Origin of the sequence: Lysinibacillus sp. AR18-8 (assembly GCF_001705465.1) — a bacterium.
In the GTDB taxonomy this organism is placed as follows: Bacteria; Bacillota; Bacilli; order Bacillales_A; family Planococcaceae; genus Lysinibacillus; species Lysinibacillus capsici.
In genome coordinates this window covers 1-57671 of the sequence record NZ_MDGU01000009.1, presented here as the reverse complement: position 1 = coordinate 57671, position 57671 = coordinate 1, and the positions used below count along the sequence as shown (strand labels likewise).

Annotated in this window: 55 protein-coding genes and 1 other annotated feature (1 of these 56 running past the window's edge); of the genes, 18 read left to right on the top strand and 37 right to left on the bottom strand. The window is 37.9% G+C overall.

Going from position 1 to position 57671, the window contains the following annotated elements:
- The 11 genes from cccB to lplA form a co-directional block, all read right to left on the bottom strand.
- Positions 1-211 carry the 5' portion of a cytochrome c551 gene (cccB, locus tag BFM98_RS08270; RefSeq protein ID WP_048390832.1) on the bottom strand. It extends 113 nt beyond the left edge of the window, so 211 of the gene's 324 nt are visible here — the first part of the coding sequence; the start codon lies at positions 209-211; its stop codon lies off the left edge, out of view.
- A gap of 48 nt (positions 212-259) precedes the next feature.
- Entirely contained in the window at positions 260-1102 is an 843-nt protein-coding gene (locus BFM98_RS08265; protein WP_004227970.1) for a YitT family protein, read from the bottom strand.
- A 164-nt stretch (positions 1103-1266) separates the two neighbouring features.
- Positions 1267-2544 carry an EAL and HDOD domain-containing protein gene (locus BFM98_RS08260; protein ID WP_254660010.1) on the bottom strand — a complete coding sequence of 426 codons (1278 nt, stop codon included), beginning with the start codon at positions 2542-2544 and terminating at the stop codon, positions 1267-1269.
- Positions 2545-2661: 117 nt separating this feature from the next.
- On the bottom strand, positions 2662-3309 hold the full coding sequence (locus BFM98_RS08255; protein ID WP_048390828.1) for a VTT domain-containing protein: 648 nt from the start codon (positions 3307-3309) through the stop codon (positions 2662-2664).
- Positions 3310-3558: 249 nt separating this feature from the next.
- On the bottom strand, positions 3559-5106 hold the full coding sequence (locus tag BFM98_RS08250) for a fatty acid--CoA ligase family protein (protein WP_066037086.1): 1548 nt from the start codon (positions 5104-5106) through the stop codon (positions 3559-3561).
- A gap of 142 nt (positions 5107-5248) precedes the next feature.
- The gene (locus tag BFM98_RS08245) at positions 5249-7183 is read right to left on the bottom strand and encodes an FtsX-like permease family protein (RefSeq protein ID WP_066037085.1); all 1935 of its coding nucleotides are present in this window, start codon (positions 7181-7183) and stop codon (positions 5249-5251) included.
- Positions 7155-7931, bottom strand: coding sequence for an ABC transporter ATP-binding protein (locus BFM98_RS08240; protein WP_004230460.1), 777 nt, complete (start codon positions 7929-7931; stop codon positions 7155-7157). Before BFM98_RS08240 ends, BFM98_RS08245 begins: the two co-directional genes overlap by 29 nt.
- A gap of 12 nt (positions 7932-7943) precedes the next feature.
- Positions 7944-8369, bottom strand: coding sequence for a hypothetical protein (locus tag BFM98_RS08235; protein WP_066037084.1), 426 nt, complete (start codon positions 8367-8369; stop codon positions 7944-7946).
- A gap of 11 nt (positions 8370-8380) precedes the next feature.
- Positions 8381-9364 (bottom strand): sensor histidine kinase, encoded by a 984-nt coding sequence (locus BFM98_RS08230; protein ID WP_048390819.1) that lies wholly within the window; start codon positions 9362-9364, stop codon positions 8381-8383.
- Positions 9364-10068, bottom strand: coding sequence for a response regulator transcription factor (locus BFM98_RS08225; protein WP_004230457.1), 705 nt, complete (start codon positions 10066-10068; stop codon positions 9364-9366). The genes BFM98_RS08230 and BFM98_RS08225 overlap by 1 nt, the downstream gene beginning before the upstream one ends.
- A 100-nt stretch (positions 10069-10168) precedes the next feature.
- Positions 10169-11161 carry a lipoate--protein ligase gene (lplA, locus tag BFM98_RS08220; RefSeq protein ID WP_048390817.1) on the bottom strand — a complete coding sequence of 331 codons (993 nt, stop codon included), beginning with the start codon at positions 11159-11161 and terminating at the stop codon, positions 10169-10171.
- Between the two features lie 144 nt (positions 11162-11305).
- On the opposite strand from lplA, the gene yhfH reads away from it, so the two are divergent.
- Positions 11306-11431 (top strand): protein YhfH, encoded by a 126-nt coding sequence (gene yhfH, locus BFM98_RS08215; protein ID WP_004230455.1) that lies wholly within the window; start codon positions 11306-11308, stop codon positions 11429-11431.
- Between the two features lie 400 nt (positions 11432-11831).
- Here the strand turns inward: yhfH and BFM98_RS08210 are convergent, their stop codons facing one another.
- The 6 genes from BFM98_RS08210 to BFM98_RS08185 all read right to left on the bottom strand — a co-directional run bounded on the left by BFM98_RS08210 (position 11832) and on the right by BFM98_RS08185 (position 18293).
- Positions 11832-14021 carry a YhgE/Pip domain-containing protein gene (locus BFM98_RS08210; protein ID WP_066037083.1) on the bottom strand — a complete coding sequence of 730 codons (2190 nt, stop codon included), beginning with the start codon at positions 14019-14021 and terminating at the stop codon, positions 11832-11834.
- A gap of 133 nt (positions 14022-14154) precedes the next feature.
- Positions 14155-14727, bottom strand: a complete 573-nt coding sequence (locus BFM98_RS08205; protein WP_009373269.1) for a TetR/AcrR family transcriptional regulator — start codon at positions 14725-14727, stop codon at positions 14155-14157.
- A 121-nt stretch (positions 14728-14848) separates the two neighbouring features.
- Positions 14849-15373: a FixH family protein gene (locus BFM98_RS08200; protein WP_004230451.1), complete on the bottom strand. Its 525-nt coding sequence runs from the start codon at positions 15371-15373 to the stop codon at positions 14849-14851.
- A 3-nt stretch (positions 15374-15376) separates the two neighbouring features.
- Entirely contained in the window at positions 15377-16765 is a 1389-nt protein-coding gene (locus tag BFM98_RS08195; RefSeq protein ID WP_066037082.1) for a sensor histidine kinase, read from the bottom strand.
- Positions 16762-17445, bottom strand: coding sequence for a response regulator transcription factor (locus BFM98_RS08190; RefSeq protein WP_004230448.1), 684 nt, complete (start codon positions 17443-17445; stop codon positions 16762-16764). The genes BFM98_RS08195 and BFM98_RS08190 overlap by 4 nt, the downstream gene beginning before the upstream one ends.
- Positions 17445-18293: a YncE family protein gene (locus tag BFM98_RS08185; RefSeq protein WP_254660009.1), complete on the bottom strand. Its 849-nt coding sequence runs from the start codon at positions 18291-18293 to the stop codon at positions 17445-17447. The genes BFM98_RS08190 and BFM98_RS08185 overlap by 1 nt, the downstream gene beginning before the upstream one ends.
- Positions 18294-18597: 304 nt before the next feature.
- Here BFM98_RS08185 and BFM98_RS08180 point away from each other — a divergent pair, with 304 nt between their 5' ends.
- Positions 18598-19683 (top strand): glycosyltransferase family 2 protein, encoded by a 1086-nt coding sequence (locus BFM98_RS08180; protein ID WP_066037080.1) that lies wholly within the window; start codon positions 18598-18600, stop codon positions 19681-19683.
- Between the two features lie 179 nt (positions 19684-19862).
- A complete protein-coding gene (locus BFM98_RS24535) occupies positions 19863-22226 on the top strand; it encodes a beta strand repeat-containing protein (RefSeq protein WP_066037079.1) in 2364 nt (787 codons plus the stop codon).
- Positions 22227-22365: 139 nt separating this feature from the next.
- On the opposite strand, the gene hemY is transcribed toward BFM98_RS24535, so the two are convergent.
- The 3 genes from hemY to hemE form a co-directional block, all read right to left on the bottom strand.
- Positions 22366-23787 carry a protoporphyrinogen oxidase gene (hemY, locus tag BFM98_RS08170; RefSeq protein ID WP_048391734.1) on the bottom strand — a complete coding sequence of 474 codons (1422 nt, stop codon included), beginning with the start codon at positions 23785-23787 and terminating at the stop codon, positions 22366-22368.
- Positions 23788-23801: 14 nt separating this feature from the next.
- A complete protein-coding gene (gene hemH / locus BFM98_RS08165) occupies positions 23802-24722 on the bottom strand; it encodes a ferrochelatase (RefSeq protein WP_048391736.1) in 921 nt (306 codons plus the stop codon).
- Positions 24723-24877: 155 nt separating this feature from the next.
- Positions 24878-25927 (bottom strand): uroporphyrinogen decarboxylase, encoded by a 1050-nt coding sequence (hemE, locus tag BFM98_RS08160; RefSeq protein WP_048391738.1) that lies wholly within the window; start codon positions 25925-25927, stop codon positions 24878-24880.
- A 233-nt stretch (positions 25928-26160) separates the two neighbouring features.
- On the opposite strand from hemE, the gene BFM98_RS08155 reads away from it, so the two are divergent.
- On the top strand, positions 26161-26679 hold the full coding sequence (locus BFM98_RS08155) for an antibiotic biosynthesis monooxygenase family protein (RefSeq protein ID WP_048391740.1): 519 nt from the start codon (positions 26161-26163) through the stop codon (positions 26677-26679).
- Positions 26680-26746: 67 nt separating this feature from the next.
- Here the strand turns inward: BFM98_RS08155 and BFM98_RS08150 are convergent, their stop codons facing one another.
- Entirely contained in the window at positions 26747-27928 is a 1182-nt protein-coding gene (locus BFM98_RS08150; RefSeq protein ID WP_066037078.1) for an ABC transporter permease, read from the bottom strand.
- A complete protein-coding gene (locus BFM98_RS08145) occupies positions 27912-28661 on the bottom strand; it encodes an ABC transporter ATP-binding protein (RefSeq protein WP_066037077.1) in 750 nt (249 codons plus the stop codon). The genes BFM98_RS08150 and BFM98_RS08145 overlap by 17 nt, the downstream gene beginning before the upstream one ends.
- 104 nt (positions 28662-28765) lie before the next feature.
- Between BFM98_RS08145 and BFM98_RS08140 the strand changes: the two genes are divergently transcribed.
- From BFM98_RS08140 to BFM98_RS24255, 6 genes are all read left to right on the top strand, one after another.
- A complete protein-coding gene (locus BFM98_RS08140; protein ID WP_048391747.1) occupies positions 28766-29179 on the top strand; it encodes an HIT family protein in 414 nt (137 codons plus the stop codon).
- Between the two features lie 148 nt (positions 29180-29327).
- Positions 29328-29864 (top strand): tryptophan transporter, encoded by a 537-nt coding sequence (locus BFM98_RS08135; RefSeq protein ID WP_048391749.1) that lies wholly within the window; start codon positions 29328-29330, stop codon positions 29862-29864.
- Between the two features lie 134 nt (positions 29865-29998).
- Positions 29999-30394, top strand: a complete 396-nt coding sequence (locus BFM98_RS08130; RefSeq protein WP_048391751.1) for a YtxH domain-containing protein — start codon at positions 29999-30001, stop codon at positions 30392-30394.
- A 157-nt stretch (positions 30395-30551) separates the two neighbouring features.
- On the top strand, positions 30552-31112 hold the full coding sequence (locus BFM98_RS08125; protein ID WP_004230760.1) for an HTH-type transcriptional regulator Hpr: 561 nt from the start codon (positions 30552-30554) through the stop codon (positions 31110-31112).
- Positions 31113-31317: 205 nt separating this feature from the next.
- A complete protein-coding gene (locus BFM98_RS08120) occupies positions 31318-31863 on the top strand; it encodes a DUF3267 domain-containing protein (RefSeq protein ID WP_016992098.1) in 546 nt (181 codons plus the stop codon).
- Positions 31864-31933: 70 nt separating this feature from the next.
- Positions 31934-32119, top strand: coding sequence for a hypothetical protein (locus BFM98_RS24255; protein WP_008173337.1), 186 nt, complete (start codon positions 31934-31936; stop codon positions 32117-32119).
- A 245-nt stretch (positions 32120-32364) separates the two neighbouring features.
- On the opposite strand, the gene BFM98_RS23350 is transcribed toward BFM98_RS24255, so the two are convergent.
- Complete coding sequence (locus tag BFM98_RS23350; protein WP_004230765.1) at positions 32365-32469, bottom strand: YjcZ family sporulation protein; 105 nt, start codon at positions 32467-32469, stop codon at positions 32365-32367.
- A 143-nt stretch (positions 32470-32612) separates the two neighbouring features.
- Here BFM98_RS23350 and BFM98_RS08115 point away from each other — a divergent pair, with 143 nt between their 5' ends.
- Complete coding sequence (locus BFM98_RS08115) at positions 32613-33593, top strand: peptidylprolyl isomerase (RefSeq protein WP_048391754.1); 981 nt, start codon at positions 32613-32615, stop codon at positions 33591-33593.
- Between the two features lie 63 nt (positions 33594-33656).
- Here the strand turns inward: BFM98_RS08115 and BFM98_RS08110 are convergent, their stop codons facing one another.
- The 4 genes from BFM98_RS08110 to BFM98_RS08095 form a co-directional block, all read right to left on the bottom strand.
- Positions 33657-34961 carry a methyl-accepting chemotaxis protein gene (locus tag BFM98_RS08110; protein WP_048391756.1) on the bottom strand — a complete coding sequence of 435 codons (1305 nt, stop codon included), beginning with the start codon at positions 34959-34961 and terminating at the stop codon, positions 33657-33659.
- Positions 34962-35127: 166 nt separating this feature from the next.
- A complete protein-coding gene (gene yhaM / locus BFM98_RS08105; protein ID WP_048391758.1) occupies positions 35128-36063 on the bottom strand; it encodes a 3'-5' exoribonuclease YhaM in 936 nt (311 codons plus the stop codon).
- Positions 36060-38948 carry an ATP-binding protein gene (locus BFM98_RS08100; protein ID WP_066037076.1) on the bottom strand — a complete coding sequence of 963 codons (2889 nt, stop codon included), beginning with the start codon at positions 38946-38948 and terminating at the stop codon, positions 36060-36062. Before BFM98_RS08100 ends, yhaM begins: the two co-directional genes overlap by 4 nt.
- A 4-nt stretch (positions 38949-38952) precedes the next feature.
- A complete protein-coding gene (locus tag BFM98_RS08095; RefSeq protein WP_066037075.1) occupies positions 38953-40167 on the bottom strand; it encodes a metallophosphoesterase family protein in 1215 nt (404 codons plus the stop codon).
- Between the two features lie 259 nt (positions 40168-40426).
- On the opposite strand from BFM98_RS08095, the gene BFM98_RS08090 reads away from it, so the two are divergent.
- Positions 40427-40612, top strand: a complete 186-nt coding sequence (locus tag BFM98_RS08090) for a YhzD family protein (RefSeq protein WP_036075853.1) — start codon at positions 40427-40429, stop codon at positions 40610-40612.
- A gap of 52 nt (positions 40613-40664) precedes the next feature.
- Here the strand turns inward: BFM98_RS08090 and BFM98_RS08085 are convergent, their stop codons facing one another.
- On the bottom strand, positions 40665-41447 hold the full coding sequence (locus tag BFM98_RS08085; protein WP_048391764.1) for an enoyl-CoA hydratase: 783 nt from the start codon (positions 41445-41447) through the stop codon (positions 40665-40667).
- A gap of 138 nt (positions 41448-41585) precedes the next feature.
- Here BFM98_RS08085 and trhO point away from each other — a divergent pair, with 138 nt between their 5' ends.
- Entirely contained in the window at positions 41586-42557 is a 972-nt protein-coding gene (trhO, locus tag BFM98_RS08080; protein ID WP_066037074.1) for an oxygen-dependent tRNA uridine(34) hydroxylase TrhO, read from the top strand.
- Between the two features lie 6 nt (positions 42558-42563).
- Here the strand turns inward: trhO and BFM98_RS24405 are convergent, their stop codons facing one another.
- Complete coding sequence (locus BFM98_RS24405; protein ID WP_255349860.1) at positions 42564-42686, bottom strand: hypothetical protein; 123 nt, start codon at positions 42684-42686, stop codon at positions 42564-42566.
- 13 nt (positions 42687-42699) lie between these two features.
- The gene (locus BFM98_RS08075; RefSeq protein ID WP_066037073.1) at positions 42700-44349 is read right to left on the bottom strand and encodes an FAD-binding dehydrogenase; all 1650 of its coding nucleotides are present in this window, start codon (positions 44347-44349) and stop codon (positions 42700-42702) included.
- A 404-nt stretch (positions 44350-44753) separates the two neighbouring features.
- Positions 44754-44995, top strand: a binding site (T-box leader).
- Positions 44996-45154: 159 nt separating this feature from the next.
- Here BFM98_RS08075 and serA point away from each other — a divergent pair.
- The 3 genes from serA to BFM98_RS08060 all read left to right on the top strand — a co-directional run bounded on the left by serA (position 45155) and on the right by BFM98_RS08060 (position 48281).
- Positions 45155-46768, top strand: coding sequence for a phosphoglycerate dehydrogenase (gene serA / locus BFM98_RS08070; RefSeq protein WP_016992109.1), 1614 nt, complete (start codon positions 45155-45157; stop codon positions 46766-46768).
- Between the two features lie 105 nt (positions 46769-46873).
- Entirely contained in the window at positions 46874-47368 is a 495-nt protein-coding gene (locus tag BFM98_RS08065; RefSeq protein WP_066037072.1) for an RNA polymerase sigma factor, read from the top strand.
- Positions 47358-48281: a hypothetical protein gene (locus BFM98_RS08060; protein WP_066037071.1), complete on the top strand. Its 924-nt coding sequence runs from the start codon at positions 47358-47360 to the stop codon at positions 48279-48281. The genes BFM98_RS08065 and BFM98_RS08060 overlap by 11 nt, the downstream gene beginning before the upstream one ends.
- Before the next feature lie 44 nt (positions 48282-48325).
- Here BFM98_RS08060 and BFM98_RS08055 read toward each other — a convergent pair whose 3' ends face one another.
- From BFM98_RS08055 to BFM98_RS08035, 5 genes are all read right to left on the bottom strand, one after another.
- A complete protein-coding gene (locus BFM98_RS08055; RefSeq protein ID WP_066037070.1) occupies positions 48326-49114 on the bottom strand; it encodes an HAD family hydrolase in 789 nt (262 codons plus the stop codon).
- Between the two features lie 132 nt (positions 49115-49246).
- Complete coding sequence (locus BFM98_RS08050; protein WP_048391776.1) at positions 49247-49495, bottom strand: DUF3006 domain-containing protein; 249 nt, start codon at positions 49493-49495, stop codon at positions 49247-49249.
- Complete coding sequence (locus BFM98_RS08045) at positions 49482-50669, bottom strand: MBL fold metallo-hydrolase (protein WP_066037069.1); 1188 nt, start codon at positions 50667-50669, stop codon at positions 49482-49484. Before BFM98_RS08045 ends, BFM98_RS08050 begins: the two co-directional genes overlap by 14 nt.
- 69 nt (positions 50670-50738) lie before the next feature.
- Positions 50739-52085 carry a GntP family permease gene (locus BFM98_RS08040; RefSeq protein WP_054548651.1) on the bottom strand — a complete coding sequence of 449 codons (1347 nt, stop codon included), beginning with the start codon at positions 52083-52085 and terminating at the stop codon, positions 50739-50741.
- Positions 52086-53225: a glycerate kinase gene (locus BFM98_RS08035; RefSeq protein WP_066037068.1), complete on the bottom strand. Its 1140-nt coding sequence runs from the start codon at positions 53223-53225 to the stop codon at positions 52086-52088.
- A 165-nt stretch (positions 53226-53390) separates the two neighbouring features.
- On the opposite strand from BFM98_RS08035, the gene BFM98_RS08030 reads away from it, so the two are divergent.
- On the top strand, positions 53391-54488 hold the full coding sequence (locus BFM98_RS08030; RefSeq protein ID WP_066037067.1) for a CdaR family transcriptional regulator: 1098 nt from the start codon (positions 53391-53393) through the stop codon (positions 54486-54488).
- Between the two features lie 22 nt (positions 54489-54510).
- On the opposite strand, the gene BFM98_RS08025 is transcribed toward BFM98_RS08030, so the two are convergent.
- Positions 54511-56016: a coproporphyrinogen III oxidase gene (locus tag BFM98_RS08025; protein ID WP_066037066.1), complete on the bottom strand. Its 1506-nt coding sequence runs from the start codon at positions 56014-56016 to the stop codon at positions 54511-54513.
- Positions 56017-56181: 165 nt separating this feature from the next.
- Here BFM98_RS08025 and BFM98_RS08020 point away from each other — a divergent pair, with 165 nt between their 5' ends.
- Positions 56182-56580 carry a hypothetical protein gene (locus tag BFM98_RS08020; protein WP_054548655.1) on the top strand — a complete coding sequence of 133 codons (399 nt, stop codon included), beginning with the start codon at positions 56182-56184 and terminating at the stop codon, positions 56578-56580.
- A 50-nt stretch (positions 56581-56630) separates the two neighbouring features.
- Here the strand turns inward: BFM98_RS08020 and BFM98_RS08015 are convergent, their stop codons facing one another.
- Positions 56631-57542, bottom strand: a complete 912-nt coding sequence (locus BFM98_RS08015; protein WP_083225318.1) for a stalk domain-containing protein — start codon at positions 57540-57542, stop codon at positions 56631-56633.
- Positions 57543-57671: the final 129 nt, after the last annotated feature.

The following is a 57671-nucleotide window of genomic DNA, read 5'->3' as shown; positions in this document are numbered from 1 at the left end:
ACAAACGTGAACCTACATCATTTAATGCTGGACCATTTGCACCTTGTAGCTCGCCACCATGACAAGTAACACAAGATTTCATCGCTATTGCTTCGCCATCTGGCTCTGTAGCAGTTTCATTACCATTATTAGATGCAGTTTTATCTCCGCCGCCACATGCTGCTAAGAAGATTGCTGATCCGAACACTAATGTTAACATTGCTTTTTTCATTAGTACCCCTCCTCATAATAAATATCTTACGCCGCCATTATACCAAAATTATGCACGTTTGAAACCTTCTCCTAATACCTCATATGCATCAGAAACGATAACAAACGCTGATGGGTCAACGCTTTTAATGAGTTGTTTCAGCTTTGTGAATTCTGTTTGATAAACAACAACCATCAGAACTGGTCGTGCTTCTCCTGTATACCCTCCAATTGCTGGTAACTTCGTTACACCACGATTAATTTCAGCATAAATGGCTTCCCTTACCTCATCTTGTTTCAATGTAATGATATAGACCATTTTAGACTGACTAAAACCTAGCTGAATAATATCAATCGTTTTTGTGGTAACATAAAGTCCAATCAGAGCATACAAACCTTTTTCTAAGTCAAAAACAATTGCTGCACTAATTGCGATAACGCCATCTATTAACAGCACACTTGTTCCAAGCGACAATCCTGTAAACTTCGTAATGATTTGCGCCAGTAAATCAGTGCCACCAGTTGAAGCATTCCCCTTAAAGACCAGTCCTATTCCTAGGCCAACAACAATTCCACCAAAAAGAGCACCCAATAAAGGATTATCAGTCCACGGCTCCCAGCTATTTGTTAATAAGACGATAAAAGGTAATGTAATTGTCCCAATAAAGGATTTTATTCCAAATTTTTTGCCCAATAATAAAACACCAGCAATAAAAAGCGGAATGTTAAATGCATACTGAACAATTCCCGGATTCCAACCAAATAAACCATGCAAAATCGTACTTATTCCACTTACCCCACCTGAAGCGACTTGATTTGGTAATAAAAAGACATTAAAACCAATAGCAATTATTGCCGCTCCTACAATGACATACACATACTCCACAATGCTATCTCTCACATCATGTTTCATTTCCCCACGCCCACTTCAACTATCAGAATTTTTTAAAGACGAGATGATTATAGCAAATACTTTTAGCATTGAGAACTTCATCATGATGAAGGGATACTAGATTGAGGAAGGTATAAAATAAGCTATCTTACAGTATTCAATAAGATAGCTTTTGTTGATTTAGTTTAAAATGATTTTTCTGCCCATTCGATGGCTTCATAATATAAAAGATCAATGTCAACTAACTGAATATTCAACTGTACAGCTAGCTCTTCTAATCGTGGCCAATCAAGTTTACTTAACGCAATACTAAACTCCAAATATGGGGTCATTTCCGTTTCAAAGCCTAAAATGGTATTCGTAATAGCCTCTGAGAATGGTAGCTGCTGTAAAATAACATTCATCGGTCTTTGAAGTAATGTATCAATTAGAGAAAACATGCCGACTAAAAAATATTCTGAGAAATTCTTTTTATAAGCAAGCTTAGCTAGTTTTTCACAAACCTTAGCTCGGAATAAAGACGTACACATCACTTCTTTAAAAAGATCAGAATCAGCATCAATATCAATTTCACGCATGGCCAATAAATAAATCCATTTTCGTAAATTGGATACGCCCAATAACACAATCGCTTGCTTGATGGAGCGCACTTTAGATTTAGAACGTTTAGATGAGTTATTAATCATTTGCAATAATTTGTATGTCAATGAAATATCACGTTCAATATTTTCCGCTAACAAATGAATATTTGGTTCTTCCTCTTTTAGTAAAGAGATAATGTGAATATATTGAATCGCATTTGCTGGAATGTCTGTTGCTCGTATTATTTGCGGTTGTTCAAAAAAATAACCTTGAAATAACACATAGCCTGAGGATTTAGCGACTTCAAATTGATGACGCGTCTCTACCTTTTCAGCGAGCAATTGAATATGTGGAAATTTCTCCTTAACTTTATTTTCGATTTCCATTCTTTTTACGATGGAAGAAGCTAAAAAATCCACCTTAATATAATCAATTTGTTCAAATAATTCATCATAAACTTCCACCTGATCATCCATCATAAAATCATCCAAGGCAATTTGAAACCCCTGTTTTTTTAACTCAATTACACGCTCCACTAATTGAGAGGTAAGTGGAACATCCTCTAATATCTCAATCACTACCTGTGAGGGATTTAAAAATTCATGTATAGAGCTCATCAATAAGTTTTCAGTAAAATTAACAAAACCAGGCTTACCTTTCGTTACCTCTTCAAAACCAATTGAAAGAAATGAGTTCACAAGTACATCAATCGTTGCTGCATCTGAATCGACCATTGGAAAGGCATTTACATTTTTGCTACGGTATAACAATTCATATGCAACGACTTGCTCATGAAGATTAAATATAGGCTGTCTGCCAATGAATACTTCCATTCCATTGTCCCCCATTTCTCCATTTTCTAGTAATTTATAGTATAACATTTTTTACGACCTGATGCTTATACTTCAAGCTAACTTAACATGCCAACTTGGCTTTTTCAGCCAATAATAAAGAAAGAACAGTCCCCGTGATGATGAATCACTTAAGGACTGTCCATATTATTTACCGACTTTGGATTTAATTGCACCGATCACTGCAGGCACAACTGATATAAAGATAATCAAAATCAGTACAACAGAGAAGTTATCTTTAATAATTGGAATATTCCCAAAGAAGTAACCTAATAACGTACAACTGAATACCCATAAAATTGCACCAAAAATATTATAAAATAAGAAATAACTATATTTCATTTTACTTGCACCCGCCACAAACGGGATAAATGTACGAATAAATGGCATGAAACGTGCGATTACGATCGTTTTCCCACCATGTGTATTAAAGAATTTTTCAGCTGCTTCCATACGCTCTTTCTTAACAACTCTACCGAGGAGGCTCTTTGGCGGAATAGATGTCCCTACCTTATGTCCAATATGATAGTTCATCGTATCTCCCAAAATAGCTGCTGCTAAAAATACAGGGATTAAAATCCACATATCGAATGCGCCCATTGCCGCAGCTAATGTTCCACTTGCAAATAACAAGGAATCACCAGGTAAGAATGGGAAAATAACAACCCCTGTTTCTACAAAAACAATCGCAAATAAAATAAGATAGCTCCAATTGCCAAAATCACGAATAATTTCTTCTAAATGCACATCGATATGCACAATAAAACTTATTAACTCCTTAATGAGTTCTAACATGTTTTTGTATGCTCTCTTTCAATAGTATTTTTACCTAAAAGTTTTGACGTGGCTTCACCTCAAAGGGTTCCAGTTTTGTACGTCTTTTTACATTACTTCCTCACTATATGACAAGCTCTTGAAAAGTATGTAGAAGATTTCACAAGTTTGATTTTATCACTTACAGACATCTACTCTCAACTGATTTTACTATTATACGAATAATGTACAAAAAAAGAGCTACCATTTTTCAATAGTAGCTTTTCTCGTTTAAACTTTCTCTTTTAATGAGCGTCTTAATATTTTTCCTGTTGTGTTTTTTGGTAGTTCATCCAGTATTTCAATTACTTTCGGAACCTTATACTTCACCATATGTTTAGCACAATAGGATAGTAGATCATCTGTTGTAGTAGCAGCTACTTCTTTCAGCACAACATAGGCATGTACTGCTTCCCCTAAGTTAGGGTCTGGGAAGCCTACCACTGCTGCTTCTACAATATTATTATGGGCAAACAGCACTTCCTCTACTTCACGAGGATAAACATTAAAGCCCCCTACAATAATCATATCCTTTTTACGATCGACAATGTAAAAATACCCTTCTTCATCTACCTTTGCTAAATCTCCTGTATAGAGCCAGCCGTCACGAATCGCCATCGCCGTTTCTTCAGGCATTTTATAGTATCCCTTCATCACATTTGGACCACGTACAATTAGCTCTCCAACTTCGCCCACAGGAACTTCCTGACCATTTACATCAACAACTCTATTCTCAACATTGCTAATGGATGTTCCAATAGAGCCAGCTTTACGATCACGATCTAGTGGGTTAAAACATGTCACGGGTGAAGCTTCGGATAAGCCATAGCCCTCTGACACACGCACATTAAATTTCTGTTCGAAATTATGTAATAGCGCAACAGGCAAGGAGGCACCACCTGAAATAGCTAAACGAATTGTCGAGAAATCTTCAGGATTGCCCTCAGGTAATTGGTACAAGAAATTATACATAGTAGGAACACCAGCAAATACCGTTGCTTTTTGCTCTCGTGCTAAAGCGAAAATTTCGCTAGGGCTAAAGCGTGGTGCAAGTAAAACTGTTGCCCCACTTAATAAAGGCGCATTCACCACTACCGTTAAGGCAAATACATGGAATACAGGTAGTGTCGCAATAACACGGTCCTCTGCATTAATGCCTAAATAATGCGCAACATCACGTGCATTTGAGTACACATTGCCATGTGTCAGCATGGCTCCCTTTGGACTACCTGTAGTTCCTGAAGTATATAAAATAATAGCATTGTCATCCTCTGCAACTTCAACAGGTTGTAAAGATTGAGTGGTTTTGGCGATTACATGTGTAAATAAATGTGTTTTTTCTTGTGCTTGTGGTGATAAAGCTGCCACTTTTTCCGCTATATCTGGTGTGGTTTCACAAACTATAAATGTTTTTACCTGTGGAAATGCTTGTACACCTTTTTCAACCAAGGGTAGCAACATATCCAGAGCAATGACTGCTTTTACATCTCCATTATGCAAAATGTAAGAAATTTCATCCGGTGTATAGATTGGATTAACAGGTATTGCTGTTGCCCCTAAGCGCATTGTTGCATAGAGTGCAATTAAGTAGTGTGGCGTGTTGCCGAGTAAAAACGCCACATGCTCCCCTTTTTCAACGCCTAAATCTTGTAATCCTTTTGCAAATCGGCCAACTGTATGCTCAAATTCCCCGTAAGTCGTATCTTTCCCCATAAAATGATACGCAACTTTTTCAGGTTGTTCTGCTGCCTGTTGACGAACACGTGAAACTAAATTCAATTACACCATCCCCTTATCGTATAAAATGAATCGTTATTCAGTAATATTATATAAGAAATATATCTAAAAAACAATGAGTCTTTTTATCCCATGTCATAAATTACGTTAAATAATTCATTTTTTTCTCTTTTAAACCATTAGTTCATGAGCGAATATGGGAGATATAGCGCCATCGAATTAAATAAAAATAAACCACTTGTATTAATACAAAAAAGCCAAAAGCAAAGAATACTTCTTTTACAATCGATATATTCGCAATGTCCCTTAAAATGCCTTGAACCATTAGAAAAGCAAAGGCACTATGCATCATCGCAACACCCCAAGGTAAAAAGAATTGGGGAAACAAATGGCGATTAACTAGCTTTTTTAACTCTGTATCTGTTAAACCCATACGTTTTAATACATCAAATTTACGCTTTTCACGTTCGAGGGATGTATGCAATTTAAAATAGATAAAGCTACCAGCCGCAAGTAAAAATACAGTGGCTACTAAAACACCCACTAATGTAAATAATGAGTAGGTAGCTAGTATATAAGAATAATTTAATCCTGCATTTTCAAAGTAAAAAGGGCTAAACTTATCCTTTTTAATAAAATATAAATTGGATTCTAGATGATCGATATCCTTACCAATATCCTTCGTTTCCATCCATTGAGGAATAACAAATGTAAATAGATGATAGCTTGGTTGAATAATGTCTTGATCGGAAATCGGATGAATAAGCTTCGCGAAGTCTTCATCACTAATGACAATCGAATTGACACTGACAATCGAGCCTGGAAACACTATTTTTGGATAGACACTATCAATAGTGAGCGGTATATTGTTTTCTTCTAAAACAGTATGCACAACTCGATCTTTTAATTTTTTTAGGGAATCCTCAGAATAAGGAATGAATACTGCCTCACCTGCTTCCAGATTCAATAATGGATAACTGTAGGAAGAAAGCAGGACGTTCATATCGGACTCTCGAAAAACCTCCACTTCATTTCGAGTGAAAGAGGAGGTTTGCTTCACAACAATAAAACGGGATAGCTGATAAGATAAACCTTTCTCCTCTAATTGCAACCTTAAAGAATTGATATGCTCCCGTTCATATGGATTATCGACATCCCCTTTATAAACCAGCCCGAGTGGATTTAATCGATCATATTGCGTTGTGTAGGAGGACATTGTTGCTAAAACACCAACAGATAAAAATGCAAGTGTCGATACCATCGTCACAACGAAAAACATTTTCACGTTATCCATCATTATATGCGTTTGTTCTGCTAGCGATAGTAGACGGTAGCGTTGCCAATGATATTTGCGTTTCCCACGTGCTAAATCTAAAAAACAAGGTACAGAATCACTGAAAAAATAATAGGTGCCAAATGTTGCGGAAAATGGTATTAACAGCGTTAGCCCAATTAGTGATGTATGTCCGACAACAAACGCGAGAATATACGTCGTTACAATTAAAGCAATACCATAGAAAGCTCGTATTTTGGAATACGTTGTTAAGCTATTTAAATAATCACTGCCTTTTATAAGATCTCGTAATTTTCTCTCTCGTGTAAAATACACACTAATAAAGGAAATGACGAAAAATGCACTTGTGAAAACACCAATCGTTAATAAAAATGGCTCCCATGAAATATAGAGTGGTAAATCTTCTAAATGTAAAATTTCCCGAACAATCATAAAAAAGAATTTTGAAAAGGAGAAACCAAAGACAATCCCTACAATAATGGAGCCTGTCCCAATAATCATTGTCTCTAAAAAGACAAGTTTATTCATCTGACGTTTTTCCATTCCCAAGTGCAATAAAATAGCAAATTCATGTGATCGGGCCTCTAAAAAAGCACTCATGGAATAATATAAAAAGAATAATGTAAACAGGACGAGAACAATTTCAGCCCCCACCATCCCAATGAGAGACATCTCCCCTAATATCCCACGTTCAATATCAGGGTGAAACATCAGCATGGAATAGATAAAAAATACAGCCACAGAAAAAAAGCTTGCCATGAAAAAGGCGCCATATATCCGGCTGTTCCGCACGACATTACGGTAAGCGAATTGTCGAAAGGTCACCTACTTGCCCTCCTCCTAGTAAGCTCAAAACATTTAAAATACGTTGGAAAAACATCTGACGGCGGTCATCTCGATAAATTTCATTAAAAAATTCACCATCTTTAATGAATAACACTCGATCACAATAACTTGCTGCAATTGGATCATGCGTGACCATCACGATTGTCGTTTGTTTATCCTGATTCACCTTTGTCAATAGTTCAAGCACATCACGTGAAGAATTTGAATCTAAATTACCTGTAGGTTCGTCCGCTAAAATGAGACTAGGATTATGAATAAGCGCACGACCAATTGCTGTTCTTTGTGCCTGTCCCCCAGATATTTCATTTGGACGTTTATGAAGGAAGGAAGTTAAATCTAGCTTTTCTACAATACTTGCCAGACGCTCCTCCATTACCTCTAGCGGCTGTTGATCTAACGTTAAGGGCAACACGATATTTTCCTCGACCGTCAGCATATGCAAAAGATTGAAATCCTGAAACACAAAGCCAAGCTGTCTTCTTCTAAAATAGGCAAGCTCTGTTGCATTCAACTTATGTGGATTCATTCCATCTAAAATGATTTCTCCACTAGTTGGTTCATCAATGGTCGAAATAATATTCAACAATGTCGTTTTACCGCTTCCTGAGGGCCCCATAACAGCTAAAAACTCGCCTTCTTCCACGTCAAAGCTCAATTGATTTAATGCACGATGCGTTACTTTACCTTCGTACACTTTTGTCACATCTTTAATTTGTAAAATAGGCATACTTCATTCACCTTATTTCTTCATTAATTCTAAGGATTGAGGTAAAAGCCACTGTAAAACGACCTCAAAACCAATGTGAAAATGAGGCTCTGTTAAAGCCAGTATTGACTCTTCCTCTACTAAACTAAAGCAATGCTCTCCAATAATTACATCCCAAGCATCCATTTCTCCCTCTACGATTTCCCCACATACAGTATAATACCCACTATACATAATCTGTTGACCGTCTACAGGAAAAGCATTCAATAATGTTGGTTGCTGTAAGTTTAACCCAAGGCTCTTTGAAAAATGCAGTAGTTCTTCATCTAACTTTTCATTTGCCAGGATAAAATTTTGATAGGCTAATGGATCTCCCGCTTGCAGATGTGTCATATAAAGCGCATTTGTTTTCTCCTTATCAATTGTTAGTTTCCAATCTAATATACGTACCTCTACCATCCTAGTGCCCCCTAATTTGTAAATGTTACTGTCACAATCGTCCCTTTTCCTACCTCTGATGTAATAGCCAGCTCATGCCCTAGCTTTTCACAGATTTCTTTGGCTAAATAAAGGCCCATTCCAGTTGATTCACCTGTTTTCCGCCCATTTTCGCCAGTAAAAAAGGCTTTCGTAACACGAGAAAGATCGGAAGCTGGAATCCCAATACCCTCATCACAAATCGCAAGTTGTACATAGTCATCCTTTTCAATGGCAGAAATAACAATTTTTTTATTGGCTTCAAACGTGTATTTCACTGCATTGGTGATAAATTGTCCAAGAATGAAACGAAGCCATTTTGAATCACTGGCAACAATTAGATCGTCGTCAATATGAATTTCCGGGAAAACTCTTTTCGTAATAAATAAACGTTTATTTTCATTAACAGTTGCAGTTACAATACCTTTTAGCGCAACTCGCTCTACTTGCATATCATCCTCAAAATTTTCTAGGCGTGCATTAACAAGTACCATGTCCAACCCTCTACGCAAGCGATCGATTTCCTCCTGAACATTCTTTTTATCAAGAGGTCGGTCATCTTGTAATAATAATTCAATCACTGAAATAGGTGTTTTCATTTGATGGACCCACTGGTTCATAAATTGATCATGCCTTTTTTGACTTGCATATAAAGCATGCAGCTCATGTTGATAAAGTCGATACAATTCATGCATATACTTCTCGGTTTGTATAGCTTCTGGCGTTTTTGCATTTTTTTGTAGCACATCCTCCATTGCTGATGGAAGCTGAGTTATCTTCAATAAGTAGCGTTGCCGCATTAAATAGCGGACAAGTAAAAAGGATGCTAATAGCACAAGGCTAATACAAAAGGAATAAATAGCCGTATCAATATTTCGAAAACCGTCGAGTGCATAGATAACCATGATGAAGCCAACTAATAAGAGCTGGAACACAATAAATGATGCATAATCACGTAAAAAAAGCTTCCAGCCCACTATAGCTCACCTGCACTTAATATGAATCGATAGCCTGCACCACGTACCGTTTCGATTGTTGACGATATATGATAATCCGCTAACTTTTTTCGAACTCGGGTCATATTCACATTCAAAGTGTTTTCATCGACAAATGCTTGATCGTCCCAAAGCTCCTCTAACAATTGCTCACGCGAAACTACTTTCGGTGCATTGCCCATCAATAGCTCTAAGATGATACATTCTTTTTTCTGAAGTGGAATTTCTAAATCATTTTTATGTAGCTCCATTCTTTCTAAATGAAGTACAAGCTGTCCTTGCTTGATTGTCCGTTCTTCTTGCCTTGCTGCATATTCACCATATGTACGGCGTAGATGACTACGGATTTTAGCCAACACAATTTCGTAGTTAAAAGGCTTTGTAATAAAATCGTCGCCCCCATTTTCAAGTGCAAAGATTTGGTCCATTTCTCCTGAGCGTGCAGAAATGAAAATTATTGGACATGTTGTATGCTGACGTAGCTGGCGACACCAATAATAGCCATCATAAGCGGGTAAATTTATATCAAGCAGCACCATATGTGGATTAAATGCTGTAAATTCTTCTATAAGATGATCAAATTCTTGAATTGTTGCAACTTCGTATTGATATTTTCTAAGCGTTTCCGCTAGTAATGATGCAATCTTGACATCATCTTCAACTATGAATATTCGATGCTTTTCCATATCAACACTCCTTTCTTTCTATATTGTATCAAAAAAAGGTTCGACGACATAATTGTCAGCGAACCTTTAGGCTAAAACATTACATGAAACCGTATTTTCCTTAATAAATTAATTGTAAAAAGTCCTCAGTTGAAATTCCACCAAAATATGTAGGGATATCAATGTCTGCTAATGCCTTAGCAATTGCAGCTCTGTCATAGTTTGTCCCAACTAAGCGCTGTTCTATATCAGCCATATCACCGACACCAAAGAAATCTCCAAAAATATGCACTTCTTCCATCACACCATGATTTACTTCTAGGCGAATATCAATGCCTCCTGTTGGGAATCGGTGTGTTTTTTGAATATTAAAGCGAGGTGATTTCCCAAAATTCCACTCCCAAGTTTGATAGCGTTCCTCTGATAGCTTGTGGATATTTGCCCAATCATCTTCGGTTAGCTCATAATAACGAATATTTTCTTCCCCGCCAAAAATGGATTTTAAAATTTCAAGACGGAATTCCTCAACTGTCATTTGCTCTTTTAAAAACTCTGAAATGTTTGCTACTCGTGAGCGAATTGATTTAATACCTTTTGATTCGATTTTATCCTTTTTGACCTTTAAGGCTGAGACAACCGCATCGATTTCTGTATCAAACATCAATGTACCATGGCTGAACATACGTCCTTTTGTAGAGAACTGAGCATTTCCTGAAACTTTACGTCCCTCTGCTAGTATATCATTACGTCCTGAGAGCTCTGCATTCACACCCATTTTTGCTAGAGCGTCAACAACTGGTTGCGTGAATTTTTTATAGTTCATAAAGCTATCGCCATCATCATTTGTAATAAAGCTGAAGTTAAGATTGCCTAAATCATGATAAACAGCACCACCACCTGAAAGACGGCGCACAACAATAATGCCATTGTCCTCTACATAGTCTGTATTGATTTCTTCAATCGTATTTTGGTTTTTACCGATGATGATAGACGGTTGATTAATATAGAAAAGGAGCACTGGCTCTTTCTCAACGTCCATTGTTTTTAACAAATACTCCTCAATAGCAAGATTAATACGTGGATCATGGATCCCTTTATTATCAACGAAAATCATAGTTCACGTTTCCTCCTTCACAAAATATCCATATTTATTTTACCGTAAATTAGGCATTTTGTGTTGACGAAAAGCATCTGTTATAATACACTAGAAAATATCAAAACAGTAATAGTACAGATGAACTTAAAGGAGGAGTCCACAATGTTAGAAAACGTAGTTGAATTTTTCAAGAATTTACCTGCTAAGCAATGTACTGAGTGCGGTGAAAAAATGGAAGAACAAAGCGAATGCTACAGCAACACTTGTGAAAAATGTAACCACCTATAAGCATTTGCCTATTCTGATATAGTCATATACGTGCCCCACACGTAGCAATCATGACACCCTTCATCATATTTTGATGAACCCTTAATTAAATCTCTTACACTTACAAAAAACAACAGCTGATACGCTCATATCAGCTGTTGTTTTTATGTTTTTGAAAAAGACAATCACTAGCAGAGAAAGACCTTTTGGCAAGGGAAGGGGATTTCCGTTCTGCCAGCGTCCCGAGGGAGCAGCTCGCCCACTTAAAAAGCAAATGGCCCACAATGGAAATCCATACTTTTTTTCATAAATTTTCTATAGATAACTTCGTTTTTATTTATGTCATTTGAGGCTGAAGAATTATTACATAACTCCTATGAACAACAAAGCACTCACCGTACATTAGGTGAGTGCTTCATGTTTAGTTTTCTTCAGCTACTTTAGAGTAACGTTTATTGTGCAGTAGCATAAAGTAACCAAATGTGATCGCTAAGAATGCTACTAAGAAGCCAGCTAGAACTCCATAGTTTTGCATTAAGAATGACGTATCACCAGTAGAAATACTTGATTTAAATGCTTGAACTGTATATGTCATCGGTAATAGCTTGTTAAATACTTGTAATGGTGAAGGTATTAATTCTAATGGGAATGTACCTGCACTTGTTGTTAATTGTAAAATTAGTACAACAATTGCCATGAAACGACCAGGGTCACCAAAGATCGAAACAAGCATTTGGATTAAGGCTAAAAATACATAGCTTGTTAATAAGGCTGTTAAGATAAAGTAGCCCATGTTATTCACTTCGAGGCCTAGACCCCATTTGACAATAACTACTGTTAGTAATGTTTGCACTAAACCTACGACTGCTAGTACAGTCACTTTACTTGTAAACCAAGATGCCCCGTTTTTAGGACGAATAGCAGGTTCAACAAGTGGGAACACAATTGAAATTAATAATGCACCTACGAATAAACCTAGAGAAATAAAGTACGGTGCAAAACCTGTACCATAGTTAGGAACATGGTTTACAGACTCTTTTTCAACTTCAACTGGACTACCTACCATATCATACGTGTCTTGATTTGCTTTAACTTCATTTGCTTTTTCACTAGCCTCACCTAATTTACCAGATAAAGTAGCTGTACCATCTGCAAGCTCCGTCGAACCATCTGCAAGTGTTGCAGATCCTTGTGCTAGCTCACCAGATTTTGAAGCAAGTGTTGAAGTACCTTGATTTAATGTTGTTGTACCATTCGCTAATTCATTTAAACCAGATGCTAATGTTTTTGAACCTGTTACAGCTGTATTCACACCTGCATGTAGTTCACCTAATTTTGCAGCTAATGTAGCATTACCTGCTTGTAGACCTTTTGCACCTTCCAATAAAGCATTACTTTTAGCTGTTAATGCATTCGCACCAGCTAGCACTTCTGCTTGACCTGCTGCAATTTGAGTTGCCCCAGAGCTTACTTGATTGGCACCAGCTTGTAATTTTTCTGTACCAGCTGATAAGGATGTTAAACCGTTATGCACACTAGCACTACCTGCCTGTAGTTCCGCTAATGTTTGTTTCAACGCTGCTGCTTGCTCTTCAGGCATTGAAGCCATCATCGTTTGTAATTGATTTGATAGAGCTGTAATGCCTGCCTCTACTTTTGCAGATCCCGCTGTTAATTGAGTTGCTGCACCATTCAATGCACCGGCATTCTCAGCAATAGATGCTGCACCTGCACTAATTTGCTGTTGTTTGTCGTTTAAAGTGTTTAAACCAGCACCAACTTTTGCAACACCTTGTGTATATTGTGATAACCCCTGTTCAAGGCTCGTTGCTCCATTTGCAGCTTGCTGTGCACCCTGTTGTAATTGAACAGTACCATCTTGTAGTTTGACTAAACCACTAGATAAGTCATTCGCGCCTTTTGCGGCATCTCCTGCACCTTTTGTTAATTTATCAGTACCATTTGATAGTTCAACTGTGCTCGATGCTAGTTGCTCCAGATATCCTTTTAAATCTTTTGCACCATTCGCTACTTTTTGTGCACCCTCATCTAGCTTATTTGAGCCATCTGCAGCTTCTGTAAAGCCATCTCCAAGTGTTGCAATGGAATCAAATAATTTTTCAGCATAAGTCGCTGATACTTGAGAATTTACTTCAGCGCGTACACGATCCATTGCAGTCTCACCAATTTGAGCACCAAGGAAGTTCAATCCCTCGTTTGGAATGTAGTTCATTACTAATTTTGATGGTTTGTCATCTAATAGTGTTGTTGCATGTTCAGAGAAATTTGTTGGAATTTCTAAAATCATATAATAGTCACGACTATTTAAGCCTTTTTCAGCTTCATCTTTTGAAACTTTTATAAAGTTAAATTGCTCGCTATCTATCAATTTATCGACCAAGGTATCCCCTAAGTCTAATTTAACGCCATCCATCTCAGCACCAGTATCCTCATTAACAACAGCTACTGGAAGATTAGGAAGCCCCGCATAAGGATCCCAAAACGCCCATAAAAACATACCCGCATACATTACTGGAATAAATAATACAGCAATGATTGACACAAGCATTTTTCTAGTTTTAAAGATCTTCAGCCACTCAGCTTTAATCATATAATATCCTCACTCCTAAACTATTTGACCGAAAACGTCATTTGGTCATTTTCATTCAAAAAAAATAATCAACCTCGACAATATTGCAAAAAGAGCACTTGATTCAATACTTATACAGCTGTATTTTATCGAATCAAGTTAAAATCAAACCTCGAAAGATAGTTTCCTTAAAAAGATTAAGAATCTTTTCTTCAGGGATTACATCACCATGTAACTCATGCCAATCGACAACAAAAGCAAGATATGCCTTCAGCAATAAGTAACTAACTAGCTCCGCATCACACTCTCTAATTTCACCTTTATTAATACGTCGTTGTATTAACTCTGCGACATACGATAAGATTTCAGTCTCGATACGTAGTAGCACCTGTTTAACTGCTGGTGTTCGTAATTCTTTTTCTTCCTCGATTAGCTTTGCAAATAAAAGATGTTTTTCTCGGAACTGTAGCATTTTCATTAAAGCATTATGCGCATTATCCATAAAGCTTGCTGATGCATCCAACACTGCATCTGCTTCCGCTTTCATCTCTCGTACAAGTGACATTGCGATCTCTTGAAATAAAATTTCTTTATTTGCAAAGAATGTATAAATCGTACCTTTACCGACATTGGCGATTTTAGCCACTTGCTCCATTGTTGTTGCCTTGTAGCCAAACAATGTAAAAGATTTTGCAGCTGCTTCAAGAATTTCCTGCCTACGATCCATTAGTAACATCCTTTCTAGTTAGGTTATGTACATCTCTCGTACACTTTAATAAAAATGACCAGAAAACCATTTCGGTCATCTGGTCATTATCATATTCCTATTTCAAAAAAATTGCAAGCCTTTAATGATGATTTTTTTCATCTTTTTTCTCTTCCTCATGATCCATATCATCTGAAGTGTCATTATTATGATCCATCATGTTATTATCCATACTGTTATTGGCTTTTTCATCCTCTGGGACAACCTTTGTCATATCAGGGCTTCCAGCAATAATTTGTTGCTTTGGCATATTATGAACACCGTTAGCTGTTGTATGTGCATACATATAATACACACCATCATGATCAAAAGTAGTCGTTGCTTTATATACACCGTCTTGCTCTAATTTCCCATCAATCATTTGTCCTTCATCGCGTTTTCCTGATTCCCAAACTTCAAATTCTACTACAGCATCATCGACATTTTTTCCACCTTGTTCAACATGTGCTGCCAGCTCAATCGTTTCATTGAGTGCTACTTCTTTTGGTGTTAAAATTTCAACTTCTGGGATCTGTGGTACTTCTGGTTCTGGCAATGCCTCTTTTTTTTCTCCACATCCTACTAATAATGTAGGGACTGCAATTAGCGCAAATAACCACTTTTTCATCTTTTAATCCTCCATTAATGGCAACCGTATCTTCACGGATGTGCCTTTTTCAACAACACTTTCAATTTCTAACGTTCCTTGTAACTGTTTTAATAACTGTTCAACAATCGATAAACCTAGTCCACTACCACCGTCCGCACGACTTCGAGCTTTGTTAACACGATAAAATCGTTCAGTGACATGGGTTAAATCCTCGACAGGAATACCAATTCCATAATCCCTAATGATAATTTGTGCACTACCAGCCTTTTCAGCAGCAACAATTTCCACCTTAGAATTTTCATGCGAGTAATTAATCGCATTTTCAATAATGTTAATAAAAATTTGTTTTAGTTTTACTTCATCCGCTTCAATAATTAGGGCATCATCTACATCTAAATATAAATTTATGTTCTTTTTATTTGCTTGATGCGTTAAGATTTTTTGAACCTCTCGTAATGTTTCACCTAACGGAATTGGATATAAATCAATGTCAGTTTGTTCATTTTCTGTTCTTGCCAGCTGAAGTAATTCGTTTGTTAAGCGTTCCATGCGATTGGCCTCACGGACGATTAGCTGAATGGTTTCTTCTTTTTGGCCTTCTGTGATGATGCCATTTTGCATGGCTTCGCTATAGCCCTTTACATAGCTAATCGGTGTTCGTAATTCATGCGAGACTGTTGCCAAGAATGTTTTTTGTGCTTCATCCTCTTGCTGAATGGCCTCTGCCATTTTATTAAAGGTACTAGATAATTTACCGATTTCATCTCGTGAATTGACAGGTACACGAGTCTCATAATTCCCATAGGACATCTGCTCCACTGCAAGCTGTAAATCGTTTAATGGTCGCATAATATGTCGAATCCCTTTATAAATTAAATAGCTAACAACTACTAAAAATATGAAAGCACTAATAAACAATAAAATAACGCCACTATTTGCCAATTCACTAATTTTGGCCAGTGGGAAATAAATATAAATAATACCTTCTAATCGATTTTGATCAACAAGTGGTACAACCACCGAAATAAGTTGTCGATCAAAGCGAGGCTCGTACCCAATTTTTTGCACATACTTTCCTGCCAATAATTTTTGTCTTTCCTCAGGACCAATCAATGTCTCATAATCGATATCAAATGGAACACAGGCACTTAATTCACGAGGATTCCTTACCGCAAATATATTCAAATTGGAATAATCATTAAATTCTTCAATATCTGCAATAAATTCATCCGTTACCTTGCCATTGTCATACATTGTTTGTAGCTTCAATCCAACCTCGACCATTGTATCTTCTGTATCTTGTACATATAAACGTTGATATAAAAAATTTGTGAGAACATACATAAAGACGACGGTAATAATTAAAAAGGCGAAAATTAACAACCAAATGCGCGTGGCAATTTTTTTCATTCGCCAGGATCAAAGCGGTAGCCCACACCCCAAACGGTTTGAATATGCGAAGCCGCATCCTTTCCAAGCTTTATTCGTAAAGTTTTAATATGTGTATCTACCGTGCGTGTTCCACCTACATAATCAATATCCCAAATGCGTTCTAATAATTGCTCTCTCGAATAGGCATTTCCTGGATTTTTCATAAATAAGTGTAAGAGTTCAAATTCCTTTAAAGTAAGTGGAATACTCTTTCCATCAACGGATACTTTTCGTGCTATTTCATCTATTTTAATAGAGCCAAAAATTACGTATTTTTGCTGTAGTTCTGTAATATTTGCACCACTTCGTCTTAATACAGCATAAATTCTGGCTACGAGTTCATCATGTGTAAATGGCTTAACAATATAATCATCTCCGCCAAGTGTAAGACCTTTCACTTTATCCTCATTCGCATCACGTGCAGTTAAAAAAATAATCGGCACATTGGACATAGCCCGAATACTTTGACAAACAACAAAACCATCCTCATGTGGCATCATTACATCAAGTAATACTAAATCTATATTTTCACGCACTATTACATCGTAAGCCTCAGTTCCACTAGCGGCAGTAAATGTCTCTATATCAGAGTTATTGAGCATCATTTCAATTAAATTACGCATATCCTGCTCATCATCAACTATTAATACAGTTGTCATCATTGTTCCTCCCTTACTAACAGCTGAAAAGCACCTTTCCCCACATCAACTGTTTTTTCCTTCTGGCCATCTTTTATAAAATACAATGTGTGATCATCATAGCCAGCGACAACAATATAATCTTTAAATTGATCCACTACAAATGGATTTGCCCCAACCTCTTGCTGCCATTTGATATGGCCATCAAAGTCAGCCACATATAACTCGTTGTGACCATGACTTACAACAAGAACAGCATCTTTGGTCTTTTTTAATCCTACTGGCATCAAAGGCATATCAATCTCTCCATGCAGTTGACCTGTAGTCAAATCATATTTTTTAACAGAACTATTTGGCTTACTTCCTTCCCCATGACCGCCTACCCATAGCTCATGTGTTTCTTCTAGAACAGCTATTCCATGTGCAGATTTTTGAATCGGCCACTCTTGCTCAATTTTTAAATCCTTCATATTTAACACAGATAACTTTGTATCTTTAAAATTAATAACATATAGTTTATCCCTATACGATGTCATTGACATTGGATAATTGCCAAGTTGTTGTGAAGCTAGCTGATTGCCTTCTTGATCAAAGCTTGTCACTGTATTGGTTTTACTATTCGTGATAAAAAATTGCTTGATGTTGTCATCGTAGTATACATTGGTCGTACCAATCTCTACTTTTTTTGAATAGAGCTTTTCTCCGGTGGATATTGTATAGACGTCGATGTTATTTAGTTGGTGTCCATATAATAAAACTTGGTCATCTCCTAATAATACGGCCCCTGAATAAGCCTTATCAAATAACCATGTCGCAAGCATATTCCCATCCTCATCAATAAAATCTAATGATGGCTCTTGTATGTTCAATGAAGCTATAAAACTTCGTTCCCTTTCAATGGGTTCATATGACTTTTCAGCGCAACCCGCTAACCATATAATTTGTAGTAACGAAAAAATGAAGAATGCCCATTTTTTCAACTTTATCACCTCTGCCCCTTTACTATACTTCACAATTGTGAAATTCGGGTGAAACTTGGAAGGTAAATTTATGACAAACCATGAAAATACATTTCACATATCAGGCGCGCAATTCTTCTAACAGTTCAATCATCCAACCAATATTTCCGTCCTTACATATATTACAAAGATAATGGTAAGGAGGAATTTGAGTATGATATCCATTAGCTTATGTATGATTGTAAAAAATGAAGAAGATGTTATTGGTCGATGTCTTGACTCTGTCAAAGATATAGTAGATGAAATTAATATTGTTGATACGGGATCAACAGATAGTACAAAGCAAGTGGTTGCACAATATACAGACCGAATTTTTGATTTTAAATGGATACATCACTTTGCAGCAGCACGAAACTTTTCCTTTCAACAAGCAACAAAAGAATACATCCTCTGGCTTGATGCTGACGATATTTTTTTAGAGGAAGACCGCCAAAAATTAAAGGCACTCAAAGCATCTCTTACTTCCGACATTGATGCTGTTTCTATGAATTATCATTTAAGTTTCGATCATGAGGGAAATGCAGATGCCTTAATAAGAAGATATCGCCTTGTCAGGAGGGAAAAGCAATTTCAATGGATTGGTGCAGTTCATGAATATTTAGAAGTTTGTGGTATGTTGTTTGATAGTGATGTTGCTGTCAGCCATTTACCGTTAACCCATGATCACTCCCGCAATATTACGATTTATAGACAACTGATTGAAACGGGAGAAACACTATCACCACGTGATACATTTTATTTTGCTAATGAATTAGTAGATCATGGCCTGTTTGAGGAAGCTATTTATTATTATGAATTATTTTTAACGTCCAAATTAGGGTGGATTGAAGATAACATACGTGCCTGCTTAAAATTAGCTGATTGCTATTCCCATTTAAACGATAAAGAAAACAATTTCAGCGCTATACTACGAAGCTTTGAATACGATATCCCCCGACCAGAAGCCTGCTGTCGCCTAGGTTATCACTTTATGGAACAATCTAGAAATTACGAAGCTATATTTTGGTATGAGCAAGCTCTAGTGATTAAACAGAAGCCAAATGCGCCCTTTCAAAACAAAAGCTTTTCTACATGGCTACCCCACTTACAGCTCTGTGTTCTTTACGATCGCTTACAACAATATGAACTAGCCAATGCCCATAATGAATTAGCGGGCTCGTTTATTCCGAATGACCCAAAAATTCTACACAATAAAGAATATTTCAAGCGTATTTTAACAATCAATCACAAAGACTCTTAAAAAATATCAATCACCATCTAAAAAGTTTCGTCTCCTGTTTGCAGGATAAACATCCAATTATCTTAAATACAGTTGCAACGAATCTATAAATAACTCTCTATTTACAAGTAATTAATAGTTATGTGTCTACCTCCCTTATCATTCATCAGAATACGATATTTGAGAGAGGAGGTGAGATTATGCATTTTGGAAATTTTATAGATAGAGTTTGCAGTAAGTGTCATTCATTTCCTTGTTGTTGTAAAACTGGTCCTATTCCAAGTTGTCCAATTTGGCCAGTGAAACCTACAGGACCGACTGGGGGGATAACTGGACCTACAGGTAGTACAGGTGTGACTGGCTCTACGGGGGTAACTGGCGTTACTGGGGCTACTGGCGCTACCGGCGTTACTGGCGCTACTGGCGTTACCGGGGCTACTGGTGTTACTGGCGCTACCGGCGCTACCGGCGCTACCGGCGTTACTGGCGTTACTGGTTCTACGGGTGTAACCGGCGCTACTGGTTCTACCGGCGCTACCGGCGTTACTGGAGTAACTGGGGCTACTGGTGTTGCTGGTTCTACGGGCGCTACTGGCGCAATCGGACCTACGGGCGCTACTGGCGTTACTGGCGCTACCGGGGCTACTGGGGTAACTGGGGCTACCGGCGTTACTGGGGTAACCGGCGCTACTGGCGCTACTGGTGTAACCGGGGCTACCGGGGCTACGGGCTTGACTGGCGCAATCGGACCTACTGGCACCACTGGGATAACTGGGGCTACCGGCGTTACTGGCGTTACTGGCGCTACCGGCGTTGCTGGGGCTACGGGTGAGACTGGCGCTACTGGGGTAACTGGGGCTACCGGTGTTGCTGGGGCTACGGGCGCTACGGGCGTTACTGGCGCAATCGGACCTACTGGCGCTACTGGTGTAACCGGGGCTACCGGCGTTACTGGCGTTACTGGGGCTACCGGCGTTACTGGGGTAACCGGGGCTACTGGCTTGACTGGTGCAATCGGACCTACTGGCGCTACTGGAGTAACCGGGGCTACCGGCGTTACTGGGGCTACTGGCGTTACTGGGGTAACTGGGGCTACCGGCGTTACTGGCGTTACTGGCGCTACCGGCGTTGCTGGCGTTACCGGCGTTACTGGCGCTACTGGCGTTACTGGTTCTACGGGAGTGACCGGCGCTACTGGTATTACTGGTTCTACGGGTGTAACCGGGGCTACTGGCGCTACTGGTTCTACTGGGGTAACCGGCGTTACTGGTTCTACGGGTGAGACTGGGGTAACTGGGGCTACCGGCATTACTGGAGTAACCGGCGCTACTGGCATTACTGGAGTAACCGGCGCTACTGGCACTACTGGAGTAACTGGCGCTACCGGCGTTACTGGCGCTACCGGCGTTGCTGGGGCTACCGGCGTTGCTGGGGCTACGGGTGAGACCGGCGCTACTGGCACTACTGGAGTAACTGGGGCTACCGGTGTTGCTGGTTCTACGGGCGCGACTGGCGCAATCGGACCTACTGGCGTTACTGGTGTAACTGGGGCTACCGGCGCAATCGGACCTACTGGCGTTACTGGTGTAACTGGGGCTACCGGCGCAATCGGACCTACTGGCGTTACTGGAGCTACCGGCGTTGCTGGGGTAACTGGGGCTACTGGCGTTACTGGTGCAATCGGACCTACTGGCGCTACTGGGATAACCGGGGCTACTGGCTTGACTGGTGCAATCGGACCTACTGGGGCTACCGGTGTTACTGGCGCAATCGGACCTACTGGCGCTACTGGGGTAACTGGGGCTACCGGTGTTGCTGGTTCTACGGGCGCGACTGGCGCAATCGGACCTACTGGCGCTACTGGGGTAACCGGCGCTACTGGCTTGACTGGTTCTACGGGTGAGACTGGGCCTACTGGCGCTACTGGGGTTACTGGTTCTACGGGTGTAACTGGGGCTACCGGCGTGACTGGTGTAACTGGCGCTACCGGCGTGACTGGTGTAACTGGCGCTACCGGCGTTACTGGTGTAACTGGCGCTACCGGCGTGACTGGTGTAACTGGCGCTACGGGTGCTACTGGGCCTGCGTTTACTGAAGGATTCTCTGCCTTTAAAAACACGTTGGCTGTTAGTGGATCTACTTCAATCACTAACTGGAGTGTTGCTTCACCATACTTTACAACACCTGCTTTCAATCCAACAACTGGGATATTCACTGTACCAACTACAGGTAGGTATTCCTTTGAAGCAACCATTAACTACTCCACTGCTGCGGCTATTACCGTTACTTTAGGAGCAGGAATAAACCCTTCATTTGCAATTAGACAAAATGCTACTACAAATTTAATTAGTGGCTTGTTCCCTGTACTAAACGTCAATGTGGCGCTTGTATTAACTTTACGCGCAGTTCTTGGAAATGGCACAATCACTTTAGCAGGAGAAGTGAATTTAAATGCTGGAGATACGATTGATTTGTTCTATGAAGCAAATGGATTGACTATCTCTCTTACACTAGGCGGCGCTAACTCTGGTGGTATTGTTTGGTCATGTCATCGAATTTCTTAGAGTTAGGACATTAATCAACAATACAGCTCTTAGTAGAAATAGCAAACCACTATTTTGTGGTTTGCTATTTCTTTTTCATGTAACAATATAAAAAATAGTACAAACATTGATAATAAATGTTTGTACTATCTGATTTGCATTACTTGAACATTTCCATTAATACTTCATTCGCAACCTGTTTACCTTGCTGTACACATTCTGGAATTGATATTCCTTCAAACGAGCTTCCTGCAAGCTTTACAGTTGGAAAATGTTCTTGTAATTCTTGTTTGATACGAAGGACTTTCGCCTCGTGGCCAACTGTATATTGTGGCATCGCATTTTTCCAACGTGTTACAACCGTTGTGACAGGTGCGCCATCGATACCAATCGTTTTCTGTAAATCCTGTAGCACGGTTTTTTCGATCTCCGTATCCGATAAAGCCACAATCGCTTCGTCGCCCACTCGACCAATATAACTGCGTAATAATACAAAATCCTTTGGTGAAGTACCTGGCCATTTTCGATTCATCCAAGTGCAGGAAGTAATTGAAAAATCACTATTTCGAGAGACATAAAAAGAAAGTGCATCTAAATCACCGAGTTGTTCCTTTTTAAAGGCCATTGTAACGGTTGCAATAGTAGCAGCCTTCATTGTGCCCAATTCATGTAATAGACTTAACTTACTAAACATTTTTTCAGCCATATTAAAGGGGGTGGCAATAATAACAGCATCTGCTTTGATATGTGAAAAATTATTGAGCATCACCTGAACTGAACCATCCTTGCCATGCTCTATTTCCTCTACTTTGACACCCTTCATCACTGTCCCCGGAAGTAGTGATTCTTCTATACTTTCAATGAGTGTTTCAAGGCCATTGCTAAAGGTTTGAAAGATACCTTTATTTTCAGCTATGTGATGATTGCTTAAGAAATTCGTGCCTGACTTCTTCATACCAATCAGCAAACTACGATATTGTTGTTCTAAACTATAAAGCTGTGGGAAGGTTGAGCTCATACTTAACTGCTCAATATCCCCTGCAAATGTACCTGCTAGTAGGGGCTCTACTAGATTTTCCACTATCTCAGCACCAAATCTTCTTCTAAAAAAAGCGCCTAACGGTTGATCGTCATCCTGTGTAGAACGGGGAATGAAAAAGTCCCCCGCCGCACGAACTTTACCACTTAGTGAGAACAAGCCTGAAGTTATGAATGAAGAGATATGCGGTGTCTCTCCAGATAAGAGATGACTAGGTATTGGATATAACTGACTACCAACAGCTATATAGTTTGGACCCGCATTACTTGTTAATAGTTTCTGTTCGATCCCAAGATCCTTTGCTAAATCATTGACATAGTTTTCACGATCAAAAAAAGATTCTGGCCCACGCTCAATAATAAAGCCATCTTTTCTTAGAGTTTGAATTTTTCCGCCAAGACGTAATGACGACTCGACAAGTACGATATCTAATGGCAATTCTTTTGCGCTTGCTTCTTTTTGCATATAGAACGCAGCTGTAAGGCCTGTAATGCCACCGCCTACGACAACTACCTTTCGTCTTTTCTGAGTCACCAACATCATCACTTTCTTTTCGCTTAGCTTAATTTTTTATGAATCGCCTCTACCATCGCATCAATAAATAAAGGATGTGTATTTGGCATCGCTGGACGATAGTATTTTGCACCAAGTTCATCACAAACAACTTTACATTCAAAATCGTTGTCATACAACACTTCTAAATGCTCTGTTACGAAACCTACTGGTGTATAAACAAATGAACGGAAACCTTTTTCTTCGAATAGCTCACGTGTTAAGTCTTGAACATCTGGACCAATCCAAGGCTCTGGTGTTTGGCCTGCTGATTGCCAGCCAACCTCTACATTTTTTAAACCAGTCGCAGCTTGAATAAGACGAGCTGTTTCAATTAGTTGATCTTCATATGGATCACCTAAGTTTTTAATTTTTTCAGGCAATGAATGTGCTGATACAATTAGACAAGCTGTCTCACGTTCTTCTTCTGACATTGCATTGAATGTCTCATTCACTTGTTGTTTCCAGTATTCTATGAATTTGGGCTCGTCATACCAAGATTCCACAGAAGTTATCTTTAAGCGACCTCCTGCGGCCTCTTCAGCACGACCATTATAAGACTTAATTGAGAAAGTAGAGAAATGAGGAGCTAAAACAATAGAAACCGCTTCTTTTATGCCCTCCTCCACCATTTGCTCTACTGCATCTTCTATAAATGGATGAATATGTTTTAAACCAATAAACAATTTATATTCTACAGCATCCTGTACTTCGTTCAAACGTGTACATAATGCTTCAGCTTGTGCTTGTGTTGCCGCAGCTAATGGGGATAAACCACCGATTGCTTCATACCGGCTACGCAAATCTTCTAAATGCTCTGCAGAAGGTTTACGTCCATGACGAATATGCGTATAGTAAGGTTCAATATCTTCTTCTTTATAAGGTGTTCCATATGCCATTACTAGTAAGCCTTTAACTTCTTTCATTACCTTTTCACCTCTAAAATTGTTTTATGTTTTTCATATATTATGTGATAAAAAGAAGCTGCCCAATCTTGATTGTTGGACAGCTCCTTTTCTACATTGAAATTAAAATTCCCTATGTAGAAAAGGACATATTATTCACGCTTGATTGACTTCCATTAAGAACGAGCTTGAATTTGTTGAGCACTATATTCATGAATAAGTGTTGTAAGACGTTTTAAGACATCTGGGTCAACCTCTGGGAAAACACCATGACCAAGATTAAAGATATGACCTGGCATTTCTAGACCTTGATCAATAATATCTTTCGTTCGTTTTTCAATAACTGACCAATCTGCAAGTAATAGGGATGGATCTAAGTTTCCTTGTACAGGCTTGGTAATACCATTGGCACGTGCATCTTTAATCGGTAAACGCCAATCTAAGCCCACAACATCTATCGGTAAATCATTCCATTCCTTTGCTAAATGGCTAGCACCCACTCCAAATTGAATTAATGGTACATTTTCTTTTTGCAACTCTGCAAAAATACGAGTCATAATCGGTTTAATAAATACACGGTAATCCTCTACATTTAAGGCTCCAACCCATGAGTCGAACACTTGGATAGCTTTTGCACCAGCTTTAATTTGAGCCGTTACATCTGCAATAATCATGTCAGCGAGTTTATCCATTAAAGCAAACCAAGCTTGAGGTTCAGATACCATAAATGATTTTGTTTTATTATAGTTTCTTGAAGGACCACCTTCAATCATGTAGCTTGCAAGTGTGAATGGGGCTCCAGCAAAACCGATTAGAGGTACATTTAATTGCTCTTCTGCAAGTAACTTGATTGTTTCTAATACAAATGGTGTATGCTCTTTAGCATTGAATTCACCTAATTTTTCTACATCCGCTACTGAACGAATAGGATTTGAAATAACAGGACCAACACCTGCCTTGATTTTCACATCTATCCCAATTCCAGGGAGAGGTGTGACAATATCTTTATATAAAATAGCAGCATCTACATTGTAATTTTCTACAGGTAGACGAGTGACATACGCACATAGCTCAGGTTGATGTGTAATTTCCTCTAAGGAATACTTTTCTTTAATGGCACGGTATTCTGGCTGAGAACGTCCTGCCTGACGCATATACCAAACTGGTGTATGTGCGGTCCTTTCTCCACGTGCAGCACGTAGAAGTGTATCATTAAAAGTTGTCATGAATAGTTCCTTCCCCTCGTTAAATTCTTACTATAAAAAATCGCATGTTTATTCCTTTATTATTGATATCCGTTTCCAATAGTAAACGCTTCCTCTGTTATTGTATAGTTTTCCTAGTGAAATGTCATAAAATTGTTCTTTCTCGGCATATTCTTTTTGAGCGGAGCGTTAGACTTACGCCAGAAAGGGTATAATCACGCTATATTAGTAAGATTCATAAGGAGGATAAATTCATGTATATTTATTTAACTTCTGGTACTGGCGATTTTTTGGAACAGGTAAAAAATAAGTATCCTAATGAACATATGATTTTAATTCATGGGGAAGGTAACTCTGTACTGATACATGAAACAGAAGGAAAAACAGTATTTGCGACACCTCGTAAATTTGAAGTGCTAGATTCAGTAAATGATTTAGAGGAACACGGTTTCTTTGTTTTCAACAATATTCCTGTAACAGATGAAGGAAGACCAGTTTTCGAGCATCGCTTTTTAGAACGTTCACGCGCTATTGAAAACGAGCCTGGCTTTGTTGCCTTCCGTTTATTAAGGCCTATCAAGAGTGATACTTACATTGTCATGACTCAATGGCATGGACCTCATTCATTTGACGCATGGAAGAGCTCTAAAGCCTATGAAACTGCCCATGCTAGAAGAGATGATTCAACTGGGATACGCCAGCAAAACATCTTCTCAGCAGCTTCTTATGTAACAACCTATAGTGCTATACCGAAAGAAGAAGATTCACAATAAGTTTAAATAATTAAAAGCTCATTTATCCAACAATATCATTGGTAAATGAGCTTTTTAGTATTCTATTCTACTTTGAAACCTTCGACGTTAATTCACTAATCACCAAAACAATGATAAAGGCAATATAAAACATTGGTTGTGTCATAGCACATAAGCCCACAACAATAGCTTGTGTAATCATGGCTAAACGCACAATTTGCTTCACAGCTAGTTGACGAGCATGATCTGGTAACGGATAGAGCATGTCCATTCGAAATTCGCCACTGGATAACAGAGCTTGTTTTAACTGAATAGTTGTCGCAAAGCTGAGTGCACCTGCTACAATCCATGTAACGACAGGAATATCTACAAATGCTGCAATGATTGCTGAAATAGCAGTAAGGCGTACCCATAAATAGAAATGGTCATCTGTTCGAATAAAGGTACGAAATACCAAGTACTTTTGAGCATTTTCCTTACCGTATGGTACAAATTTATAGAGCCAGTCCATCCAGCTTCGACGGCGAATGCTACCGTGTAAATGAGGTACGTCTGTAAAATAATTTGCAAAACGATAGAAGCTCATCATACGATTCTGTTCAAGCTTGACAAAATGCTCATACGGCACTGGTTCACCAACTGATTTTTTACTAAAGACCATCATATAAACAACACTAATAACTGTCGCGATTACTGCTAATAACAACTGTGCATGGAGCCCCATATAAATAGTAGCTGCAAAAATGACAGCTCGGATAAACCTATCCACCCAAACCATCTGCCCTCGTTCACTATAACGATAGCTGAATTCTCCTCGAACACTTAGATATTTCAACACAATAGTAAGTAAAAATATTGTCCATATTTCGACCGTTGTTAATTCAGTCACGGCTTTTAATAAAGGGATACTAACAATATAGACAATCGCTACAATCCACACCTGAGACCAAAACGTCCAAGCCAACGCCTTGCTGAAGTACAAAGACATCTTTGATTCTAAAGGTAATAAGTATACTTGATCTGGCTCTCTCAACAATGTAGTCGGACGGCTAAAGGCCAATAAAATCCCGATGATAACAGCTATCAGGACTTCTGCTGGAAAGTCTGTTTGAACAACTTTCAGCCATTCGCTATATTGATAGCCCCCTGCTCCTATTAGAAATACAAGTACGATAGCAATATGCCCTGTAAAAATAAATTGCATATATTTTTGTACTTCTCCTATATAATGCATGAAGCGAGAGGACCATACATCACGCAAGTTCTTCATGGTCCCGCTCCTTTGTCATAGCAATATAGAGGTCATCTAATGTCGCATACGGCATAGCAAATGATTGACGTAAATCAGCCATTGTTCCTTGTGCTCGAACTCTTCCTTCATGCAATAAGATAATGCGATCACAATGCTTTTCAGCTGTTGATAGAATATGTGTAGACATTAATATAGAAGCGCCTTCTTTTTTCTTTTCATCCATTTGATCTAATAACGATTGAATACCTAATGGATCCAATCCCACAAAAGGTTCATCAATAATATATAGACTTGGATTCACTAAAAAGGCACACATAATCATAACTTTTTGACGCATTCCCTTTGAAAAATGTGAAGGGAACCAATTTAATCTTTTCTCCATTCGAAATTCTTTTAACAGTACCTCAGAACGAGCATCGAGTGTTGCTTTGTCAATACCGTAAGCCATTGCAGTTAATTCTAAATGCTCTCTTAATGTTAGCTCATCGTATAATACAGGGGTTTCAGGAATATAGGAAAAGGCTGTACGATACTTGTCCGTATCTTCCTTTAATGTTACACCATTTAGACGAATGTCCCCTTCCTTTGGCAACATTGTTCCTATAATATGTTTAATCGTTGTACTTTTCCCAGCTCCATTTAAGCCGATTAAGCCAACTAGTTCACCTTCTCCAATCGTAAAAGATAGATCTTTAATAACAGGTTTTCTTGTATAACCACCTGTCACATGCTGTACCTCTAATACTGACATATTCTCACTCCTCTTCTTGTATTATATTTTATCAAAAATTAGCAAATGATACAGGTTTGAGTATGATAGAATGTACTTACATATACGTTAAGGGGGAAATTCTTATGAGCGATTGCCTATTTTGCAAAATTATTGATGGTTCCATTCCAAGTACAAAAATTTATGAAGACGATCATGTCTATGCATTCACAGACATTTCACCTGTTGCAAAAGGCCATACACTATTAATTCCAAAGCATCACTGCAAAGATTTATTTGAAATGCCAGAGGAAGTGGCTCGTAATCTATATGCTGTGGCACCAAAAATTGCAAATGCAATTAAAGCAGCATTTCAGCCGATTGGTTTGAATACCATTAATAACAACGGTGCTGCAGCTGGACAAACTGTTTTCCACTACCACTTACATTTTATTCCGCGTTACGATGAAAAAGAAGGGCTAGGCTTAATTTGGCAAACACAAAAGTACTCACCAGAGCAGTTGTCAGAAGTAGCAGAAAGTATTAAAGCCAATCTATAAGCCATTTGTAATATATTAACATCTGAATGTTCAGAATGCTGTATTGCAAATTTTTAAAATTTAGCGTACAATCACAAATAAGTTTCGCTAGCGGTCAAGAGGACACGTTAGGAGACAAATAGATTAGCATAGTCGAGGAGAGATTCAAATGAATACAAAGAATTTAGTATTAATGGCACTGTTAGTAGGTGTCGGTGCTGCACTTTATGTGGTTACACCAGGAATGGTGAATGGAATGAAGCCTGATTTTATGTTAACCATGATGTTTATTGGTATTCTATTATTCCCAACAGTGAAAGAAACGTTCCTACTTTCTCTTTCAACAGGGGTGCTTTCAGGTTTATTTACAACATTCCCAGCAGGTCTAGTTCCAAATATTATTGATAAAGCTGTTACTGGTTTTGTATTTTTAGCTGCTTTAATCATTCTCAAAAAACTGGCAGGTCATTTCGCCGTATCTGCTGTCTTAGTTGGCTTGGGAACAATTCTTTCAGGAACTGTCTTCTTAGCAGTAGCGCTTTTTGTGTTTAATGCAAATGTTGGCGCGACGTTTGCGATGCTATTTATTGGCGTTGTCCTTCCAGCTGTCGTATTTAACGTTGTTGCGTTTGCCATTATTTATCCAATTGTTTCAAAATTAGTGAAGCGCTCTAAATTCAATACAGCTATTTCTCAAATTTCATAAATAAACACTTTAAATAATCAAAAGAAACTAAACTGTGACGGTCAAATCACTCGTTTAGTTTCTTTTTTCTTTTTGTATTGGTGCATTTCATGGTTTAATAGTAAATAAACATGACTAGAAATGAGGTATCTAATATGAAAGCAAAACCATTTTTACTTGGACTAACGACAGGAATTATCGGTGGGACAATCGCTGTACTTTTCTCCACGCCACAATCTGGGCAACAGCTACGTGCTTCTGTTAAACAAAATGTTGACCAAACAAAGGGTATGCTCCTTGATGTAAAACAACAAGTAGGAACTGTTAAACAATCTGTTAATACATTAACAAATGAAGTAAAAAATAATATCCCACAAATAATAAATGATTTAAAGCAAACAATTACGACTTTTACTGAAGAAATCGAACCAACGAAAAATAATTTACAACAAGAATTAGATGCTTTACAGAATTCGATAAGCGAAATCGAGAAAAACATTGCACAAATTACAGAAAATAAGAAAAAACCTCAAGAAAAAGTTAGCGACTAAAGTCCTTGTCGATAGTTAGATAATCTGTATTTTTATCAAAAACTATTGCTATAATATTATTTTTTAGCCACTTTTCAATTTTTTAATTTTTCTAACTTTAAACTTTTTTCCTTTACTGCTATAATATTTTTAAAAATGTGAAAGAAAGCAGTAGGTGATGGCTTTGTCAGAGGAATTATATACACAAAAAGAAGCGATGCTTTATAGTCAAAGAATCGCACAGTTATCAAAAGCGCTGTGGAAAGCGGTTGAAAAGGATTGGCAACAATGGATTAAACCTTATGATTTAAATATTAATGAACACCATATTTTATGGATTTCATACCATTTAAAAGGCGCTTCCATTTCTGATGTTGCGAAATTTGGCGTGATGCATGTTTCTACAGCATTTAATTTCTCCAAAAAATTAGAAGAGCGTGGCTTTCTTAAGTTTTCCAAGCGTGATGACGATAAACGTAATACGTATGTTGAACTTACAGAAGCTGGCACAGAGCTCATTATAGAGATGAATAAAAACTACCATAATACGTATCATTCCGTACTGGAAGGATCATTAGCATTAAAAGATTTATATGGCCGTTTCCCTGATTTTTTAGATGTAATGGCTGTTATTCGTAATATCTATGGTGAAGATTTCATCGATATTTTCGAACGCTCTTTCCAACATTTCCGTGATTCCTTTGACACACTAGAAGAACGCACACCTGTAAAAGGATAAGACGAAGCTTCAAACTGCACATAATTTTTCCTGCAATTATTTATAAGTTGAACAAAAATGAGTTATACTACTGTTCATTCAGGAATGAGTCATGTGAAAGGAGGTATTTCAGAAATATTTCTGAAGTACCTCCTTTTTCTTGCATTCTAACATAATTCAATTTACATTAAATAGGACACTTCCTATTCGGAGTTGATAAAAAACCATGCATTGCTGGAAAATTTTAAATTTAGAACATCATTACGGTACTACGCGTATTATTATAATGGGTGTCATTACTTTTTTATTGGTCTTTTCTGTTTCGTATGTAACGTTTAATTTATTTAATGAAGAGCATTATACAGATCGACTATTCTGGCTCTTTGTGATAGCTGTGCTAACACTTTATCCCATTCACAAATTTTTGCACTTTGTGGCCCTATTTGATTTACGCCAACATTTAAAATTACGTGTACGTAGTCAGTTTTATATAATTCCTGTTTTACACATGCGAATTCGAGAGCCATTATCTAAAAATCGATACATCTTAGCATTACTTACGCCTTTTATCGTTCTAAATACTAGTATTATAGTTGGAACATGGCTTTTACCAGCCTATACCCATTATGGGACATTGCTGTTAGCCTATCACTGTAGTCTATGCCTGATTGATATCCTTTACGTAAAGTATCTCTTGAATTCACCTAAAAATTCACAAATAGAGGAAACACCTAAAGGCTATGAAATTTTAGTTCCACCGACCGTTCACTAAATTGCTTGTACTTGTTTTTTATTGACGTTCTTTGTTATGCTATTACTATTGAAAGAGGGGAGGAATAGACTTGCTATTAATGATTGTAGTTCTATTCTCGGTATTCTATTTATTTCAAATTAACCGCATGACATATGCTCTATGCATGCGACGTGAAATTCCCGAAGAAAACCAACCAAAAATATTCCGAACTATAAATATACTTATTACTATCCTACTTGTCTCATTCTACATTGAAATTTTATATGCAGTTTAACAGAAAATTCCATTACGCCGAGGCGTAATGGAATCTAAATTTTTTCGGGCTTTTTTGAAAAGCCCCTTTCAAAACATGTGCACCATCCGCGCCCGTCCGCACGCTTGAAGATAAGTCGAGCCCCCCATGCAACAACTTTTTCTAACCAAATAAATTGTTTAGAACCTAAGGCATGCGGCGCGAATGTCTAACATTGTTAAGAAAAGCTAAGAGTTAAAGCTCTTAGCTTTTCGCTGTTTTATTAATTAGTATAGGAACGCTGCACCAACGATAATTAATAAAATAAATAACACAACTAATAAAGCAAAGCCTGAGCCGTAGCCACCGCCACCGTATCCTCCGTTGCCCATAACTTCACCCCCTTTCTTTTCTATATCCTATGCGCTTCAAAATTTGAAATATAGGCAATACTCAAGGGGGAACCATTTTGTTTTTAAAACGTTTATGTTATAGTAAAAAATGGACGAAACCATGTTAGGAGAGAATATCCACTATGAAAAAGACAGTTTTATCTTTAACTTTAGCTGCATCTGTATTAGCGCTTGGTGCTTGTAGCGGCGGAGACAGCAAAGCAATCGTTACTTCTAAAGTGGGCGATATTTCAGTAGCTGATTTTAATGAAAAGGCAAAAGCTTTAACAGGCTCATATGTAATGCAGCAAATGGTGACTGAAAAAGTTTTAGCTGACAAATATGAAGTAACAGATAAAGAAATCAAAGAAGCGTATGACACAACTGCATCACAATTTGGTGATGGCTTTACACAAGCGCTTGCTGAAAGTGGTTTAACAGAACAGGGCTTTAAAGATTCTTTACGTGTTCAACTTCTTCAAGAAAAAGCTTTAAAAGATCAAGCAATTAAAGAAGAAGATGTGAAAAAATACTACGAGCAAATGAAAACAGAATTAAATGGTCGTCATATTTTAGTAGCAGATGAAAAAACAGCAAAAGAAGTAATTGAAAAAATTAAGGGTGGCGCTAAGTTTGAGGACGTTGCAAAAGAGTACTCAACAGATACTGGCTCTGCTCAAAAAGGTGGAGAGCTTGGATGGTTCTCTGTAGGTTCAATGGTAGATGAATTTAACGATGCCGCTTATGCTCTTGAATTAAATACATTAAGTGAACCAGTAAAATCTAGCTTTGGTTACCATGTAATTGAAATTACGGACAAGCGTGATGTAAAAGGTGTTGGTTCATTTAAAGACGAAGAAGAAAACATTCGTTCAACTATGTTAAGTAAACTGAACCAAACTGGTGAAGCTCAAACGATTCTTAAAGATATCGTTGCAAAAATGGCTAAAGATGCCGATGTGAAAACATCTGATAAAGATTTAAAAGAACCGCTTAAATTCTTTACAACAACAAGTGAAGAACAAGCAAAAGCAGCTGAAGAAGCAGCTAAAAAAGCTGAAGAAAATGCGCCAAAAGAGGATTCCGAAGATAAAGCAGAAGATACTGACAAGGAATCTAAATAATTAGAGTCTAGTATATAACAAAAGAGAAGCACCCTGATACATCAGATGCTTCTCTTTTTTACTCTATTTTACTTTAAATTGGCTAATTTCAGTTTGTAGGTCATTTGACATTGTCTGAAGAACATTTGCAGCACTTGCTATTTCCTCATTAGAAGCACTTTGTTGCTCGATAGATAAAGCAATATGCTGTATGCCCGAAGATGTGCCATTTGCTATGCCAACGACTTCTTTTACAGCCTCATCTGTTTGACTAGCTTTCTCATTGACACGCAAGACAATATCCTTTACCTCCGTTGTACGATGACTTATCTGTTGCAAATATACGACTATATTTTTAAAGGTATCGCCTGTCTGTTCAACAGACTCACGGCCTTCCTCCACAAACTGTGTACCGCTATTAATAGCATAAACAGCACTGGAGGTTTGGTTTAAGATATCATCCACCAATGTTCGAATATTATCTGCAGCCTTTCCAGATTCCTCTGCTAACTTTCTTACTTCATCTGCCACTACTGCAAAGCCTTTTCCAGCCTCTCCTGCACGAGCTGCTTCAATAGATGCATTCAATGCAAGCAAGTTTGTTTGATCTGTAATACTTGTAATCAACGCTACAATCGTACTGATTTCCTTCGATTTTTCGCCTAAAGCATTTACAACTGCAGTTGACTGATGAACAGATTCATTAATGGTATTCATTTTTGCAATCGTTTGCTCAATTAACTGTAATCCTAAATCAGCCTTTTGGTTCGTTTCATTTGCTATTGAGGCAACTTCCTGTATAGCAGAAGATGCATGATCCATATCTTTAGTAATTAAATGTGCTGATTCAGATAATAAATCCATTTGCCTTAATTGTCCTTCTGCACTGGAGGCAATTTCCCCAATGGCACCCGAAATAGTTTCAACTGTTTGACTGCTTTGTTCGGTAATCGTTGTAAATTCCTTTGTAAAGGTTGATACATCTGTCGATGCTTTATTCGTCTTTTCAATGACCGTCCCAATTTGTTCTAGCATATGATTAAATTCAGTCGATAATTGACCAATTTCATCTTTTAATCGATCATCAATACGAACAGTTAAATCGCCATCAGCAGCCTGGGTCATAGCATTTAACACACGCTTTACACGCCTTAAGACAATATACCTTGTACATAACGAAATAATTACTGTGCCAATAAATAACGAAATAAATGTATTAATGGCAACCCCAGCACTTCCATTCAAATGCACTACCTTCTCGAATTGACGACTAACAAATTCTGAAATATGGGAGCTAATAAATAAACTTATGCCGATAGCTAGTATCATTTTGAAAATTAAACTTTTCCAAAACTTAATTTTCCGTGAAAAAAGTCCCTCTGTATCCATTACTTTTCCCCATTCCTATAATTTCTCTCTCTATTCTAAATTAAATATTCACATTGGTACAATAGTTAGGCACTACAATTAAATATATGAATACTTAGACTCAGAGAAATTAATAACGAATAGCTAGACAGCAACGTTAGTTTATGGGACGATTGATATTGCTTTTTTAAATAGTAGGCTTATAGAATGAACGATTATCAAGTGGGAAGAGTCTCTCTGTAAATTCGCCCGGTGTCGTTTTACCTAATGCCCTTGTTAACATATTCATCTTTGCATCAATGTTATCGATATAATGCAAAATTTCTGCTTCCTGAATCATAGGTTTTTTCGGGCTACCCCACTCTTCTTTCCCATGGTGTGACAATACCATATGCTGCAACAGCATGACTTCTTCACCTTCAATTTCAAGCTCACTAGCAATCTTAGCAATTTCATTTACCATAATCGTAATATGACCTAATAAATTGCCCTCCACTGTATACATTGTGGCAACTGGGCCTGATAACTCTACAACCTTGCCTACATCATGTAAAATAATTCCAGCATATAATAAGTCACGATTTAATGTTGGATATAGGTCAGCAATGGCTTTACCTAGTTTGAGCATGGAGACCATATGATCTAATAAACCTGATGCATAGTCATGATGATTTTTAGTCGCTGCTGGAAAAACTAAAATAGCCTCTTGATGTTTTTTAATTGCTGCTCTTGTAATCCGTGAGATATTAGGGTTTTTAATGTCAAAGAAAAATTGCGTTAATTCTTCATATAGTTGTTCTTTTGGTGTTGCAGAGGATGGCACTAAATCGTGAATAGCAATTCCTTCCTCTGGCTTAGCAACACGGATAGATTTAATACGCAATTGATTCTTTCCTCTATAGTCATGAATCTCTCCGCCAACACGTACAATGGCTTCCGCATGGTACATCTTTTCATGATCCTCATTCGTATCCCATAGCTTTGCCTCTATATCCCCACTCTTATCTTGTAATATTAGCGACATAAATGGCTTCCCAACGGTTGTAACCCCTTTTGTCGCTTGTTTTATTAATAAAAATTGATCAACTACTTCTCCAACTTGGAGCGTCGTAATCCCTTTCATGTTGACGCCACTCCCCTTTCATTTGCTAATGCTCCTATATCGACAATCTGGTTTTTTTGCCAATAGTTGAGCATTGTGTCATGACAAGTAAAATATAAAATTTGACGTTCATATCCTACTTCTTTCATTAATTGTACCATTTTGTCTGTGCGGTTTCGATCAAAATGGACAAAAGGATCGTCCATAATCATTGGAAATGGTGCAGCGCTCACTAGGGTTTTTGCTAGAGCCATTCGCAATGCAATATAAGCTTGCTCTTTGGTAGCCTGGGACAACTCCACCATTTGATAACGTATCCCTGCAGCATCCTGCGCTACAAAATAACCATCCTCATGAATCGAAAGTTTGTCATAGTTTCCTCCTGTTAGTAAACGGAATATAGCATTTACCTCTTCAAGGACATGAGGTAATTTTTCTTCACGAAGACGGAATAGGGTTTCATGAATAGCTGTCGCCACAGCTTTTTTAGTTGCCCACTGCTCAATTAACTGCTGCAATTCCGTTTTCTCCTGCTCAAACTGTTGAAGTAATTGACCATATTTTTCATCATTTAATAGCTGTTCTTTTTCCATTAGCAAAGCAGCACGTTGTTCCAGACATTGATCAATTTCTAGTTGCAATGATTGCTGCTCTTGTTCTAAAGCACATATGCGTTCGCTAACAGAGTCCTCAATCAGATTTTCCTTCTGTTGAAGATCGAGTGAAGATAATTGAGCCTGGACGGTTTGCAATTCTGTCTCAATTTTTCTTCTCTGTTCAAATTGCTCATGCATTTCATAATAAGCCTGTTCATTTTGGATCTTTGCTTCTTTGAATAGCTCGTACATTTCAGCAGTATAACGATCCATTCTTGATTGTCCACCTTCTATTTTTATTTGAACGCTGGCTAGCTGATCTTTTGCATGCAGTGCTTGCTGCTGTTGCTGTTGTGCTTCAAGGTAGGCTGTTCGTAAATGCATATAAATTTCATGTTCATTATAGGCTCCCTCTAAAACCCGTTGAAGCTGCTCATAAATGTTGTTCTTTTCTACCTGCGTTTCTTGCAACAGACTTGAGGTACTGTTTCTTTTAGCTGCTAATTCTTGTACACCACGAATACGCATAAATAATTCGGGCATTAGCGATCTGGCTATCGTTCCTTGTAAGCGATAACGCTTTAAAAAATGTTGGAGCGTTTGAGTGGCCTCTTCACTCTCTACCTCCGTTAGTTGAATTTTATATTCAAGAGAAGTATATTGCTGCTCCTTCTCTTTCTGCTGTTCATTGATGTGCAACCAGCGATCTTCATATCTTTGCTTCTTTGCAAGAACTGCTTGTACTGTCAATTCCTCTTGCTCTAACTCCCGTAGGAGGATGCTATGCTCTTTATTAGTAGGTTCATTTGCTTGCTTAACATATCGAATAAACAAAAAAGTTAGCAATGATAAAACTGCTCCAATTAGAATTACAACTATGTTTTTTTCAAATACACCATAAGCAAACGATATGAAGCAAATCAGTAGTACAAGCCAGATAAAGTCATGAGGCTGCTTCTGCTTACTGCGTTGCGATTTGGCAGAACGTAGTTGCTCAAGCCTCCGCTTCTGTTGAGGCCATTGTGCTAAAATATGTTCTTCCTCACTTGTTAATGACTCACGCATTAGCTGTTGCTTCTGTTTGGCTATTGCATCTAATTCTAGGTGTACTTGCTCTAGTGAACGTAGATGAAATTTTAGCTCTTCCTCCGCCTCCTCTAATTTACTTAATTGAAGCTGAAATTGTTGCTCCTGTTGGAGTGAAACTGTTTCGTTCAAAAGATTTTCTTGTGCTTCTTTCTCTGTTACACCTAGTAAACGAAACTGTGCTTCAATTTCTTGTTCGAGCAAAAATAGATCATCCTGTAAATTTTGCTCTTTCACCATTAGCTGATGCCACGTTGCCTCTTTTTGCATAAGGTAAGCCATTTCATTGACCTTTTGCTCATCCACTGTTGCAAGTATTTTCTCCTGCAATATTTGATGCTGCTCCTTTAATTGCATCAGTTGCTGACTTTCATGTAACAAACGATCCTTTACCTGCTCATACCGTCTGATACCCTCTGATGGAAACTGAACATGTTGAAAATTGGTCATTGTCTGTTGCAATGTCTGTTGCTGCTTGAGGAGAGGGAGTGCTTGCTTTTGAATAGTTAATTGCTGCCATTGTTGCTGTTGCCGTTTTTGCGTACCAAATAGCTGTTGTAAATTTTGCTCAAGTAATTGTAATTGCTGTAATTTATCCTCAAAGGTTTGAATCTTCACCTGTTCCTGTTTAATTGTCCGCTCAAGCTGCTTTAGTTGTTCAATCTTTTGATTAATCAATGGCACTTTACCTGTCTTTTTAAACAGCTCACTAGCCTCTTTATCCATTTTCTTTTCAAGTGCGGATAAATACTGAATACCTGTTGTACCTGAGGCAAGTAGCAAATGGGTTAGCTCCTCTTCAGACATTTTTTCAATACCTTGTAGTTCATGCAGCGAAAAAGAAAAAATGGCTTCAAAGGATGCCCTAGAATATCCATATAAAAGCTTTACTAACAACTCATCTTGCCCCGTCGTTCCATCCTCTAGGTAGACAGTAACATCACCAGCAGCCTTTCCTTTCACACGTTCAACTGTACATTGACCATAAATAGGGTGTAAAAGTGTCAGCTGACCTCCATATTTCGTTGAAATTTTCGGCTCATATTTGCGCTGTATCTGCTGCCTTGTTGGGAAACCAAAAAGCATTTGTAGTATAAACTGCTGTATCGTCGTTTTTCCTGCTTCATTTAATCCATAAAAAATAGTGACACCATCATTTAACGAAATGGAGATATTTTCATGCTTACCAAAGCCATAAATTTGGATTTTCTGTATTGTCAGCATGTAATCACGCCCTTTGAATTTCTTCTGCTAATAATGTCTGTGCACGATGGGTTAAGTTCTCAATATCCTTTTCACTAAGTGGCTCTATCAGCCTCGCACCACCAGCATATTGGTACAAATCTTTTAGAATATCCTTCCATTCATTACTGTCCCATTGTTCCATTAAGCTCACAACGGATTGAGTTGTTGCTGTATGCTCATAAAATCTCGCTGCCTTTTGCAACACCATCTTTTGTACCCAACACATTGGGTCAATACCTTCCTCAGCCTCTCGAATAGTCTCTAACCATGCATCTACTGTTGCATGTTCAAATAAAGCTTCCGTTTGTTCGTCAATATTTTGCAAATGAAGCTCTACTACCGATGCGCCATACTTCTTCCTATTAGCTGTAATAGCTTCTGCACATCTCTTCAATAATTCATTGGCGTGTACCACATTCGTACAATCCACCTCAATGGTGCTATAAACAACAGCAGAGGTAGAGATAAAATCAAGCTCAGTCGATGTTTTGGATAGCGTCACATCATAAAAGCCTTTCATTCCTTGTTCTTTACGATGTCGACTTTGAATATTGCCTGGATAAACAATTGGAGGGTTTTGATGTAAAAGCTGTCGTTTATGAATATGGCCAAGCGCCCAATAATGATAGTTCTTTTCAAGTAACTGTTGTTTTGTAAAAGGGGCATACACATCATGTGTTGTATTGCCTGCCTCACTGCCATGAAGCATACCAATATGAATGGCATGCTGATCATGTGCAGTTGGATAGCTTTCAATAACAGATTCCTTTAAATGACGTTCAGGATAGCTAAAACCATATATATTCACTTGTTGACCCCGTATTTTTAATTGAACTACACTCGTTTCAGCTGGTAATTCATAGACATTACTTGGTAAAGAAAAGCGTGTCCATGTACCATTTAAATGATCATGATTTCCGTAGCTCACAATGACAGGGATATTGTGTTGAAAAAGCTTCTCCATTGCATCTTGAAATCTTCGTTGTGCTTGCAAGCTACGATTTTCACCATCATAAATATCCCCAACAATTAGTAAAAAATCAGGTTTTTCCTGAATCGCTTTAAGGATAATTTTATCAAACGCTTCAAAAGTGCTTGACCGTATTTTCTTTAAAATGGGTTCGGGTAGACCAAATAAGCCCTTAAATGGACTATCTAAATGTAAATCTGCCATATGGAAAAAACGAATTGCTGACATCCAATCACCTCAAATAGTAGATAATTCTCTCTTTAGTACAAAACCAAAGTAATAATATGTTGTTTATTCAAAACCGAATATTTGTTCTATTTTATCATAACTCATGTTTGATGAAAAATGCTATTACGGAAAAAAACAACATTGCCTTACTTTTTCCACAATTTTCGTAATTTATCAAAAAATCCACTAGTTTTACCGTGAAGTTTATAAATCTTCTATGTATAATAGAAATATATTCAAGTAAAAGGGTGGGGTCTGTATGGAGAATTATCGTTTTACAGCTTTTGAAAAAACAGGGGAAACATTGTTTGATGAAACTTGGACTTTTGAAAATGATGAGGCTGCTAAACTAAATGGACAACAACAAATTGAGGAAAAAGGTGTTGCCGATAAAACTCATCGTCTTGTAAACGCTTCAGGTAAATTAATTTTATTCCATGTTTAGTGGCTAATAAAAGGCACGTAGTCAATGGTTTGCTACGCGCCTTTTATTATTTTTATTTGCCTACAAAGACAGGCGTTCTTTTCTCTACAAATGCATGAATGCCCTCGACATGATCTGTTGTTTTACGCATTGCAGACTGGCCCTCAGCCTCTAATGCTAAGATATTTTCTAACTGTGGCATATTTTGTGCATGTAGAATTTTTTTCGTTGTAATCATGGAAGAAATCGGGGATGCAAGCATTTTCCCCACCACCTGATCTGCCATTGCAAATACAGTGCCCTCTGGTGCAATATAATCAATTAACCCTGCATCTAATGCTTCTTTTGCTGTTAATACCTTTCCCTCCCATATCATTTGTTTCGCTTTAACAGTACCTACACGCTCCTTCATGAAGAAATGACCGCCCCCATCTGGAATCAGTCCAATTCCAATGAAATTCATAGCAAGTTTACTATTTTCACAGGCTACAATAATATCTGCCCCTAGTGTTAGACTAAATCCTAAACCTGCTGATGCACCATGAACCGCTGCAATCACAATCATTGGTAGCTGATAATATGCCTTCACGATACGTGTCAGATAAACCATTGCCTCATCAATATTCAGTGGTTTGCTTTCATCTAGCATTGCTTTTATATCACCACCCGCAGAAAAGACCTTTCCTTCTCCACGAATAACAAGCACCTGAATATCTTTTTCCTGCTGTAGAGCCTCAAAGCATTCTGCAAGTTCACGCATCATGACATCATCCATTGCATTCATCGCCTGTGGACGATTCAATGTTAAGGTTGCTCGACGCTCTAATTTTTCTAATGTAATCGTTGAAAATTCCATCTCTATAACCCCCAAATATGAATAGTCATTCACTATGTATAATTCGTGTTTTTTTAGAAAACTCCTTCTCTCTAAGCAAAATTGCTCCTGTTATGCTATATTAAAGGACGAATATCGAGATAAAGGTGGTAATGTATTTTGACACAAAAAGACTATCGTGTATTACTTTATTATAAATATATTACGATTGAAGATCCTGAAGCGTTCGCAGAAGAACATTTAGCATTGTGTAAAGAGATAGGGCTTCTTGGTCGTATTTTAGTAGGTTACGAAGGTATTAACGGAACTGTATCAGGTACCATTGAGCAAACAGATGCTTACATGAATCATATGAAGGCAGATGCTCGTTTTAGCGATATGATGTGGAAAATTGATGAGACTGAAGGGCATACCTTTAGAAAAATGCATGTACGTCCTCGTCGAGAAATTGTTCACCTCGGTTTAGAACAGGATATCAATCCGTTAGAAATCACAGGTGATTATTTAACACCTAAAGAATTTATGGAACAGATGCAAGATGACAACACCGTGGTTATCGATGCCCGTAATGACTATGAATATGATCTCGGTCATTTCCGAGGGGCTGTTCGACCAGATATTGAAAACTTCCGTGACCTACCTGCTTGGATGGAGGCGCATAAAGAAGATTTTGCAGATAAAAAAATCTTAACTTATTGTACAGGTGGTATTCGCTGCGAAAAATTCTCTGGTTGGCTAAAACGCGAGGGCTATGGTAAGAGCGTAGGTCAATTACACGGCGGTATTGCTACATATGCGAAGGATCCTGAGGTAAAAGGTCAATTATGGGATGGTCAAATGTTTGTTTTTGACCGCCGTCGAAGTGTACCGATTAATCAGGTGGAACATGTTATTGTTGGGAAGGATTATTTCACCGGGGAGCCTTCTGAACGATACACAAACTGTGCAAACCCAGCGTGTCATAAGTTAATGCTTTGTGAAGAAAAACATGAGGCATTTTACATGCGAAGCTGTTCAGATGATTGTCGCCGTGCAGAACGCAACTTTTTCGTGGAGGAAAACGGTTGGACAAAGGAACAGGTTGAAGAACAAATTGCTAAGATTGCAGAGGTCCAACAATCAAATTGTTAATCCATTTCATAATTTAATCAAGGTGCGCATTGCTGTTGGATTTCTGCTCAAAACTTCAGCATAGTGGTCTACTCCAACATTATCAATCCATTTAAAAAGAGCATCGTTCATCAAAACGATGCTCTTCATTCATTTATGCACTTTATCCTTGCCCTAAATAACGCCCTACCTGGCGTCCACTAAATAAACAACCACCAACAAATGTCCCTTCTAAAGCGCGGTAGCCATGGACGCCACCGCCACCGAAACCACTTACTTCACCAGCAGCAAATAACCCAGGAATTGGCTGACCGTCCATGCCCAAAACAGCGCCATTTAAATTTGTTTGTAAGCCACCTAAAGTTTTCCTTGTTAGAATGTTTAAGCGAACAGCAATTAAAGGCCAATTTTTGGTATCTAAAATTTTATGTGGCTTGGCAACACGCACCCATTTATCCCCAATATAATTTCTTGCTCCATGAATAGCGTTTACTTGCAAATCCTTTGTAAAGTTATTGTCCATTTCCCGATCTCTTGCCAAGATTTGCTCTTTAATCTTCATGAAATCAAGTAGCTCATTCCCAGCAAGTTTATTCATTCCATCTACAAGTTCCTTTAGATCATGTGCAATCACAAAATCCTCTCCGTGATTTTTAAAAGCTTGGATAGGAGCAGGTGGGCCTGGTAAAATGCGTTTTAGAACATCGCCAATGCTTTTGTTTGTTAAATCTGGGTTTTGCTCCGAGCCAGATAAAGCAAATTCTTTCTCAATAATTTTCTCCGTTAAAATAAACCAGGAATAGTCATAACCTGTTTTTTGAATCGCCTCCAACGTACTGAGCGTATCAAACCCTGGAAAGTTAGGTGCATGAAAACGATTCCCCTCTGCATCAAACCACAGGGAGGAGGGACCAGGCAATATCCGAATCCCATGGTTGGGCCATATCGGATCCCAATTTTTTAACCCCTCTGTGTAATGCCACATACGATCACGGTTTACAATGCGTCCCCCAGCGTGTTCCGTAATCTCTAGCATTCTGCCATCAACGTAAGCTGGCACACCACATACCATATTTTTAGGAGGTGTCCCTAATCGAGCAGGCCAATTTTTTCTTACTAAATCAAAATTTGCCCCAATACCACCACTTGCCACAATCACAGCTTTAGCTTCGTAGGAAAATTCACCGATTCCTAATCTCGAACTTTTTTCACCTCGATTAATAAAGGTTTCAGCTAGCACCGTTCCGCTAATTCCTATAATCTTCCCTTCTTGCTGCACAAATTCATCCACACGATGTCTGGGCTTGAAGTCAATGAATCCTTCTTTCATAGCCTGTTTTACTTTATCTACAAATGGCTTTACAATGCCAGGGCCTGTTCCCCAGACAATATGAAATCTAGGTACTGAATTGCCATGCCCTCCTGCCAATGAGCCTCCACGCTCTGCCCATCCAACAACAGGGAAAAACTTTATACCTTTTGACTTTAACCAGTCGTATTTTTCACCTGCAGCAAAATCGACATATGCTCTTGCCCATTTATACGCCCAGGAATCCTCATCTTCTAAACGATCAAAGCCTGCAGTTCCTTGCCAATCCTGCCATGCAAGCTCCTTACTATCTTTAATTCCAAGCCTTCTTTGCTCTGGAGAATTTACTAAAAATATTCCTCCAAAAGACCAATATGCCTGTCCTCCGATTGAATTTTCAGGCTCTTGATCTACTAAAAGAACTTTTTTCTTTGCATCGATTAATTCACAAGCTGCGACTAATCCTGCAAGACCAGCACCGACTATTGCAACATCGTACTTCATTCTTACACCCCCAAATCAATCATCCTTAACTAACATTCTTCTCTCACAGTCTGTTTACCTTCTACTTTTTATATTTTTGTCTAAAATGTGACAAACAAAAACGTTCGCTTTCTTAGAACAAATCCATGGATAATTAGCATAAACCCTCTATTTTATTCCATTTAATTCCCATATAATTTTTCATGCTAAAACTACACAGAAACCTGATACTATCGGACTTTTCAAATATCGTTAGCGCTTTCATTGTATTCCCCAAAAAGACGAACATTACAAAGGTATTATATAAATAATATTCGTTTTTAGTTATTTTTCAGACTTTTGAAGTCAGTATTTTTAAAGTTTTTAAGAAATATCGTTGACAAAGGTGAACAATAGGGATTATGATGTTAACAAATTTAATCACAAAAAATATAACGACGGAGACACACTAGTCGCAAGAAAATCCAAAGAGAGCTGATGGTTGGTGCAAATCAGTGATTTCTACGATAATAGTTCCACTCCTGAATAGATAGGCTGAACAACTTAAAAGTATGCTTATCCGTCTCATGCACGTTACGCATATAGCTAAGACTGCCAGAATAAATTTTCCAGCAGTGATTAAGGGTGGTACCGCGAACCAAAGTTTATACAGCCTTTCGCCCCTTACAACACACTAACTGTGTTTGTAAGGCGTGGAAGGCTTTTTATATTGTCTTCGATTTAGAAAGGAGATTGTTTGTATGCTGTAAGATGTTCGAATTTTACAAATTTCAGACTATCGTAGATAAAGCCATAGCCAATAATGATAAAAAAGGAGCTAATTATAATGACTACTGCAACAAAAACAAGAACTATTAACGTATTTATCGCTGATCCACTAAGTGAGGATGGTATTTTCCCATTACGCCAGGAACAAGATTTAGATTTAAACATTATTGTAGACACAGGTTTAGCACCAGAAGAATTAATCGCTAAAATTGCTGATGTAGATGTATTACTTGTTCGTTCTCAAACAACGGTAACACGTGAAGTAATTGAAGCAGCAAAAAGCTTAAAATTAATTGGTCGTGCTGGTGTTGGTGTCGATAATATTGACCTTGCTGCTGCTACAGAACACGGCATTATCGTAGTAAACGCACCAGATGGTAATACTAACTCAGCTGCCGAACATACAATTGCGATGATGACTTCACTTGCCCGTCATATTCCACAAGCTTTTAATACATTAAAAAATGGCAAATGGGATCGCAAATCTTTTGTTGGCGTGGAGCTAAAAAATAAAACTTTAGGCGTTGTAGGTTTTGGTCGAATTGGTGTTGAAGTAGCTTATCGTGCTAAGGGTCAACGTATGAATGTTATGGCATACGATCCTTTCCTAACAGATGAACGTGCCAAAGAATTAGGTGTAACAAAAGCAACGGTTGAAGAAATCTGTGTAGCTGCAGATTTCATTACAGTTCATACACCACTTCTACCTGAAACTCGCAACCTTATTAATAAAGATAAATTTGCGATGATGAAAGATGGCGTACGTATTATTAACTGTGCACGTGGCGGTATCATCAATGAAGACGATTTATATGATGCAATCGTAGCAGGTAAAGTGGCTGGAGCAGCTCTTGATGTATTTGTTTCTGAACCAGCAACAGATCATAAGCTACTGACTTTACCACAAGTTATCGCAACGCCTCACTTAGGAGCATCTACAATCGAGGCACAAGAATCTGTAGCGGTTGATGTATCAAATGACATCATTAAATTTTACAAAACAGGTACTGTAACAAATCCAGTAAACATGCCATCTATACCTAAAGAGCTTCTTGCACAAGTTGAGCCTTTCTTTGAATTAGCTGAAAAACTTGGTTCATTCCTATCACAAGTGACAACAGAGCCAGTCAAAGAAATCAATCTATCTTATGCTGGAGAAGTAGCAAACTATGATGTTCGTCCATTAACTTCAAATGCGTTAAAAGGTTTACTGTCTAAAAATCACGGTAATCATGTCAATGATGTGAATGCTCGTTACTTATCTGAACGTATTGGTATGAAAATTAATGAGCACAAAACAACAACAGCAAAAGGCTTTACAAGCTTAATTACTATTGAAATTATTACTGCTAACGAAACACATACTGTAGCGGGTACACTATTAAACGGTTTAGGTGCACGTATTGTAAAAGTAGAGGACTATGTTGTTGACGTCATTCCACAAGGTCACCTTCTTTACATTAAAAATACTGACAAACCAGGTGCAATTGGCCGTGTAGCAACAAAGCTTGCAGAAAAAGAAATCAATATCGCAACAATGCAGGTTGGTCGTGCACAGGTTGGTGGTACAGCGGTTATGATGTTAACGGTTGATAATGTTGTAACAGAAGAAGATTTAGTTTTTGTGGCACAGCTTGAAAACATTGATGAGGTAAAAGCCATTAACCTATAATTAATAATAGCAAGAAGCAGGGAGTCTCTACTCTCTGCTTTTTATTTTGGGAAAATGATACTTTTCTATGAGTTCTTCGTCCTTAAAGAAAAGGAGGTGCACAGCTTGAACATAGAAGAAATATTTTACTTACATAATCACACCATTTTTAAATATTTATATTACTTACTAAATGACGAAAAACTAGCAGAGGACTATACACAGGAAACCTTTGTCCGTTATTTGAACCATCACCAAACAATAAAAGAAGGGGCTGATCTCGCTTGGTTGCGGTGCACTGCACGTAACCTTGCCTATGATCATTATCGTCGGAAAAGGATTATTCAGTTTGTCCCTTTTTTACAACAGCATGAAGAACAAGCGTCACCTTCTCCTCATCAATGGCTGATGCAACGAGAAGATGCCAAGATACTGTATCTTGCAATTCGAAAACTAAAAATTACCTATCGTGATGTGATTATTCTGCGCAAAATAGAGGGGCTTTCCATCGAAGAAACCTGCGCTATTCTTGGCTGGAATGAGGGGAAAGTAAAAAACACATTAAAACGAGCACTCATCGCATTAAAAAAACAGTTAGGAGGTGAGATGGATGAAGAATGATAAGAAGACATGGCAACACTTAGATGATTTAATGTTATCTGATCAGCAGGAGAAAAAAATATTACGCAATATGATAGAGCCTTCAGTAATTAATAAACAATTATCAAAAAGTAAATGGAAAATCCCTTCTGTAACATTGCTATTTATAGTAGTTCTTTCTTTATTAATTTTAACTTATGTTCAACGTCCGACTGATTCTTCTACGACAATGGATTCCTCCAAAGCCATCCAACGAGTCTACTTAAAGGAGAATTTGAACAAGGAAACCTTTATAGCAAAGGATTCTTGCCTTTATGTTCCTCAGCAATGCTATGCTCATTCAAAGGCTATCACACAGCTACAACAGAATTGGGACAACGCTTCTCCTATAACAATATCCGCTAGTCAATGGAAAAGTGGTACTATCTATGATATTTTGATTCTCTATAATGACCGTACACAAGAGAAATGGAAGGTACTCAATAACAAGATTTTCTTCAATGTTGAAACCCAGCAAGCCTTTCTGATTGAAGAATCAATTGACTCTCTACGCTATTTTTATGATGAGAAGCGGTCGACGAAACTTATTTTAGGGAACATTTTCATCCTACTTATGCATTTCATCCTATGGATTGCTAAAAAAAGAATGCCTTATACAGAACGTCGCTTTTTCGCAGCGACAGTTGAGCATGCTATTGCCAATGCCATCATGCTCGTGTTGTTTGGAGGTATTTCATTTGGTATCTATCTTGTTCACCATACAATTCATGCAACAATTATTTATGGCCTTTTCTCACTCTACTCCTTTATGCAAATCTATTATCGTAAAAAGGCTGGTGAACCTAAGGGTTACTTAATTGCTAGCGCTCTTGTTCAGCTTTGTATAGCGATAGCTTTTACATGTTTATACCTTGGACTGAATGTCTATTTTTAATAAAAAAATGTACTGACTCCATGAAGGGTCAGTACATTTTTATACTATAGCTTATTTACAAGCTCCAACAACGCTGTCAAAGAATCCACCTCATAGGTAGGTGTCACAGCCCCGTTGGCGATATTGCTTTCACGATTAATCCATACATTGCGCATTCCCACACGAGATGATCCTAAAATATCAGTATTTAGATTGTCGCCAACCATAATTGCCTCGTCCGCTGTAATACCTGCTTTCTCCATCACATACTCAAAAATAGATGCGTCCGGCTTACCTTTACCAAAGTCACCTGAAATAATAATATGATCAAAATATGGGGCAATTTCTGGTGTGATTTCTAGCTTTAAATTTTGCAAACTTGGTGCGCCATTTGTAAGCAATACAAGCTGATATTTTCCTTTTAATTCATCTAACACTGCAAAAGTATCTTCGTATAAAAATGGCGCTACTTTACGCTCGGCTACAAAGCGCTCTCCTAGCTCCTCTCCAAACGCTGTATCTTCAATACCAAGAGTAGCTAACCCTTTTGTCCAAGCCGCTGCACGATAGCTAGGAACAATTTCCTTCATTTTTTGGAAGGAGTCCGTCGAGTCGTCAAACGTTCCCCAAAGTCCTTCAAATGGATTGATACCAATTAATACCGTATAATCATATGTTTCATAACCCTCATATAAAGCACGTGCCTCTCTGCGAACAGCTTCCTCTAGCTCAGTAGGATTCACATTATGTACTGTTGCTGCATAGTCACATGTTTTTTCAAATGCAGTTTTGACTGATTTTTTATCCCATAGTAGTGTATCATCTAAATCAAAAATAATTGTATTTATCGACATTTTTGTCCGCTCCTAGCTTCCGATTAATACTACTATTTTAGCATATTTCCAAAATATTTAGGATAACAATTTAAGTACAATTCCTGTATCTAAAAACAAGCTGTACGTCAAATCTTCACAGCTTGTCATGTATTAATTATTTTTATTTCGTAAACGATTCATTAAACTCTGAAGGTCTGCTCTTTTTTGTTGTGTTTCTTCTTTTAAAATTTCAATATGGTAAATACCATCTTTTTCTTCTATCTGAACACGATCACCTACTTGCACAGGCTTGTTCATGGCTGACTGTGAAATAATGAGTTGTTCCTCTTCTGCTGGAAACTTTAAGAAAACCGCATAGCCATCTTCAATACGGTCCAATGTGTATTTACTCAAGCTCACTTACAAGTTCCCCTTTCTCATTCCGTAATTGCGCAGCATCTCCATCATTTAACCAAATTTGTTTAGTTGTCCATTTCAAATAATTTTGCCCTTCCCGCGCATTGGTTCCACTAGTAATATAAATCGTTTTCCCTGGCTGTAAAGAAAGATTAGGGAAATTATAAACTTGATGCCCTTCAATTGAAATAAGCTGCCAATCTTTTAAAGATACTGCGTGTTGTCCATTATTTTTAATTCCTACAATTTCAGTAACTAGATCCTTGCTAACGATTTCAATAGCTGTTGTCGCTTCTTCTTTAGATAGTATATTACCAGTTTCTACACTAGAAGTTTCCTTACCGTTCACCGTATAGTTTACCCCATCTGTGGACACCGTAATCGTTCCTAAATCCGCAGTGGCATAGATTTTACTACCAATAGCCTGCAAACGATCCACAACTTCCGCATGTGGATGTCCATACTTATTATCCTCTCCATAACTTAATATCGCGACCTCTGGTTTTACAGCCTGAATGAACTCCTCTGAGCTACTTGTGTTAGAGCCATGATGTCCTGCTTTTAAAACTGTTGCTTTCACATCATACTGCAACATATCCTTTTCTAATGCCACTCCCGCATCTCCTGTCAATAAAAAAGAGACATTCCCATAAGTCATTTTTAAGACAATGGAGGCATCGTTATTGTCTGTAGCCTGATCATTGGCATTTAAAACTTTCACATTTACATCCTTATCAAATTCGATATCATCACCGATTTTTGGCACATGATAAGGAATATTTTTTTCATCGATACGTGTCAGCATCTCTTCAAAGGTTTGCGATGTATGTACTTTTCCCGAATCATAAAATTGCTCAATCGTCATGTTATCTAATACAGGAATAAGCCCTCCAATATGATCAGCATCTGGGTGTGTTGCTACTACAATATCAAGCTTATTTATCCCAAGTTCTTTTAAATAAGAAACAATCTGTTGCCCTGCGCCCTTCACTCCCCCATCTATAAGCATCGTTTTACCACTTGGTGATTCGATCAGTATAGAATCCCCCTGTCCTACATCAATAAAATGAACCTGCATTTCATGACCAGCTGTTACAGGAATTTTCTCTGTCTTGACTGCCTCGGTACAGCCGGCTAATAAAAAAATACAAAGGAGTAATACTATTATTTTTTTCATCTACTAACTTCCTTTCTATTCTCCTATTATACAAAAAGAGAGCTAGCCATGGGCTGCTCTCCTTTTACTTTAAACAAATATCCACCATAAAATCATCGTAATAATAATAGTCACAAGCCCTTGGAGTAATGTGGCAACCGTTTGGGCTTTATAGGCTTGTGTTACTTCCATACCACTATACTGCGTAATCACCCAAAAGAAGCTATCATTTACATGGCTAACTGTCATTGCTCCTGCACCTATTGCCATCACCACTAATGCTAATGGTACCGCTCCATCAATTCCCAATGTCACAAGCATTGGGGCTACTAAAGTAGATGTAATCACAAGAGCTGTTGTGGAAGAACCTTGAGCCGTTTTCAACGCTGCTGCTACTATAAACGGCACAAGAAGGAATAATGTACCTGAGGCAAACATACCTAAATCCATTTCTTGAAGCATTTCTCCAACACCAGCATTTTTTATAACAGTTCCAAACGAACCACCAGCCCCTGTTATAAGTAAAATTGGTGCTGCTTCTTTTAGACTTTCGCCAATCCAGCCTGTTAATGTCGTTTCATTGATTTCAGGTAATAATAAAAAGGCTGCTGCTACACCTAAAAATAAGGCCACTGTTGGAGAACCTAAGAATTTAAAGATGGTATTGAAAGTCGATTCCGTATCACCAACTAATGCTGCTATAGAACCCAAACCAATTAACACAATCGGCAGAACGATTGGTAAAAATGCTTTAAATGTTGAGGGCATTTTACCAAAGGATTTAATGACTTCCTCATAATCTAATGCCTCTACCTCATCTTCAGGAACGCGAATTTTTGTCGCAACTTTTACTGACCATAGATAACCTACGAATGTCGCTGGTATCGCGACTAGTAAACCAATGACAATGACTGTTCCTAAATAATCAGCTGCGCCAATATTTCCTGCTGCTGCAATAGGCCCTGGAGTTGGTGGTACTAATACATGCGTCGCAAATAAGCCAGTTGCTAAAGCTACTGCCATAGATGCAATCGTAACATTGGCTCGCTTTGCTAATGATTTTTGCAAGCTGGATAAAATAATAAAGCCAGAATCACAAAATACTGGTATGGATACGATATAGCCAATTAAAGACATCGCTAATTGTGGACGTTTAGGTCCTACAATTCTTAACACTACTTCTGCCATTCGATAAGCAGCACCTGATTTTTCTAATATTAGGCCTATAATAGTACCAGCAATAATGACTAAACCAATACTTGTCATTAAGCCTCCAAATCCAGTATTAATACTTTCCACTACTGTCAATAATGGCATACCTGAAGCAATTCCAACGAAGAAAGCACTGATTAATAAAGCTAAAAACGGATGAAGCTTTAACTTAGCTGTTCCTAAGACAACAAATAATACCCCTATTAATATAATAATGAACAACATCTAGACATCCCCCTTTTGTAAGTAACGCTCTATCATTCTTTTAGTTTTTAACCGAATAAAGTGTGCAGGTTCTTGCATTGCCTGCTGCACACCAATCTCCTCATCTACCAATGACTCAACAACTGTAAAATACGCTTGTAATGCTGCATTTGCCGGGGTATCAATTCCTCCAGACAGCAGCATCGCCTCTACATTCGCTTGCTTTGCAGCTTTTGCTACACCTAATGGTGCCTTACCATGTAATGTTTGAAGATCAGATTTTCCTTCACCCGTTATCACTAACTGTGCTTCTGCTAAATGAGCCTGAAGTTGTACAGCGTCCAGCACAAGGTCAATTCCTGCATGGAAGGTTCCTTTTAAAAAAGCGATTAATGCGCCCCCCATTCCCCCAGCGGCTCCAGCACCTTTATAGTCATGTAATCGTATAGCAAATTGAGCTTCAACAATATCTGCAAAATGCTTTAAACAACGATCAAATTCAGCGACCTGGTGTTTTTGAACACCCTTTTGTGGACCAAAGATGGCAGTGGCTCCTCGTTCACCTATAAGCGGATTATCCACATCACAGGCAATCGTAAATGTTGCTTCTGCTAATCTAGTATCTAGTAGACTCATATCTATGACATCTAATTGCATAAGGTTAGAAACACCAGCCTCAAGTTCCACCCCTTCCGCTGATAATAACCGCACACCTAAAGCTTGTAACATACCAGTACCCGCATCATTTGTAGCACTCCCACCAATGCCAATAATAAATTTTCTAAAACCTTGATCAAGTGCAGCTTTAATTAATTGTCCTGTGCCATAAGATGTAGCAAGTTCAGGATTTTTCTCATTTTCTTGTAACAGCATAATACCAGATGCTTGAGCCATCTCTATTACACAGGTTACTTGATCGCCCAGTACACCATATTGAGCCTGGATAGCTCTTCCCAATGGATCAAGCACAGTTGCTGAGCAATATCGACCATCTGTAGAGGAAATAAGTGAGTGCAGTGTACCTTCACCACCATCTGCCACTGGTAGTATAATTGTTTCAATTGAATGATCCACATCTAAGATTCCTTTTTGCATTGCCTTTGCTACTTCAACTGCTGACAGAGTACCCTTATAGGAATCTGGACTAATGATAACTTTCATGTTATACCTCCACTTATGTCGTCCATTGACATTTACGTAAATTTTCATATCCCTAAGTTAAGCGCTTACAATTTATTATAATGACAATAAATTCAGAAAACATTATAATAGGTGTACAATTTATCTGTCATATAACAGGCTGTTTTTTATGCGAGGTGTATAAACATGTTGACAAAAAAGTTAGCAGAAGACATCGTCCATCAAACGATGTTGCGCTTGCGTCACAATATTAATGTTATCAGCCCAAGTGGAGTCATTTTAGCTTCTGGGGATAAAATGAGGGTGGAAAATATTCATGAAGGTGCACTATACGTAGCACAGTCAAAAGAGACTCTAATTATAAATGAGGAAAATATAGCACTTTATCCAAACACAAAACCAGGCATCAATATGCCAATTATGTATCAAGATGAGGTTGTAGGTGTTATAGGTATTACAGGAGATTCAGAGGATATGCTTGAAATTGCTAATCTCGTTCAGCTCACAACAGAGATTATGGCCCATCAAGCGATTGTTGAATCTAAAAGCGAATGGCAACGAAAGAATAACGATTACATATTTGAAGCACTCGTTCATGGAAGTAAGCTAGACGGAACCTTAACTGAACGGATTCAGAAATTACCATTTGCTCTTTCGGGCCCTTTTCAGGTGATTTTAGTGAGCTTAAATGAAGCATCCTACGCAGAAAATACAATACCCTTCTTTTTTGAGGATCTATTTTACAAACAGCCTATTCTTGCTGGTCATAGCCAATTACAGGAATACTATATCCTACTAACAAGTTGTATGGAGCAAAATTGCCGTCCTATTATAAAAGCACTGCGTAAGCAGAAGCAGAAACTTCCCTCCCTTCAAATTGGGGTAGGGCCTGTGGTTCAGCATTTATCTCAGCTTCCCTATAGCTACCAAGGTGCCAGAACAGCTCTAAAATTTGCTGCAATCAATAATGAATTGACTTTTTTTGAAGATGTCGAGTTATATTCCCTTTTTAAACCTCGTGAATCGGAGGAGGTACAAGCATTTTACCGTCGTGTACTCAAAAATTTAGACGCTAAACAATTGGAAACATTACAATCGTTTTTTGATTGTAATTTACAGCTAAAGCATTGTGCTCAGCAATTGAATATTCATCGACATACACTTACTTATCGTTTAAATAAAATAAGGGAATTAACAGGCTATGATCCGCAATACTTTGAGGATGCTGTTCTGCTAAAAATGGCCTGTACATTACGAACACTACAAACAATGAAGGCAATCTGAACAGATCAGATTGCCTTTATCATTAAGCCTTATATAATTCATTTAAAAATTCTATTTTCTTCCCAATAGCCTCTTCAAAGGTCATGATATAGGCAGCAGGATCTTTCGGATTATGGAATTGTGTAATTCTCCCTGTTTCGGGATGAACAAATTTTGAGGATGCCCCACAGCCAATTCCTAAGATTGTCTGCACTTCTTCCATAATAACGATATTATAAATACTTTCTTCTCCCGCTTTACTATAGCCGACATTTTCTAAATTACCTAAAATATTTTTCTGACGATATAAATAGTATGGAACATAATCATTTTCTTTTGTCCAAATTTGTGCCATTGCCATCATTTCAGCTACCGTATCACGGTCTGCTACTTTGTATTTATCCTTATTTCGCGTCATCTCTGAAGCACGTTTAAATGATAGCGTATGAACAGTTAAAGACTCTGGCTGCATTTTTGCCGATTCCTCTAATGAATGTTGGAATTCTTCAATCCCTTCATTCGGTAGCCCAATTATAAGATCCATATTGATATTGTTCATACCTGATTCTCTTGCAAGCCAAAACTTATCAATGGTTTCCTGGACTGTGTGATGACGACCAATTGCTTTTAATGTTTCATCAGTATAAGATTGTGGATTTACACTAATACGATCAATACCCCATTTTTTTAGTACTTCTAATTTTTCTGGTGTGATGGTATCAGGTCTTCCTGCTTCAACTGTCACCTCTCGAATTGTTTCAGGGTTAGGGAATGATTCATACATCGTTTGATATAAGGCATCCATTTCATCGGCCTCAATTGAAGTCGGTGTACCACCACCCCAATAAATGGAGGTGATTTTCATATCATTGTCCTTCAGCCATTTGCCCATTTCGCGCAATTCAATATGCAAGCCATCTAAAAAAGTCGTAACACGCCCTTGCTTACGATTACTACCAATCGCATAGGCTGGGAAAGTGCAATATGCACATTTGGTAGGGCAGAATGGAATACCAATATAAACACTGATTTCTTGTCCAATGGCATCAAGATCAGGAATGGTCACTAGTTGTCGGTCCACAATTTCCTTTAATAGTCCAACTTTTTCCTTTGATAAGCGGAAATCTCGAATTAATAGATCAGCAATTTCTTGCTCACTTTTACCTTCTTTTCTAAATTTATGATACAGCTTTGTTGGGCGTACACCCGTTAAAATCCCCCATTGCTGATGCACTCCAGTATGCTGTTCAAGAACATCTAAAAATACATGTGACAATGCACGTTTTATGCGAATATTTAGCTCACGATCTGTTGCTGGGGACTCATATTGAATACTGTACTCATTTGTGTATTGCTTACCATCTACAATCAAGTTTGCTTTTGTAGAAATGGAAAAATCGTCTCCAGTCTGATAGTCAAATGAAGCAGACATATCTGCTCCCATTGGTTCAACCTTCAGCTTGGAATCCTCAAAAAATAAATTCGCAATATGATTTAATACGCGAATCCAATCTTCAGGATATTTTTGATCTATATGAATAATTTTCATTTCGTTTCGCTCTCTTCTTTTATATATTGCAGATTTAAGTTTAACAAATTTCTATGACTATAAGCAAAATAACAATTAGAATCTATAAAATAACAGAATATTCAGTTTAAATATAGACAAACTATTTTTTTATCATTATAATTTTCAGAAAAGGTGGTGACGAGAATGTTTATTTTAAAAAATGACAATTATACATCTGTTTCGAGCTTTATTCATCAAGTAGAAGTAGCATTCCACCATTTTGATTTAGAGCGCTGTGACGAAAAAACATTATATGTCACGGTAAAACTTAATTACGGCACACATAAAGTACTTTGTGATTTTATTTATATTATTGATCAACAAGAAATCTATGGCGCTATTTCAATTAACAAGCATTATGAAAAGACAAGGGTATTTATTCAACAGCATTTTCAGCAATTTTTATTGTATTCAGATGAAATGGTATTAGCTAAAAACTTCATGAGTACAATATCCTTTAAACAATGTCTCCAACAATTTGCGAAAAAGTATCCAGCCTTTATTTCCTCAAAGAACCATTACGCTCTAGCAATGGCTGAGTAACCACAAATAAAAATAGTATGCCAAGCATTGTTGGCATACTATTTTCTTAATTATTTTAAATATTCATCCACAAATTCAACAGGTACATATGTCTTTGTATCTTTTAAGGTCGGTGCGACTGTTAGTGTACGTAATGCCTTATTATAGCCAAATGTTTTTTCACCGCGAGTAATTGTGTAAGACATATTCCCTTTTGAAAGGATTGCCCCCTTGCCTGTAGAATCCACTTTGAAGCCAAGCTTTTCAGCGATCACACGTAATGGCACCATTTTTGTACCAGCTACTTCATAAGAATCTGATGCGATAATATTATCAATTTCTTCATTTATTGGATTCTTAGTAGTTGAGGAATCATCGTCCAGTACAATTACTTTAGATGGTGTTGTTTGAGCTGGGATACTTTTAGTAGAGGCCGTATAGAAAACAATCAGATGCTTCTCTGCTAAATCTTTAGCGTCCACCTTTTCACCTTTTTCATTGAATAGCTCTGTTTCTTTCCCAATATTTAATTTTAAAATATCATACGTATTAGTTAAATCTTCAAAGAAATAATCCACTTCTACAAAACCAACTTCTTCTGTTTCAACGATGACAACCTCTGGATTGAATTGTGGTGGATAAATATATTTTTGCGGTTTGTTAGCAAAGGTATAAGCTAATACTTTATCACCCTTTTGTAGCTCCACTTTCTTCCCAGTATTGTCGAACACGAGAGTATCTTTAGTAATTTCTAATACATTTGTTTGCTCGCCTTCTTTTACTGTGTAATATGTAATATTTTCCCCAATACGAACATCTTCCACAGTACCACGAGTATCATTAAAAATGTGTACGGGATCAATTTGTATTTGTGGTACCTCCGCTTCTGTAGATTGCTGCTCATTTGCTGAAGCTACCGGGACAAGGGCACTTCCAAATAATAATGCAGACATTGCTGCAGGTGCTATTTTTTTCATGTTCATAAAATCTCTCCTTATTGTTTGGATTCATAGTAGTAGTAGTTTTAAAATGGAAAAAGTTTCAGTGCAAACCGAGGATTTTATGAGAAAGAGGTGGCAGTATCTACTGCCACCTCTCAGACTGTAGACAAA

What these genes read in the sequence shown, in the direction of transcription:
- BFM98_RS08265 (WP_004227970.1), bottom strand. Translation starts at nt 1,102, where the DNA reads ATGAAACATGATGTGAGAGATAGCATTGTGGAGTATGTGTATGTCATT.
- BFM98_RS08260 (WP_254660010.1), bottom strand. Translation starts at nt 2,544, where the DNA reads ATGTTATACTATAAATTACTAGAAAATGGAGAAATGGGGGACAATGGA.
- BFM98_RS08255 (WP_048390828.1), bottom strand. Translation starts at nt 3,309, where the DNA reads ATGTTAGAACTCATTAAGGAGTTAATAAGTTTTATTGTGCATATCGAT.
- BFM98_RS08240 (WP_004230460.1), bottom strand. Translation starts at nt 7,931, where the DNA reads ATGCCTATTTTACAAATTAAAGATGTGACAAAAGTGTACGAAGGTAAA.
- BFM98_RS08235 (WP_066037084.1), bottom strand. Translation starts at nt 8,369, where the DNA reads ATGGTAGAGGTACGTATATTAGATTGGAAACTAACAATTGATAAGGAG.
- BFM98_RS08225 (WP_004230457.1), bottom strand. Translation starts at nt 10,068, where the DNA reads ATGGAAAAGCATCGAATATTCATAGTTGAAGATGATGTCAAGATTGCA.
- lplA (WP_048390817.1), bottom strand. Translation starts at nt 11,161, where the DNA reads ATGATTTTCGTTGATAATAAAGGGATCCATGATCCACGTATTAATCTT.
- yhfH (WP_004230455.1), top strand. Translation starts at nt 11,306, where the DNA reads ATGTTAGAAAACGTAGTTGAATTTTTCAAGAATTTACCTGCTAAGCAA.
- BFM98_RS08210 (WP_066037083.1), bottom strand. Translation starts at nt 14,021, where the DNA reads ATGATTAAAGCTGAGTGGCTGAAGATCTTTAAAACTAGAAAAATGCTT.
- BFM98_RS08205 (WP_009373269.1), bottom strand. Translation starts at nt 14,727, where the DNA reads ATGGATCGTAGGCAGGAAATTCTTGAAGCAGCTGCAAAATCTTTTACA.
- BFM98_RS08200 (WP_004230451.1), bottom strand. Translation starts at nt 15,373, where the DNA reads ATGAAAAAGTGGTTATTTGCGCTAATTGCAGTCCCTACATTATTAGTA.
- BFM98_RS08195 (WP_066037082.1), bottom strand. Translation starts at nt 16,765, where the DNA reads ATGAAAAAAATTGCCACGCGCATTTGGTTGTTAATTTTCGCCTTTTTA.
- BFM98_RS08190 (WP_004230448.1), bottom strand. Translation starts at nt 17,445, where the DNA reads ATGACAACTGTATTAATAGTTGATGATGAGCAGGATATGCGTAATTTA.
- BFM98_RS08180 (WP_066037080.1), top strand. Translation starts at nt 18,598, where the DNA reads ATGATATCCATTAGCTTATGTATGATTGTAAAAAATGAAGAAGATGTT.
- BFM98_RS24535 (WP_066037079.1), top strand. Translation starts at nt 19,863, where the DNA reads ATGCATTTTGGAAATTTTATAGATAGAGTTTGCAGTAAGTGTCATTCA.
- hemY (WP_048391734.1), bottom strand. Translation starts at nt 23,787, where the DNA reads ATGATGTTGGTGACTCAGAAAAGACGAAAGGTAGTTGTCGTAGGCGGT.
- hemH (WP_048391736.1), bottom strand. Translation starts at nt 24,722, where the DNA reads ATGAAAGAAGTTAAAGGCTTACTAGTAATGGCATATGGAACACCTTAT.
- hemE (WP_048391738.1), bottom strand. Translation starts at nt 25,927, where the DNA reads ATGACAACTTTTAATGATACACTTCTACGTGCTGCACGTGGAGAAAGG.
- BFM98_RS08155 (WP_048391740.1), top strand. Translation starts at nt 26,161, where the DNA reads ATGTATATTTATTTAACTTCTGGTACTGGCGATTTTTTGGAACAGGTA.
- BFM98_RS08150 (WP_066037078.1), bottom strand. Translation starts at nt 27,928, where the DNA reads ATGAAGAACTTGCGTGATGTATGGTCCTCTCGCTTCATGCATTATATA.
- BFM98_RS08145 (WP_066037077.1), bottom strand. Translation starts at nt 28,661, where the DNA reads ATGTCAGTATTAGAGGTACAGCATGTGACAGGTGGTTATACAAGAAAA.
- BFM98_RS08140 (WP_048391747.1), top strand. Translation starts at nt 28,766, where the DNA reads ATGAGCGATTGCCTATTTTGCAAAATTATTGATGGTTCCATTCCAAGT.
- BFM98_RS08135 (WP_048391749.1), top strand. Translation starts at nt 29,328, where the DNA reads ATGAATACAAAGAATTTAGTATTAATGGCACTGTTAGTAGGTGTCGGT.
- BFM98_RS08130 (WP_048391751.1), top strand. Translation starts at nt 29,999, where the DNA reads ATGAAAGCAAAACCATTTTTACTTGGACTAACGACAGGAATTATCGGT.
- BFM98_RS08125 (WP_004230760.1), top strand. Translation starts at nt 30,552, where the DNA reads ATGGCTTTGTCAGAGGAATTATATACACAAAAAGAAGCGATGCTTTAT.
- BFM98_RS08120 (WP_016992098.1), top strand. Translation starts at nt 31,318, where the DNA reads ATGCATTGCTGGAAAATTTTAAATTTAGAACATCATTACGGTACTACG.
- BFM98_RS23350 (WP_004230765.1), bottom strand. Translation starts at nt 32,469, where the DNA reads ATGGGCAACGGAGGATACGGTGGCGGTGGCTACGGCTCAGGCTTTGCT.
- BFM98_RS08115 (WP_048391754.1), top strand. Translation starts at nt 32,613, where the DNA reads ATGAAAAAGACAGTTTTATCTTTAACTTTAGCTGCATCTGTATTAGCG.
- BFM98_RS08110 (WP_048391756.1), bottom strand. Translation starts at nt 34,961, where the DNA reads ATGGATACAGAGGGACTTTTTTCACGGAAAATTAAGTTTTGGAAAAGT.
- yhaM (WP_048391758.1), bottom strand. Translation starts at nt 36,063, where the DNA reads ATGAAAGGGATTACGACGCTCCAAGTTGGAGAAGTAGTTGATCAATTT.
- BFM98_RS08100 (WP_066037076.1), bottom strand. Translation starts at nt 38,948, where the DNA reads ATGCTGACAATACAGAAAATCCAAATTTATGGCTTTGGTAAGCATGAA.
- BFM98_RS08095 (WP_066037075.1), bottom strand. Translation starts at nt 40,167, where the DNA reads ATGTCAGCAATTCGTTTTTTCCATATGGCAGATTTACATTTAGATAGT.
- BFM98_RS08090 (WP_036075853.1), top strand. Translation starts at nt 40,427, where the DNA reads ATGGAGAATTATCGTTTTACAGCTTTTGAAAAAACAGGGGAAACATTG.
- BFM98_RS08085 (WP_048391764.1), bottom strand. Translation starts at nt 41,447, where the DNA reads ATGGAATTTTCAACGATTACATTAGAAAAATTAGAGCGTCGAGCAACC.
- BFM98_RS24405 (WP_255349860.1), bottom strand. Translation starts at nt 42,686, where the DNA reads ATGAAGAGCATCGTTTTGATGAACGATGCTCTTTTTAAATGGATTGAT.
- BFM98_RS08075 (WP_066037073.1), bottom strand. Translation starts at nt 44,349, where the DNA reads ATGAAGTACGATGTTGCAATAGTCGGTGCTGGTCTTGCAGGATTAGTC.
- serA (WP_016992109.1), top strand. Translation starts at nt 45,155, where the DNA reads ATGACTACTGCAACAAAAACAAGAACTATTAACGTATTTATCGCTGAT.
- BFM98_RS08060 (WP_066037071.1), top strand. Translation starts at nt 47,358, where the DNA reads ATGAAGAATGATAAGAAGACATGGCAACACTTAGATGATTTAATGTTA.
- BFM98_RS08055 (WP_066037070.1), bottom strand. Translation starts at nt 49,114, where the DNA reads ATGTCGATAAATACAATTATTTTTGATTTAGATGATACACTACTATGG.
- BFM98_RS08045 (WP_066037069.1), bottom strand. Translation starts at nt 50,669, where the DNA reads ATGAAAAAAATAATAGTATTACTCCTTTGTATTTTTTTATTAGCCGGC.
- BFM98_RS08040 (WP_054548651.1), bottom strand. Translation starts at nt 52,085, where the DNA reads ATGTTGTTCATTATTATATTAATAGGGGTATTATTTGTTGTCTTAGGA.
- BFM98_RS08035 (WP_066037068.1), bottom strand. Translation starts at nt 53,225, where the DNA reads ATGAAAGTTATCATTAGTCCAGATTCCTATAAGGGTACTCTGTCAGCA.
- BFM98_RS08030 (WP_066037067.1), top strand. Translation starts at nt 53,391, where the DNA reads ATGTTGACAAAAAAGTTAGCAGAAGACATCGTCCATCAAACGATGTTG.
- BFM98_RS08025 (WP_066037066.1), bottom strand. Translation starts at nt 56,016, where the DNA reads ATGAAAATTATTCATATAGATCAAAAATATCCTGAAGATTGGATTCGC.
- BFM98_RS08020 (WP_054548655.1), top strand. Translation starts at nt 56,182, where the DNA reads ATGTTTATTTTAAAAAATGACAATTATACATCTGTTTCGAGCTTTATT.
- BFM98_RS08015 (WP_083225318.1), bottom strand. Translation starts at nt 57,542, where the DNA reads ATGAACATGAAAAAAATAGCACCTGCAGCAATGTCTGCATTATTATTT.